At 49.2% G+C, this 57,671-nt stretch carries 55 protein-coding genes, 1 rRNA gene, 1 pseudogene and 1 riboswitch (1 of these 58 running past the window's edge); of the genes and pseudogenes, 53 read left to right on the forward strand and 4 right to left on the reverse strand.

What is annotated here, in order from left to right; genetic code table 11:
• The 21 genes from rrf to AC58PQ_RS24750 form a co-directional block, all read left to right on the forward strand.
• A 5S ribosomal RNA gene (rrf, locus tag AC58PQ_RS24650) occupies positions 1 to 93 on the forward strand; the annotation flags it as partial.
• Positions 94 to 377: 284 nt separating this feature from the next.
• Positions 378 to 968, forward strand: coding sequence for a chromate efflux transporter ChrB (chrB, locus tag AC58PQ_RS24655; RefSeq protein ID WP_497246323.1), 591 nt, complete (start codon positions 378 to 380; stop codon positions 966 to 968).
• On the forward strand, positions 965 to 1,501 hold the full coding sequence (gene chrA / locus AC58PQ_RS24660) for a chromate efflux transporter ChrA (RefSeq protein ID WP_497246325.1): 537 nt from the start codon (positions 965 to 967) through the stop codon (positions 1,499 to 1,501). Before chrB ends, chrA begins: the two co-directional genes overlap by 4 nt.
• A 232-nt stretch (positions 1,502 to 1,733) precedes the next feature.
• Positions 1,734 to 3,269, forward strand: coding sequence for an ABC transporter ATP-binding protein (locus tag AC58PQ_RS24665; protein WP_497246327.1), 1,536 nt, complete (start codon positions 1,734 to 1,736; stop codon positions 3,267 to 3,269).
• A complete protein-coding gene (locus tag AC58PQ_RS24670; RefSeq protein WP_497246329.1) occupies positions 3,266 to 4,381 on the forward strand; it encodes an ABC transporter permease in 1,116 nt (371 codons plus the stop codon). Before AC58PQ_RS24665 ends, AC58PQ_RS24670 begins: the two co-directional genes overlap by 4 nt.
• A gap of 17 nt (positions 4,382 to 4,398) precedes the next feature.
• The gene (locus tag AC58PQ_RS24675) at positions 4,399 to 5,328 is read left to right on the forward strand and encodes an ABC transporter permease (RefSeq protein WP_497246331.1); all 930 of its coding nucleotides are present in this window, start codon (positions 4,399 to 4,401) and stop codon (positions 5,326 to 5,328) included.
• A gap of 40 nt (positions 5,329 to 5,368) precedes the next feature.
• Entirely contained in the window at positions 5,369 to 5,854 is a 486-nt protein-coding gene (locus AC58PQ_RS24680) for a nucleoside deaminase (protein ID WP_497246333.1), read from the forward strand.
• A gap of 95 nt (positions 5,855 to 5,949) precedes the next feature.
• A complete protein-coding gene (locus AC58PQ_RS24685; protein WP_497246335.1) occupies positions 5,950 to 6,102 on the forward strand; it encodes a hypothetical protein in 153 nt (50 codons plus the stop codon).
• A 300-nt stretch (positions 6,103 to 6,402) separates the two neighbouring features.
• A complete protein-coding gene (gene pucL / locus AC58PQ_RS24690) occupies positions 6,403 to 7,872 on the forward strand; it encodes a factor-independent urate hydroxylase (RefSeq protein WP_497246337.1) in 1,470 nt (489 codons plus the stop codon).
• Entirely contained in the window at positions 7,869 to 8,225 is a 357-nt protein-coding gene (gene uraH / locus AC58PQ_RS24695; protein ID WP_497246339.1) for a hydroxyisourate hydrolase, read from the forward strand. Before pucL ends, uraH begins: the two co-directional genes overlap by 4 nt.
• Before the next feature lie 56 nt (positions 8,226 to 8,281).
• On the forward strand, positions 8,282 to 9,673 hold the full coding sequence (locus AC58PQ_RS24700) for an allantoinase (protein ID WP_497246341.1): 1,392 nt from the start codon (positions 8,282 to 8,284) through the stop codon (positions 9,671 to 9,673).
• Positions 9,666 to 10,958, forward strand: coding sequence for a Zn-dependent hydrolase (locus AC58PQ_RS24705; protein ID WP_497246343.1), 1,293 nt, complete (start codon positions 9,666 to 9,668; stop codon positions 10,956 to 10,958). The genes AC58PQ_RS24700 and AC58PQ_RS24705 overlap by 8 nt, the downstream gene beginning before the upstream one ends.
• A complete protein-coding gene (locus tag AC58PQ_RS24710; RefSeq protein WP_497246345.1) occupies positions 10,945 to 12,189 on the forward strand; it encodes a pyridoxal-phosphate-dependent aminotransferase family protein in 1,245 nt (414 codons plus the stop codon). The genes AC58PQ_RS24705 and AC58PQ_RS24710 overlap by 14 nt, the downstream gene beginning before the upstream one ends.
• Positions 12,183 to 13,778 carry a gamma-glutamyltransferase gene (gene ggt, locus AC58PQ_RS24715; RefSeq protein ID WP_497246347.1) on the forward strand — a complete coding sequence of 532 codons (1,596 nt, stop codon included), beginning with the start codon at positions 12,183 to 12,185 and terminating at the stop codon, positions 13,776 to 13,778. Before AC58PQ_RS24710 ends, ggt begins: the two co-directional genes overlap by 7 nt.
• Before the next feature lie 55 nt (positions 13,779 to 13,833).
• Positions 13,834 to 14,850 (forward strand): XdhC family protein, encoded by a 1,017-nt coding sequence (locus AC58PQ_RS24720; protein ID WP_497246349.1) that lies wholly within the window; start codon positions 13,834 to 13,836, stop codon positions 14,848 to 14,850.
• Positions 14,851 to 14,855: 5 nt separating this feature from the next.
• A complete protein-coding gene (locus AC58PQ_RS24725; protein WP_497246351.1) occupies positions 14,856 to 15,491 on the forward strand; it encodes a nucleotidyltransferase family protein in 636 nt (211 codons plus the stop codon).
• Positions 15,492 to 15,803: 312 nt separating this feature from the next.
• Complete coding sequence (locus AC58PQ_RS24730) at positions 15,804 to 16,769, forward strand: FAD binding domain-containing protein (protein ID WP_497246353.1); 966 nt, start codon at positions 15,804 to 15,806, stop codon at positions 16,767 to 16,769.
• On the forward strand, positions 16,753 to 19,047 hold the full coding sequence (gene pucD / locus AC58PQ_RS24735; RefSeq protein ID WP_497246355.1) for a xanthine dehydrogenase subunit D: 2,295 nt from the start codon (positions 16,753 to 16,755) through the stop codon (positions 19,045 to 19,047). The genes AC58PQ_RS24730 and pucD overlap by 17 nt, the downstream gene beginning before the upstream one ends.
• The gene (locus tag AC58PQ_RS24740; protein WP_497246357.1) at positions 19,040 to 19,525 is read left to right on the forward strand and encodes a (2Fe-2S)-binding protein; all 486 of its coding nucleotides are present in this window, start codon (positions 19,040 to 19,042) and stop codon (positions 19,523 to 19,525) included. Before pucD ends, AC58PQ_RS24740 begins: the two co-directional genes overlap by 8 nt.
• A gap of 5 nt (positions 19,526 to 19,530) precedes the next feature.
• A complete protein-coding gene (locus tag AC58PQ_RS24745; protein ID WP_497246359.1) occupies positions 19,531 to 20,661 on the forward strand; it encodes a BMP family ABC transporter substrate-binding protein in 1,131 nt (376 codons plus the stop codon).
• A gap of 22 nt (positions 20,662 to 20,683) precedes the next feature.
• Positions 20,684 to 21,661, forward strand: a complete 978-nt coding sequence (locus AC58PQ_RS24750; protein ID WP_497246361.1) for an aromatic ring-hydroxylating dioxygenase subunit alpha — start codon at positions 20,684 to 20,686, stop codon at positions 21,659 to 21,661.
• 126 nt (positions 21,662 to 21,787) lie between these two features.
• On the opposite strand, the gene AC58PQ_RS24755 is transcribed toward AC58PQ_RS24750, so the two are convergent.
• On the reverse strand, positions 21,788 to 21,988 hold the full coding sequence (locus tag AC58PQ_RS24755) for a hypothetical protein (protein WP_497246363.1): 201 nt from the start codon (positions 21,986 to 21,988) through the stop codon (positions 21,788 to 21,790).
• Positions 21,989 to 22,073: 85 nt separating this feature from the next.
• Between AC58PQ_RS24755 and AC58PQ_RS24760 the strand changes: the two genes are divergently transcribed.
• The 17 genes and pseudogenes from AC58PQ_RS24760 to purD all read left to right on the forward strand — a co-directional run bounded on the left by AC58PQ_RS24760 (position 22,074) and on the right by purD (position 41,296).
• Positions 22,074 to 24,371 carry an ATP-binding protein gene (locus AC58PQ_RS24760; RefSeq protein ID WP_497246365.1) on the forward strand — a complete coding sequence of 766 codons (2,298 nt, stop codon included), beginning with the start codon at positions 22,074 to 22,076 and terminating at the stop codon, positions 24,369 to 24,371.
• On the forward strand, positions 24,368 to 25,000 hold the full coding sequence (locus AC58PQ_RS24765) for a response regulator (RefSeq protein WP_497246367.1): 633 nt from the start codon (positions 24,368 to 24,370) through the stop codon (positions 24,998 to 25,000). Before AC58PQ_RS24760 ends, AC58PQ_RS24765 begins: the two co-directional genes overlap by 4 nt.
• Before the next feature lie 15 nt (positions 25,001 to 25,015).
• Positions 25,016 to 25,963, forward strand: coding sequence for a polyprenyl synthetase family protein (locus AC58PQ_RS24770; protein WP_497246369.1), 948 nt, complete (start codon positions 25,016 to 25,018; stop codon positions 25,961 to 25,963).
• Positions 25,964 to 26,160: 197 nt separating this feature from the next.
• Positions 26,161 to 26,760, forward strand: a pseudogene (locus tag AC58PQ_RS24775) (Rpn family recombination-promoting nuclease/putative transposase); the annotation flags it as partial.
• Positions 26,761 to 26,958: 198 nt separating this feature from the next.
• Positions 26,959 to 27,234 carry a hypothetical protein gene (locus tag AC58PQ_RS24780; RefSeq protein WP_497246371.1) on the forward strand — a complete coding sequence of 92 codons (276 nt, stop codon included), beginning with the start codon at positions 26,959 to 26,961 and terminating at the stop codon, positions 27,232 to 27,234.
• 312 nt (positions 27,235 to 27,546) lie between these two features.
• A riboswitch (purine riboswitch) is annotated at positions 27,547 to 27,648 on the forward strand.
• Positions 27,649 to 27,779: 131 nt separating this feature from the next.
• The gene (gene purE, locus AC58PQ_RS24785) at positions 27,780 to 28,265 is read left to right on the forward strand and encodes a 5-(carboxyamino)imidazole ribonucleotide mutase (protein ID WP_497246373.1); all 486 of its coding nucleotides are present in this window, start codon (positions 27,780 to 27,782) and stop codon (positions 28,263 to 28,265) included.
• The gene (purK, locus tag AC58PQ_RS24790; RefSeq protein WP_497246375.1) at positions 28,262 to 29,434 is read left to right on the forward strand and encodes a 5-(carboxyamino)imidazole ribonucleotide synthase; all 1,173 of its coding nucleotides are present in this window, start codon (positions 28,262 to 28,264) and stop codon (positions 29,432 to 29,434) included. The genes purE and purK overlap by 4 nt, the downstream gene beginning before the upstream one ends.
• Positions 29,435 to 29,462: 28 nt before the next feature.
• The gene (gene purB / locus AC58PQ_RS24795) at positions 29,463 to 30,758 is read left to right on the forward strand and encodes an adenylosuccinate lyase (RefSeq protein WP_497246377.1); all 1,296 of its coding nucleotides are present in this window, start codon (positions 29,463 to 29,465) and stop codon (positions 30,756 to 30,758) included.
• Positions 30,759 to 30,828: 70 nt separating this feature from the next.
• Positions 30,829 to 31,686 carry a phosphoribosylaminoimidazolesuccinocarboxamide synthase gene (locus tag AC58PQ_RS24800; RefSeq protein ID WP_497246443.1) on the forward strand — a complete coding sequence of 286 codons (858 nt, stop codon included), beginning with the start codon at positions 30,829 to 30,831 and terminating at the stop codon, positions 31,684 to 31,686.
• 25 nt (positions 31,687 to 31,711) lie between these two features.
• Positions 31,712 to 31,951 carry a phosphoribosylformylglycinamidine synthase subunit PurS gene (gene purS, locus AC58PQ_RS24805; RefSeq protein WP_028556672.1) on the forward strand — a complete coding sequence of 80 codons (240 nt, stop codon included), beginning with the start codon at positions 31,712 to 31,714 and terminating at the stop codon, positions 31,949 to 31,951.
• 86 nt (positions 31,952 to 32,037) lie between these two features.
• Positions 32,038 to 32,733, forward strand: coding sequence for a phosphoribosylformylglycinamidine synthase subunit PurQ (gene purQ, locus AC58PQ_RS24810; protein WP_056612769.1), 696 nt, complete (start codon positions 32,038 to 32,040; stop codon positions 32,731 to 32,733).
• Positions 32,711 to 34,954: a phosphoribosylformylglycinamidine synthase subunit PurL gene (gene purL / locus AC58PQ_RS24815; protein ID WP_497246379.1), complete on the forward strand. Its 2,244-nt coding sequence runs from the start codon at positions 32,711 to 32,713 to the stop codon at positions 34,952 to 34,954. Before purQ ends, purL begins: the two co-directional genes overlap by 23 nt.
• Entirely contained in the window at positions 34,939 to 36,471 is a 1,533-nt protein-coding gene (gene purF, locus AC58PQ_RS24820; RefSeq protein WP_497246381.1) for an amidophosphoribosyltransferase, read from the forward strand. Before purL ends, purF begins: the two co-directional genes overlap by 16 nt.
• Before the next feature lie 76 nt (positions 36,472 to 36,547).
• Entirely contained in the window at positions 36,548 to 37,588 is a 1,041-nt protein-coding gene (purM, locus tag AC58PQ_RS24825; protein WP_056612773.1) for a phosphoribosylformylglycinamidine cyclo-ligase, read from the forward strand.
• A complete protein-coding gene (purN, locus tag AC58PQ_RS24830; RefSeq protein ID WP_497246383.1) occupies positions 37,588 to 38,199 on the forward strand; it encodes a phosphoribosylglycinamide formyltransferase in 612 nt (203 codons plus the stop codon). Before purM ends, purN begins: the two co-directional genes overlap by 1 nt.
• A gap of 219 nt (positions 38,200 to 38,418) precedes the next feature.
• The gene (gene purH, locus AC58PQ_RS24835; RefSeq protein WP_497246385.1) at positions 38,419 to 39,966 is read left to right on the forward strand and encodes a bifunctional phosphoribosylaminoimidazolecarboxamide formyltransferase/IMP cyclohydrolase; all 1,548 of its coding nucleotides are present in this window, start codon (positions 38,419 to 38,421) and stop codon (positions 39,964 to 39,966) included.
• A 67-nt stretch (positions 39,967 to 40,033) separates the two neighbouring features.
• The gene (gene purD, locus AC58PQ_RS24840; protein ID WP_497246387.1) at positions 40,034 to 41,296 is read left to right on the forward strand and encodes a phosphoribosylamine--glycine ligase; all 1,263 of its coding nucleotides are present in this window, start codon (positions 40,034 to 40,036) and stop codon (positions 41,294 to 41,296) included.
• Between the two features lie 106 nt (positions 41,297 to 41,402).
• Here purD and AC58PQ_RS24845 read toward each other — a convergent pair whose 3' ends face one another.
• A complete protein-coding gene (locus AC58PQ_RS24845; protein ID WP_497246389.1) occupies positions 41,403 to 41,528 on the reverse strand; it encodes a hypothetical protein in 126 nt (41 codons plus the stop codon).
• A 94-nt stretch (positions 41,529 to 41,622) separates the two neighbouring features.
• Here AC58PQ_RS24845 and AC58PQ_RS24850 point away from each other — a divergent pair, with 94 nt between their 5' ends.
• Positions 41,623 to 42,564, forward strand: coding sequence for an N-acetylmuramoyl-L-alanine amidase family protein (locus tag AC58PQ_RS24850; protein WP_497246391.1), 942 nt, complete (start codon positions 41,623 to 41,625; stop codon positions 42,562 to 42,564).
• A 98-nt stretch (positions 42,565 to 42,662) separates the two neighbouring features.
• On the forward strand, positions 42,663 to 43,460 hold the full coding sequence (locus AC58PQ_RS24855; RefSeq protein ID WP_497246393.1) for a DODA-type extradiol aromatic ring-opening family dioxygenase: 798 nt from the start codon (positions 42,663 to 42,665) through the stop codon (positions 43,458 to 43,460).
• Positions 43,461 to 43,476: 16 nt separating this feature from the next.
• Here AC58PQ_RS24855 and AC58PQ_RS24860 read toward each other — a convergent pair whose 3' ends face one another.
• Entirely contained in the window at positions 43,477 to 43,890 is a 414-nt protein-coding gene (locus tag AC58PQ_RS24860) for a thiol-disulfide oxidoreductase DCC family protein (protein ID WP_497246395.1), read from the reverse strand.
• A 138-nt stretch (positions 43,891 to 44,028) separates the two neighbouring features.
• On the opposite strand from AC58PQ_RS24860, the gene AC58PQ_RS24865 reads away from it, so the two are divergent.
• Both AC58PQ_RS24865 and AC58PQ_RS24870 read left to right on the forward strand, forming a co-directional pair.
• Positions 44,029 to 44,418, forward strand: coding sequence for a rhodanese-like domain-containing protein (locus AC58PQ_RS24865; RefSeq protein ID WP_497246397.1), 390 nt, complete (start codon positions 44,029 to 44,031; stop codon positions 44,416 to 44,418).
• A gap of 273 nt (positions 44,419 to 44,691) precedes the next feature.
• Positions 44,692 to 45,930, forward strand: coding sequence for a DUF3048 domain-containing protein (locus AC58PQ_RS24870; RefSeq protein ID WP_497246399.1), 1,239 nt, complete (start codon positions 44,692 to 44,694; stop codon positions 45,928 to 45,930).
• An 80-nt stretch (positions 45,931 to 46,010) separates the two neighbouring features.
• On the opposite strand, the gene AC58PQ_RS24875 is transcribed toward AC58PQ_RS24870, so the two are convergent.
• Complete coding sequence (locus AC58PQ_RS24875) at positions 46,011 to 46,691, reverse strand: aminotransferase (protein ID WP_497246401.1); 681 nt, start codon at positions 46,689 to 46,691, stop codon at positions 46,011 to 46,013.
• Between the two features lie 238 nt (positions 46,692 to 46,929).
• Between AC58PQ_RS24875 and AC58PQ_RS24880 the strand changes: the two genes are divergently transcribed.
• From AC58PQ_RS24880 to AC58PQ_RS24930, 11 genes are all read left to right on the forward strand, one after another.
• Complete coding sequence (locus tag AC58PQ_RS24880) at positions 46,930 to 47,220, forward strand: YerC/YecD family TrpR-related protein (protein WP_029198698.1); 291 nt, start codon at positions 46,930 to 46,932, stop codon at positions 47,218 to 47,220.
• Positions 47,221 to 47,359: 139 nt separating this feature from the next.
• Positions 47,360 to 48,121, forward strand: coding sequence for a sirohydrochlorin chelatase (locus AC58PQ_RS24885; protein WP_497246403.1), 762 nt, complete (start codon positions 47,360 to 47,362; stop codon positions 48,119 to 48,121).
• Between the two features lie 12 nt (positions 48,122 to 48,133).
• On the forward strand, positions 48,134 to 49,123 hold the full coding sequence (locus tag AC58PQ_RS24890) for a diacylglycerol kinase (protein WP_497246405.1): 990 nt from the start codon (positions 48,134 to 48,136) through the stop codon (positions 49,121 to 49,123).
• Between the two features lie 221 nt (positions 49,124 to 49,344).
• Positions 49,345 to 50,745 carry a 23S rRNA (uracil(1939)-C(5))-methyltransferase RlmD gene (rlmD, locus tag AC58PQ_RS24895; RefSeq protein ID WP_497246407.1) on the forward strand — a complete coding sequence of 467 codons (1,401 nt, stop codon included), beginning with the start codon at positions 49,345 to 49,347 and terminating at the stop codon, positions 50,743 to 50,745.
• A gap of 184 nt (positions 50,746 to 50,929) precedes the next feature.
• Complete coding sequence (locus AC58PQ_RS24900; RefSeq protein ID WP_497246409.1) at positions 50,930 to 51,106, forward strand: hypothetical protein; 177 nt, start codon at positions 50,930 to 50,932, stop codon at positions 51,104 to 51,106.
• Positions 51,099 to 51,686: an ATPase gene (locus AC58PQ_RS24905; protein WP_497246411.1), complete on the forward strand. Its 588-nt coding sequence runs from the start codon at positions 51,099 to 51,101 to the stop codon at positions 51,684 to 51,686. The genes AC58PQ_RS24900 and AC58PQ_RS24905 overlap by 8 nt, the downstream gene beginning before the upstream one ends.
• A gap of 386 nt (positions 51,687 to 52,072) precedes the next feature.
• Positions 52,073 to 52,996, forward strand: coding sequence for a sulfate adenylyltransferase subunit CysD (gene cysD / locus AC58PQ_RS24910; protein WP_497246413.1), 924 nt, complete (start codon positions 52,073 to 52,075; stop codon positions 52,994 to 52,996).
• Position 52,997: 1 nt separating this feature from the next.
• Positions 52,998 to 54,737 carry a GTP-binding protein gene (locus tag AC58PQ_RS24915; RefSeq protein WP_497246415.1) on the forward strand — a complete coding sequence of 580 codons (1,740 nt, stop codon included), beginning with the start codon at positions 52,998 to 53,000 and terminating at the stop codon, positions 54,735 to 54,737.
• Between the two features lie 398 nt (positions 54,738 to 55,135).
• Positions 55,136 to 55,363, forward strand: coding sequence for a hypothetical protein (locus tag AC58PQ_RS24920; protein WP_497246417.1), 228 nt, complete (start codon positions 55,136 to 55,138; stop codon positions 55,361 to 55,363).
• Between the two features lie 25 nt (positions 55,364 to 55,388).
• Positions 55,389 to 55,598, forward strand: a complete 210-nt coding sequence (locus AC58PQ_RS24925; protein ID WP_497246419.1) for a hypothetical protein — start codon at positions 55,389 to 55,391, stop codon at positions 55,596 to 55,598.
• Positions 55,599 to 55,820: 222 nt separating this feature from the next.
• On the forward strand, positions 55,821 to 57,671 hold the 5' portion of the coding sequence (locus tag AC58PQ_RS24930; RefSeq protein ID WP_497246421.1) for an MrcB family domain-containing protein. The gene runs 900 nt beyond the window's last position; only the first 1,851 of its 2,751 coding nucleotides appear in the window; it begins with the start codon at positions 55,821 to 55,823; its stop codon lies off the right edge, out of view.

The raw sequence follows: 57,671 nt of genomic DNA on the forward strand, positions 1-57,671 counted from the left end.
CCACACGTTCCCATCTCGAACACGACCGTTAAGCCCTCCAGCGTCGATGGTACTTGAACCGCAGGGTTCTGGGAGAGTAGAACGTTGCCAAGCAACATAGGGATCTTTTGGCGGAGCCAAAAGTCTCTTAGCTATGAAAGAGTCTTACTTGGAGTAATCCAGGTAAGACTCTTTTTTGTTGTAGTTAATTGACTTGATAGGTATAGGAGTAGTCAATGGGGCTGAGTGAGACTTCAAGCCAAGTCCCAAGATTTCTAAAAAAATTTGTCATTTTCACAAAAATATATGAAGAATTCTAATAACGGCTTCATTTTATAATACAATAAAGCTTAGTTGCTTCTTAGGGTGAGACAACAATGGAATGGGAGTGATACATAGTGGAGAACGCCTATGTTCAGATAGGAACGGCAATGTTTCGAACGGGGATTTTGGGGTATGGCGGTGGGCCGTCGATTGTGCCATTAATTCGGTATGAAGCGGTAACGCGTTTTAAGTGGATGAAGGATGAGGAGTTCATGGAGGTGCTCGCGATTGCGAATACGCTGCCGGGACCGATTGCGACGAAGCTAGCGGGTTATTTGGGGTATCGGCTCAAAGGGAGTTGGGGGGCGTTGATTGGGCTTTTGGCTCATATTTTGCCCACTTGTGTGGCGATGGTAGGGTTGTATTCGTTTATTTCGTTTTTTAGTTCGTCGCATGTGATCAAGGGGATGATTGCAGCGGTTGTGCCGATTGTCGCGGTCATGTTAGGCGTGATGGCGTATGAGTTCGGCGAAAAGGCGATCAAAGGACTAGGCTGGCCGGCGGGGGTAACCTTTTTCATCATAGCGTTCATGTTACTACAACCTTTGTCGGTGCATCCAGCTATCGTGATATTCATGTTTCTATTATACGGAGCTTTCCATCACAAGCTAAAGGACAAGTGGACGAAGAGCAAGAAGACGCTTGGTAAAGGTGAAGGCGTATGATGGATTGGTGGCATTTATTCGTTAGTTTCTTTCTTGCCAATGTGTTTGGTTATGGCGGTGGGCCCTCGTCCATTCCGCTGATGTTTCAAGAGATCGTCACGAATCACAGCTGGATGAACAGCAGTGAGTTCTCGAATATGTTGGCGCTGGGGAACGCATTGCCCGGACCGATTGCGACCAAGATCGCCGCTTATGTCGGCTACCAAATCGGCGGATGGGTCGGTGTCCTTATTGCCGTGGCGGCAACGGTCATCCCGTCCATTGTTGCGCTGATCATTTTGCTGAACATATTGCAGAAATATAAGCAATCTCCTGTGATTAAAGGCATGACGCTACTGGTGCAGCCGGTTATAGCGATCATGATGGTGCTGGTTACGTGGAGCAGCTTGGTGGAGTCGACGAAAGCGATCGGGTATTTGCAGTTTTTTGGGATCGCGGCGGTGGCTTTTTATTTGATTCAAATGCGTAAGATTCACCCTGCTTTTGTTATTGTTGCAGGGTTTGTATATGGTGGGATTTTTCTGTCAACCTAATCTAATCTCACATTTATTTGGCGCTAAGCACAAAGCTTGCGCCTCTTTTCGTTACGTCACCAAAGTTCATGTCATGTTTATTGACGTCTAAGATAGGCGGACAGTATAGTGATGGGAAGAGGGATAGACGTGAACCGAACGACGATATCAGAATCCTGAAACAGCAAATCCATAGGGAGATGCTGTTTTAACTGTATTTGGGTGTATAACGGAACAAGGAGGCCTAGGACCTATGGATATCCAAGAGAAAGATGCCGTCGAGATGGTCCAGATCGTCAAGCAGTTTGGATCGGTGCTGGCGAATGATGAGGTGGATTTCAAGGCGAGGTCTGGGGAAATACATGCGCTGCTAGGCGAGAATGGTGCGGGCAAAAGCACGATGATGTGCATGCTGTCCGGCGTTTACCGCCCTACGAGCGGAGAGATTTACATTCATGGCGAGAAGGTGCGCATTCGCTCGCCGAAGGACGCGATGAAGCTGGGCATCGGCATGGTGTTTCAGAACTTCCGCCTCGTGCAAACCCTGACGGCGGCGGAGAATATTGTGCTTGGGGAAGCTGGATCTTTCTGGCGCGGCCCCGGCTGGTTGTCGAAGAAATCGGAGGAAATCGAGGCGATTTCGAAGCATTTTGGGCTGCTGTTTCCAGTGGATCGGCCCATCTGGCAGCTATCCGTTGGCGAGCAGCAGCGAGTGGAGATTGTAAAGACGCTCTATCGGGGAGCGGATTTTATTATTTTAGATGAGCCAACGTCGGTGTTGACGCCGGGAGAGGTTGATCAGCTTTTTGAGACGCTGGACCGGATGAAGCAGGAAGGCAAAACGGTCATTATGACGACGCATAAGCTGAAAGAGGTCATGTTCGCGGCGGATCATATCTCGGTCATGCGCAAGGGCAAGATGATTGCGACGATGGCGAAATCGGAAACGAACGAGCGTGAGCTGGCGCAGTTGATGGTGGGCAAGGAGAGTCTGGATAGCCGCGGGCCGCAGAGAACGAGAGCAACGGAGAAACCGATGCTCACTGTCCAGGGGCTTGATGTCTATGCGGACCATGGACGCAAGGTGCTGGATGGGCTTCATTTTCAGGTAAATGAAGGCGAGATTGTTGGTGTTGCGGGCATCTCCGGGAACGGGCAGAAGGAGCTAGCGGAAGTGCTGACGGGACTGCGTATGTGGAAGCAGGGGGATGTTCATTTTGATGGGAAGGCAATGAGGAATGGTTCCGTTCGGGCGGCAATTGAGCTTGGGATCGGCCATGTGCCTGAGAATCGGATGCGGAGTGGTCTGGCGGGCAGCTTGGACTCGGTGGATAATCTGTTGTTCAAAACGTATCGTTCCTCGGAACGATCGCGATTTGGTTTACTGCGGACAGGGAGTAATCGGAGTTGGTCTCAGAAGCTGATTGAGATGTTCGATGTGAAAGCCGCAGGGATTGATGCACCGATTCAGTTTATGTCGGGTGGGAATCAGCAGAAGCTGCTTTTTGCTAGGGAGATTGATCAGGGTCCGAAGCTCATGATTGCGGTGCATCCGACACAGGGACTGGACGTTGGTGCCTCGGAAGGTGTGTACCGGTTGTTGGAGGATTTGCGAAGCAAGGGGCGCTCTGTTTTGCTGATTTCGGAGGATTTGGATGAGGTGCTGCAGCTAGCTGACCGTATTCTGGTGATGTACGATGGGCGGATTGTGGGGAATATTCCGAGGGAAGCGGCGAGCCGCGAGCACATCGGTATGCTGATGGCGGGATCTGAGGAGGATGCAGGATGAGTGAACAACGAACAGCAGGCAGCATTCCGATCAAAAAGAAAGTGCCTAAGCGAGAGTTCCTCTTGCCGTATCGGTTAGAGATCGATCCTGCGGGAGCGAACAGTCCTTGGTGGGTAACGATCATCGCCATCGCGCTGGCGTTAGTGGCTTGTGGGATTTTTGTCGCGCTGAATGGGATGAATCCCTTCATGGTTTACGGCAAAATGGTGAAGGGCGCCTTCGGCTCCACCTTTGGATTGACGGAAACGCTAGTGAAGGCGATTCCTCTGCTGCTATGCGGGCTTGGCGTCTCGATTGCATACCGCATTTCCGTGTGGAACATTGGAGCGGAAGGGCAATTCGTGGCGGGGGCCATGGCGGCGACAGCGATTACGGTGTATTTTCCAACGATGCCTATGTATCTCTCGCTGCCATTAATGATGGTCGCTGGTATCGTGGCCGGCGGGTTCTGGGGATTACTGACGGCGATTCCGCGGAACTATTTTCAGGTTAACGAATTAATTACCTCGTTGATGCTGAACTATGTGGCGCTGCTTGCGCTGAACTATGTGGTGTTCGGACCTTGGAAAGACCCGAAGGGCTTTAACTTCCCAGGGTCTCCGATGTTCAAAGTGGCGCAGTCGTTACCGACCTTTGGTTCGACGCGGCTGCACTACGGTCTTATTTTCGCAATCATCGCAGTGTTGATCTATGCTTTCGTGGTTCGATATACGCGGTGGGGTTATGAGTTGCGACTGATTGGTGCCAATAGTGAAGCGGCGAAGAATGCAGGCATTCGTATTTCTAGGCATGTGCTTGTGGTGATGGTGATTAGCGGCGGATTGGCGGGGCTTGCTGGTATGGGGGAAGTATCTGGGGTGGCGCACCGACTGATGTATGGGATATCTCCCGGGTATGGGTATACGGCCATTATTGTGGCTTGGTTGGCGAAGCTGAATCCGATCGGGCTCGTGATCTCATCTGTGCTTTTCGGCGGGCTGATTGTCGGTGGATATAGTGTACAAACGATAGGACTCCCGCCTTCCATGTCCTCCATGATTCAAGGGGCGATCCTGTTTTTCCTCATTGCTGGGGGGATGGCAGGAAAATTCCGTATTCGTCGCAATAGCTGAAAAGGAGGTGTAGAGAGATGGATGCGATCACACAAATCATTGTCTCGGCGATCTCTTCGGGTACACCGTTACTTTTGGTCGTATTGGGCGGCATCTTGATCGAAAGATCCGGCATCATGCAGCTAGGTGCTGAAGGCTTGATGTTAATGGGGGCGGTAACTTCGTGCCTCGTTTTCATACATACAGGAAGTTTAGTGCTGGCGATACTGTGCGTGCTCGCAGTGGGCGGGGTTCTCGGGTTGCTCCATGGGTTTCTATGCGTGACGCTGCATGCCAATCAGGTCGTTTGCGGGTTGGCGATGACGATATTCGGCTCAGGGGTTAGTGCTTATTTGGGAAAACCGGTAAGCGGTCTGCCGCTCGTAGGTGCGGTGCCGAAGCTCGATATGCCTTGGCTGGAGCCTGTGCCGGTGATTGGCAAAATTTTCGCCCATATGGATTTGTTTACGTGGTTAAGCTTCGTGTTGGTACTGGCCATGCATCTGTTCATCCATCGTACCTCATGGGGGCTGCATCTCCGTGCGGTGGGGGATAATCCGGCGACAGCAGATGTGATGGGGATTCCTGTGATCGCGATTCGATACGGCTGTATTATCGTTGGCTCGATGTTAATCGGTATTGGCGGGGCAGATTTATTGCTTGTGTATACACCGACTTGGAATGAGGGGATGACCTCTGGTCGCGGGTGGATTGCGGTGGCGCTCATTATTTTCGCAAGATGGAATCCAATTCGTGCCCTCGTGTGCGCGTATTTCTTCGGTGTTTTGGATAGTCTCGGGTTCCGCGTGCAGCTGATCGGCAGTCATATTCCTTCTTATTTTCTGAAAATGATTCCGTACATCGTCACCATTCTGGTGCTGATGTTCCTCGGTTGGCGGAATAAAAATAAGCCATCAGGTGCGCCTGAGGCGCTTGGGGTGCCTTATATACGTGAGCAAAGATTTTAGCTAATAGGAGAAATAAGGTGCGAAAAAAGGAGGGCATGGCATGAGTGAATTTGAGGTTCATATTCCTTATTTGAAAAGATGCGTAGAGCTGTCCCTGCTAGCGAGAGAAGCTGGCAATACACCGTTCGGTTCGTTGCTCGTGGGGCCGACAGGAGAGATTCTGCTGGAGCATGGCAATGTAGAGATTACCGAATCGAACTGTACAGGGCATGCGGAAACGATGCTGATGGAAGTGGCTTCCAAGCGGTATAGCAAGGAAGAACTGTGGGAGTGTACGTTGTACACGTCCACGGAGCCATGCGCCATGTGCGCGGGAGCGATCTATTGGGGCAACGTGGGACGCGTCATCTTTGGCATGTCGGAAGCGATGCTTGCAGAGCTGACAGGAGATGATGAGCAGAATCCGACGTTAAGGCTGCCTTGTCGTGAGGTTTTTGCACGAGGGAACAAGCCGATTGAAGTGATCGGTCCAGTTCCTGAGGTAGTGAAAGCGGCCATTGCTGCGCATAGCGGGTTTTGGGATTAGAGGGAAGCCACGGGGATGTTTGTTGTCCTGGTGGCTTTTGTGATTTGTGGGAGGAGGTAATAGGGCCTGCCATCCGTCGAGGAGAGATGAAGAAGGTGCTGTCCCACTGGGGATATGACAAGTTTGCACCTGTAGTGATGAAAATCATCACTACAGGTAGTGAAATCTGGGAATCAGCCGCTGTAGTGATGAAAAACACGCTTACAGAAGTAGGTAAAGCCAGAAAACGCTGCATTCTGCACGTGTAGTGATGAAAATCATTACTACAGACAGTGAAATCACAGAATCAGCCGCTGTAGTGATGAAAAACACGCTTACAGAAGTAGTAACTGCTAGAAGCCCCATGTGTACAAGAGGGGGGAGTGCGGAGCGGAATTGAGCCTCAACGCCTGCCTCTTTTAGCAAAAATACAAAAAAAGTTAACGATGTTATGAAAGATTACAAACTTCTTTCATATAAATTGACCCATAGGGATGTCGCATTTACAATGGAACAAATCTTGGTAAAGCATGTGTGGAATTTCAGCCTTTAAGCGAGGTGACGAAGCTATGAAGCATTCACGGAAGCAAGTCAATGAAATGAATCTAGAAGCGTTCATTCTGGCTTTTGGTCCGCTTTTTGAACACTCGCCTTGGGTGGCTGAGCGGGCTGCAGGATCTCGGCCGTTCGTCGAAATCGTGGATATGATTAGAGCCCTTGAGCAAGAGGTGGAACGAGCTAGTCGAGAGGAGCAGCTAGCATTACTTCGAGCACATCCCGATCTGGGTACACGCGTGCGAATGACCGACCATTCTGTTCAGGAACAGTCGGGCGTCGGTCTGAACCAGTTAACACCTGAAGAATACGAACAGTTTCTTTCTTTAAATATACAGTACACCGATCGATTCCAATTCCCTTTTATCATGGCGGTGAAGGGACAGACCAAAGACACGATACGTGAGGCGCTACGCCTTCGGATCGAGGGAGAACCGGAAGTGGAGCTACGTACGGCACTACAAGAGGTTTGTAAGATTGGGCGTTTTCGCCTGGCGGATATCGTGATGAATGAGACGGAGGAGAAAGCGATGGAACAAGCAAAGGGTGCAGAGAGAATCATGTACTACGGAAAAGGTGATGTCTGGGTCTATCGTTCCTACGCCAAGCCGTTGACGAATATCACGCTGATTCCGGAATCGGGTTTCACAGGTCGAGATAATGTGTTGTTCGGCATGAACATCAAAGTAGCAGTGAGCGGCGAGAAGCTGTTGACATCCTTTAGCGAAGGAGATAATACGCGCGTCGTTGCAACAGATTCGATGAAGAACTTCATTCTGCGCAAAGCAGGCGAGTATGAAGGGTCTACGGCAGAAGGGTTTTTGGCTTTCGCGAGCCGGCTCTTCCTAGAGAAGTATCCATGGATGACGGGGATCAAAATGAGTGCAGATCAAGTGGCATTCGAAACGCTGCCTGTACCAGGTCCAACAGGCTTTCAAGCAGGGGATCTCGTGTATCGCTATTCGCAAAATGAACAACCAACTGCTGCTGTAGAGCTCGTTCGCGCGGGGGATCAAATCGTCGTCGCAGACCACTCCGCTGGCATAGCAAATCTTAAACTGATCAAAGTCAAAGGAAGCTCCTTCGCTGGCTTCGTCCGTGATGAATACACGACGCTTCCTGAATCGTCGGATCGGCCACTCTTTATTTTTCTAGATATTGCATGGACATATGAATCAGGTGAGGATGCCTTCGATGCGGATCTAGGACGCTATGTAGCCGCTGAGCAAATCCGTGACATTGCGCATACCGTCTTCCATGAGCAGCATTCACCGTCGATCCAAAATCTCATCTATCGCATTGGGCAACGCTCCTTGCTGCGCTTCCCGCAGCTGAAAGAAATTCGCTTCGAGTCCAACAATCGGACGTGGGAAACGATTCTTGAGGAAGTTTCCGTCGGTGAAGGCAAAGTGTTTACAGAGCCTAGGCCACCGTATGGTTTCCAAGGATTTTCGATGACAAAGCGAGATCTGGAGGGCCTATGAGCGTAGGGATCACATCGCACGTTCTGGATGTTAGCAGCGGCCGACCTGCCGTCGGTGTGAGAATTGACTTGTTTCGGCTGGAAGGTGGCGTATCAGAGCTGCTTCGCTCTGACGTTACGAATACAGATGGCAGACTGCCAGGGCCGATGCTGAGTGGGGAAAATTTTAAAGTTGGGACGTATGAATTGCTCTTTCATGTGGGGGATTATTTCCGAGGGCAGGGTGTGGAGCTTCCAGAGCCAGCATTTCTAGATCAGGTACCGATTCGTTTCGGTGTCGCAAATAACACTTCCCATTTTCACGTTCCCTTATTAATTGCCCCATGGGGGTATAACACCTATCGCGGAAGTTAGTCCGAGGGTTAGTGTCAACTTAATAAACAGAGAGCTTCGGGGGAGGGTTTCGTAGGATGAATCGATGGGATCTTATCGTTCGCAAGGGGACTGTGGTCCTACAAGATGAGTGTCGACAGCTAGACATCGGGATACGGGACGGCAAAATTGCAGCATTAGGCGAAAACCTCGTGTTCTCGGAGCAGACTCCTGTTTATGAGGCAGAAGGCTTAACGATTCTACCTGGCATGATCGATGCACATGTTCATTTCAATGAACCAGCGCTAGGCCATTGGGAAGGCTTCGCTACAGGTTCAGCTTCTCTAGCCGCTGGCGGATGCACAACCTATATTGATATGCCGCTCAATGGGGTCCCGCCTACAGTTCGGATCAGTGCGTTAGCGATGAAGGTGGGAGCAGCGGAAGGAAACTCCTACGTAGATTATGCGCTGTGGGGCGGACTTGTCCCCGGCAATATCGGCGAGCTGGAGGGGCTTGCGGGGGCTGGTGTGATTGGCTTCAAAGCCTTCATGTCCTGCCCAGGTGGAGAGGGAGAAGACATATTCACGGAAGTGGATGACGAGACGTTGTTTAACGGCATGAAAGAAATTGCCCGCTTGGGTCTGGTGCTAGCTCTTCATGCGGAGAGCGAGGAGATCGTCTCCAAGCTGGCTGCCGAGGCTGTGCAAGCAGGTAAACGCAGTGCCTTGGATTTCATAGCAACACGGCCGATTGCTGCCGAAGTGGAAGCTGTGAACCGCGCATTGGGCTATGCGAAACAGACAGGCTGTAAGGTGCACTTCGTACATATCTCCTCCGCTGAAGCGGTGCAGGTCATTACTCAGGCGAAGACCGACGGACTCGACGTTACCGTCGAAACGTGCCCGCATTATTTGGCGCTAACGGATGTGGAGGTTGAACGACTCGGACCTGTTGCCAAATGTGCGCCTCCTATACGCACAGCGGAAGACCAAGCTCGTTTGTGGGAAGAGCTGAAGGCAGGGCGGTTCGACATCATCGCTTCGGATCACTCCCCTTCACCCACACACATGAAGCAGGGGGATTTCTTCGAAGCATGGGGCGGCATTTCGGGGGCGCAAAGCTCGCTCGAGCTTATGCTGCACGAAGGTCATCTGCGTAGAGCGATTCCTCTAACGGAGCTCGCGCGTATGCTGGCACTAGAGCCGGCGAAGCGCTTCGGGTTATATCCCCGCAAAGGGGAGATCGCCATCGGTGCTGACGCGGATCTAGCTTTGGTAGATCTGAGAGCGAGCTACACGCTGCAAGAGAGTGACTTACTGTATCGCCATAAGCAAAGTCCCTATGTGGGTAAAACATTCAGCTGCAACGTGAAGGCAACCTTCCTGCGAGGAGTGAAGGTGTATGAAAGAGGCGTGGGTGTAGGAACAGATTTAGATGGAGCTTGGTTGCGTCACAGTGCAGCGATCGGAGGCGAGCTAGATGGCTAAAATGAAAGGGCACCCACAGGAAGAAATGCTAGCTCAATATGGAGAGCGTATGCTGCTAGCATTGGAGTGGCTGGCGACCTTCGGTGCCGATCCAGAAGGCGGCGTGACTCGGCTCTTATATGCGGAGCCCTGGCTCAAAGCGCAGTTAGCACTGATCGACAACATGCAGAGCATGGGACTAAAAGCAGATTTTGATGAAATCGGTAATGTGTACGGCAAATTACAAGGGGCGGATCCAACGCTTAAGCCAATACTTACAGGTTCGCATATGGATACCGTCAAAAACGGCGGGAAATACGATGGAGCCTATGGCGTCATCGCCTCCATGATGGCGCTTGGCTATTTGAAGGCCGTGTACGGGACACCGAAACGGACCTTGGAGATGGTCTCCTTTTGCGAGGAGGAAGGAAGTCGGTTTCCATTGGCGTATTGGGGTTCCGGTCATGTAACAGGTGTGTTGTCGATAGCTGATGGTGTCGGTCTTGCCGATCCGGAGGGGGTAACATTGCTTGAGGCGATGGAGCAGGCGGGCTTTGAAACTTCACAGGGTGGGCTCTACCCAGCGAAGCGTGATGATATAGGCGCCTATATTGAAATTCATATCGAGCAAGGCGCAGTCCTTGAGTTTAAAGAGAAGCAAATCGGTGTCGTGACGGCCATTGTCGGGCAAATTCGAATGACGGTCGATGTGACGGGAACGCCCAATCATGCAGGGACGACCCCGATGACGATGCGCAAAGATGCATTGGCTGGCGTAGCTGAGATGGTTGCGTTAACCGAGCAGATGGCACTTGCGGAGGGTGAGCCTTTGGTAGCTACCGTAGGACGCTTAGAAGTGAAGCGTGGAACATCGAACGTGGTACCTGGCGAAGTGGAATTTACATTAGACATTAGACATACTGACGAGCGGAAGATAGAGGCTTTTCGTGCGGAATTGCTGGATAAGTTCATGGAAATCGCGGTACGAAGAGATCTTCATATAGATACGGTTGAACATCTAAATGCCTTACCAGTGGCCATGGATAGCGGAATATCGGCAGAAATTGAGGCTGCCTGTGACTACTATGGCTACGAGCATATCCGGATGCCAAGTGGAGCTGGACATGACGCACAGCTGTTCGGGTCGATTTGTCCGGCTGCCATGATTTTCGTTCCAAGTCGGGCTGGCATCAGCCATAGTCCCAAAGAGTTCACGAAGCCGGAGGATCTCATTGTCGGCTTCCAGACACTCGTTCATGTGTTATATCAATACGGCTACGGGGGAAAAGTAGATGAAAACCTATAAAGATTTATCACCCTCACTTCGAACGATTATGACCCCGGGACCCGTTGAGGTTGACCCTAGGGTGTTGCGCGCGATGTCCTATCCCATTCTGGGACAGTTTGATCCGGAGTTCACCGAACTGATGAATGAAACGATGGAGATGCTTCGTGAGGTTTTTCAAACGAGTAATCAATGGGCATTTCCCATTGACGGGACTTCTCGTTCAGGTATAGAAGCTGTGCTGGTAAGCATCATCGAGCCCGGAGATAAAGTGCTCGTTCCGATTTACGGACGCTTTGGAAATTTATTGGTAGAGATTGCGGAGCGGTGCGGAGCCGAAGTGACGATTATTGAGAAGGAATGGGGATCTGTATTTGATCCTGAGGAGATTATTGCAGCAATTGAACGTGAAAAGCCTGCAATTGTAGCTATGGTTCACGGTGAAACGTCAACAGGTTGTATCCAGCCTTTAGATGGGATAGGAGCTGCTTGCCGCAAAGTGAATGCACTTCTGGTGGTGGATGCCGTAGCTACGATTGGCGGTGTTCCTGTAAAAACAGACGAATGGCTGTTGGATGCCGTGATTGGCGGCACGCAAAAGTGTTTATCCGTACCATCGGGCATGTCACCGATTACGTACAATGATCGTGTCGAAGCGAAGGTGCTTCGCCGCAAAACAATCGAGCGGGGACTGCGGGAGAAAGGCTCACCTGTTTCCACGGTTAAAGCCGTGGCAAGTAATTATTTCGATCTCGGACAGCTGCAGGACTATTGGAGTCCGAAGCGACTGAATCATCATACAGAGGCGACGACGATGCTGTATGCCCTGCGTGAAGGCTTGCGCATCGTGCTGCAGGAGGGGCTGGAGGAGCGCTTCCTGCGCCACAAACGTCACGAGGAGGCTTTGGTCGCTGGGCTGCAAGCGATGGGATTGACGCTGTATGGTGATCCCCTGTGTAAGCTGCCGGTAGTAACTTGTGTACGCATTCCCGGTTCAGTCGATGGGGAAGCTGTACGAACGATGCTGCTGAACAGCTTCGGTATTGAAATCGCTTCCTCCTTCGGTCCATTGAAGGGACAAATTTGGCGCATCGGCACGATGGGTTTTAGCTGTAACCAGAAGAATGTGCTTCATGTCCTTGGGGCGCTGGAAGCGACGCTTCATTGGCATGGTGTGGATATTTCAGTAGGGAAGGCGCTGCAAGCTGCGCTAGCGGTATACGCTCATAAACGGGAGGAATCATCATGTTAAACATCATGCCACGAGCAGAGCGAGCCATGGTTGCTACGCCGCATTATTTGGCTAGTTCCGTGGGGAGCGCGATCTTACAGCAGGGCGGTAACGCCTTCGATGCAGCAATTGCCATTAGTGCGACCCTCGGTGTCGTTTACCCGCATATGACGGGGCTCGGCGGAGATGCTTTTTTTCTCATGCATGATGCGGCCACAGGCGCTTATACCGGGTTTAATGGAAGCGGGAAGTCAGCTGCCAAGGCGACGCCTGATTTTTATACAGAGCAAGGGATGGATAAGATTCCGCAGCGCGGCATTTTAAGCGCGATCACGGTGCCGGGTATGGTGGATGCTTGGTGGCGGGTGTGGGAGAAACATGGCAAGCTTCCGTGGGCGAAGCTGTTGGATTCTGCGATCCACTATGCGGAAAAGGGCTTTCCGATCTCTCGCAATCTACTGTTCTGGATGCGCAAGGATGAGCCATTCATTCGTGCTTCCGCGCAGCTCAGCGCTTTGTATATGCAAGATGGTGAGCTCAGGAAGGAAGGCGATCGGCTTATTCAGCCCGACATGGCAAGAACGCTGCGACTGATTCAGCAAGAAGGCCGAGATGTTTTTTACACGGGCTCGTTGATGCAAACGATTATTAATAGCGTTAAGCAAGATGGCGGGCTACTGGAGGAGGACGATTTCCGCAGTTTCGCAGGCGAGTGGGTAGAACTGCTTTCAACAACGTATCGCGGATATGAAATTTATCAAATGCCACCGAACTCGCAAGGGTTCACAGCGCTCATGATGATGAATATGTTAGAACATATTGATATGGCGGCTGTGCCTAGAGCATCGGCTAATTTCTATCATCTGATGTCGGAAGTGATCAAAAAGGCGTTCAAAGATCGTGACCGTTATTTAACGGACCCGCATTTCAGGGACATACCGCTCGAAAGGCTGTTGTCCAAATCGTATGCGCAGGAGCTTTGGCATGAGATTCAGGCGAATCCATTGAAGGTTAGTGAGCATCTGTCTCCAGCGATCGGCCAGGATACAGCCTATGCAGCCGTTGTGGATGAAGAGGGGAATTCCGTTTCTTTTATCCAAAGTCTCTATTTCGATTTCGGTGCAGCTTACATACCTGGTGATACAGGCATTATTATGCAAAATCGTGGCTCGTTCTTCTCGCTTGATCCTGCATGCGCAAACGTACTGGAGCCACGCAAAAGATCGTTCCATACCTTGATGCCCGCCATGGTAAGTAAGGCAGGAAAGCCATATATGCTGTTCGGCACGCAAGGGGGAGAGGGTCAGCCCCAGACACAGCTTTCAATACTCACGGGGGTACTGGATTATGGTCTATCCATTCAGGAGGCCATTTCGCTTCCCCGTTGGGTATATGGACGTACATGGGGGGAAGATGGAGACGCGTTGAAGCTTGAGCATCGACTTGATCCTGAGGTATATACACGACTGAAGCAATGGGGACATCGTGTGGAGCCCGTGAAGTCGTGGGATGGCATTATGGGGCAGGCGCAGGGCATTGTCATTGATGAACAAGGGTTTATGAGTGGTGCGGCGGATCCGCGTGGCGATGGGTTGGCGATTGGCTGGTAGGCGGATGAGATAAGAATCAGGGTAAGGTAGTTGTAAAAAGAAGGAGCGATGAGCGATGGAGGCCTATGACATTTTGCAAGCTGTGGAAAGTAATACGGGAGCGCGTGTATTAGCGACAGTGATTCATGTGGAAGGCCACGCTTATCGCAAGCAAGGAGCTGTCATGCTGTTGATGGCAGATGGAAGAACTGTGGGGAGCATTTCTCCAGGCTGCTTGGAAGGGGATCTCGCTGCATATGTGCCAGGCGTGTGGGAATCGCAAAAGCCGCAAATGGTTGAATACGACATGAGGCCTGCCGATGACTTCGGTTGGGGTGAGACGATCGGGTGCGGCGGGTTGATTCGTATACTGCTTGAGCCGCTTGCTGGGGAGCTGCTGGTTAACCTGCTGGTGTTGAAAGGTAAACTAGATCGCGGTGAGGTTGTGGAACTTATTCGCACCTACACCGATGGATATTCGGGTATTACGTACGAGTTGCGGGGTTCAGGCGAAGGTGAGCAGGTGCTTCCCGCCTTGTCATCTGTGAGAGAGCCGTTTAGCTTCGTGACGAACACACGGTTTATGCCGAAACCAAGAGTCATCGTGTTCGGTGCGAATCCGGATGCGCTTCCGTTGGTTCAAATGGCTTCCAGCAGCGGCTTTCGAGTCGTTGTTACGGACTGGCGTGAATCGTTCTGTAACGCAGAGCGGTTTCCTGGGGTAGAAACGATGGTTGCTTTTCCAGAGACATTAGTTGAAAAGCTTGCGCTGAACGATCGAGACTATGTCGTTATCATGAGTCACCAGTTCGAGAAGGATACAGCCTTCTTCCGAGGTGTTATGGCCAATAATCTCCATTATCTAGGGATTATGGGCTCTAAGGAACGTACAGCAAAAATGCTGGATGGCTTCGAGCGACCTGACTGGCTGCATGCGCCAATAGGCGTAAACATCGGTTCAGAAGGCGCGTTCGAGAATGCGATCAGCATTGTAGCTGAGTTGATTGCGATCAAGCGTGGTAAACACGGTGCGGGTGCGTGGAAATCCCCCTTAGCTCATGGACGGGATGTCCAAAGTTTCTGCTCATGGTGAAACCGATGAAGAAAAAGATGGTTGGTGTTTACTTAGCTGCGGGGAGCAGTCGGCGTATGGGGACTGCGAAGCAGTCCCTCGAGCTGGCAGCTGGTATCAGCCTCGCTAGTGTTGCGCTGTTGCAGGCTCTCCGCTGCTCTGAGTTAGAGCAGATGGTTGTCGTTGTACGCGAAGGAGATACGCTGGCGTGGCTGCCGGGAGAGGCTCTCGGTCATATCGCGAGTGGAAGATGCCAAGTAGTGGTGTGCCCGGATGCTAGTCTTGGCATGGCACATTCGCTTCGCGCTGGTATTCAGGTGGCAGAGGAGCTGGAGGCGGGCAGTGCAATGGTCATACTGGCCGACCAGCCCTTCATTGATGTTTCAATGCTGGAGAGTCTTATTGCCGCCTTCAACCAAGAGGTTGGTTATGACTTCGTTGCAAGTGGTGATAAGGGAACACCGAAGCCGCCTGTCATTCTGGGCAGTGGAATGTGGTCAGCTATTGCGGAGTTGGAAGGAGATGCGGGAGCGCGAGCACTGTTTCATTTGCCTGCCTTTCGCGGACAGATCCTCGAGATGGCATCGTTGACATTTATGGATATTGACACAGTTGAACGCTATAAAGAGGCAGTGAACATCTATAATCACCAATATATGTGAGTTTAACTAACGTTAAATTAGCTGATGAGTGCATTGATACGAATGATGCGCTATTTTTTTATATAAAAAAACAAAAATAATGTTAAGTTAGTTGACGTTAATTTCAAATATTGTTTATAGTAGATCTAATTTATCAGAGTAATTGAAGAAAGTAGTACGTGCGTAGCGGGTAAGATGTCCGCGAAACGGAACGATGTATAACAAGTGGTGTGCGCAACTATACTTTCACTACGCAGCAGGCCGGCTTCTCGCGGTAAACTCAGAATGCATCATTCGCAGGTTTTTCCACAGAAACTCTGAGGAGGGTTGAATATGTCAGTTCCAATCCATCAGTTGCCCGAGCAGCAGCCTTTCGTATGGCAGCCAAACAGTGTGGAGGAAGCGATCCAATTGAAGCACAAATGGGGCGAAGCAGCCGTCATTGTCGCTGGAGGCACTTGGCTCCGCACACGCTGGGAAAATGGGCTCGCACCGATGCCGCAGCATTTAATTAGTCTTGGACGCATTCTTGTACTCTCGGGATTAACGGTTGATACCCAGGGGCAAGTTCATATTGGCCCTGCCCTTAGCATTGCGGATTTGATGAAAAACGAGCTGGTTGGGCAGAAGTGCGGGCTTCTGGTGCAGGCATGTGCGGAAATTGCAGCGCCGTCGATCCGTAATTTAGCTTCCATTGGAGGCAATGTCATGACGCGTACGGGTGATCTGATCCCCGCATTGCTTGTGATGAATGCACTGATACGTTGCACAGATGGACGGAATGAACGAACGATTGCGTTGAAGGATTGGCTGGCAGCTCCACAAGGGGCTCATGATGAGATCATGACTAGTATTATCGTGCAGACGGAGACTGGGGCTGAGGAAGCGGGGAACACCGAGAATACCGAGAACAACGGAAGCCATGAGAAAGAAGTAGGGATCAGCTATGAGTTCTACCTTAAGGTAGGTCGAAGAGAGGCGTTTACGCCATCGGTCGTCACGGTTGCGGGGCGACTTTCCTTACAAGTGGATGGAACGATTGCCGATATCGCATTGGCGGCGGGTGGAGGCACTGCGATTCCAACGAGGTTTCCAGAATTGGAAACGGAAATGGTCGGGAAGGTGTTCTCGAAGTCCGTTTTGCAAACTCTCCATAAGGGTGTAATGGCCGATTTCAACGCTGTGGCGGATGATTATGCCGGGGTAGCTTATCGTAAACAGACGGCAGCGAATCTGATGATTTCGGAGTGTTACAAAGCTTGGCGCAAAGGGGGCGGAGCCTATGCTCCTCAATCGTAATGCGAAGAAGTGGATCATAAGACCGGACGGGAAAGAGAAAGTGACTGGTGAGCTCCGTTATCTCACCGATCTAACTGCCCCTAGCATGCTGCACGGCAAAGTACTGCGGAGTCAATATCCGCATGCTTGGATTCTATCCATCGATACCAGTAAAGCTAAACAATTACCTGGCGTGCGCACAGTCCTAACAGCTGATGACGTACCAGGGTTGAACTTATTCGGGATTGCTTTTCCTCATCAACCGGTGTTTTGCCATGACCGCGTTCGTTATATCGGTGATGCCATAGCCTGTGTGGCTGCAGATACGGAGGAAATTGCTGAATATGCGCTAAGTCTTATCGAGGTCGTGTATGAGCCGTTGCCGCTTGTAGATGATCCAGAAACCGCGTTGGAAGCGGGTACGATTATGCTTCATCCGGAAGGTAATTTGCTGCATCAAACGACTTTGCAACACGGCGATTCGAAGAACATTGACGCAGCCTTTGAAGCTTGTGCATACGTCGTTGAAGAAACCTATCTGACACCTCGACAAATGCACACGTATATGGAAACGGAAGGCGGTCTCTTTATTCCAGAGACGAACGGAAGGCTTACCGTTTACTCGCCAACCCAGCACGGTTATAAGGATCGGTTCCAGCTCGCACGGATTCTCGGGGTAGCCGAGGAGCAAATCAGAGTCGTATCCAGTCCGATTGGCGGTTCGTTTGGCGGCAAAGATGAGCTTAATGTGCAGCCCTTTGGCGCACTGATGGCGTTGAGGACACTGCTGCCGATCAAAATACACAATTCCCGTCGTGAATCCGTCATCTCGGGGATCAAACGTCATCCGATGCGGATTACGATGAAGACGGGAAGCGATGCAGAAGGACGCCTGATCGCGCATCAGGTTCGCATTCTTGCAGATACAGGGGCGTACGCGACACTAGGCTGTGAGGTGTTGAATTTTGCAACCGAGCATGCGATTGGCCCATATACGATCCCGCATGTCGATGTAGAAGGCAAGAGCGTCTACACGAATAACGGTGTATCCGGTGAGTTTCGGGGCTTTGGCGGCAATCAGGTGATTTTCGCGGTAGAGAGCCAAATAGAGCGCCTAGCCGAGAAGCTCGGCATGGACGCGTGGGCGCTACGCAAGCTCAACCTGCGCCAGCCCGCAGATCCTGGCCCGATGGGCCAGCAGATCGTCGCCACCGAAGGCGCCGCCCAGGTGTGGGCGAAGGCGCAGGAGTCGCCGCTCTGGGCGAAGCGCTCTGGGCGAAGCGCGCGCGAGCAAGAGCAAGAGCCGTGGCTGCGCCGAGGCGTCGGCGCTGCGCTGGTGATGCACGGCGCCGGGCTCGGCCTCGGCATCCCCGATCATTCCGGCGGCCGCATCGAGCTCACGCCGGAGGGCAAGATCCAGGCCTCCTTCGGCTTCGAGGAGTTCGGCCAAGGGCTGTATGCAGCACTCACGTTGATGCTGCAGGACTGCTTCGGCTGCGCCGCCGATGACATCTGCATCGTCATCGGCGATACGGACCGCGTGCCCAGCAGCGGTTCGAGCACGGCCTCACGCGCCACCACGATGATGTGGCGCGCGCTCCAGCGGCTGAAGCCAGCCTTCGTGCTGGCGCTGCTGGAGCAGGCTTCGCAGCTCTGCGGCGTTCCGGCCGCAGAGCTTGCAACCGGCGCAGGCGGGATTCATCACAAGGGTGATGAATCTGGGAAGCCGGTTGTCACGTATGCGGAGGCCGCTGCGGCAGCAGCTACGCCGATCCTCGCGCATACGGAGTTCGACTACCCGACCACGCCCGAAGGGCGGGTCGGTGCGCACTATCTCTACTCTTATGCAGCTGCCATCGTAGAAGTGGAAGTCAACATGCTGACCGGACGGGTCAAAGTGCTGCAAACCGATCACGTCATCGCCGCAGGTCCTGTCATTAATCCGATGGGCTTCCTGGGACAAATCGAGGGCGGCAGCGTGATGGCCTTGGGCTATACGTTGACCGAGGATGCGGTGATGAAGGATAGTCGGTACCTGAGGCACAACTTGGATACGTACTTAGTTCCCACTTTCAGCGATAGTCCGCTCCGTATTCAAGTTGAAGCGATCGAAGAGCTTCCCGAAGGGGATACTTTTGGACCTCGCGGGGTTGGAGAAATCGGCTCTGTCGGCTTAGCCCCTGCGATTACGGCGGCGGTTCGGCAAGCGACAGGCATTTGGGTGAATCAGCTGCCCATATCACCAGAAAACATCGTGCAATCCATCGATTGGTTAGAAGGGGTGGAGGCCAGTGATTAATACATCTTTTGTGCTCGATTGCTCTATCAACGGGAAAAGGGTGTCACTTTCCATGCCTGCGTCCAAACGGATGTCAGCCATATTGCGGGATGACCTGCTCCTGACCGGTACCAAGGTTTCTTGCGAGATTGGACGCTGCGGCGCTTGCATGATTCTACTCGACGGTCAACCCGTCAATTCCTGTCTCTTGATGGCCTATCAAGCCTCTGGCAAGGAGATTACGACCATAGAGGGAATATCGGCAGGCGAAGAACTGCATCCGATCCAACAAGCGATGTTAGAGGAGGGGGGATTGCAGTGCGGCTATTGTACCGCTGGCATGGTTGTAACCTTAACCGCGTTGTGGGAAACGAATCCTGCTCCAACGAGGGCTGAGGCCGAGAAAGCACTGTGCGGGAACATTTGCCGGTGCACAGGGTATGAGGGGATTTTCAGAGCAGTAGAGAAATGCGGATTGTCCATAAAAAGAGAGGGGTAGAAGCCATGCGAAAATTATTGCTTTCTTTAACTGCCATTGTACTAGTCATTCTTAGCGCCTGCTCCACGACGAGTACTACGACAGAATCGAGCACGGCTCCAGCACCCTCGACAGCTGCTTCTACTACAGCGACAACAGAGAAAAAGCTGCCTAGAGTTGCCTTTGTCTATATCGGCGTTCCAGGGGATGGCGGTTGGACATTTGAGCATGATCAAGGCCGTTTGATGCTGGAGAAAGAACTGGGCATTAAAGCAACGACAGTTGAAAATATCCCAGAGGGCCCTGACGCAGAGCGGGTATTCGAAGAGTTGGCTCAGAAGAATGATATTATTTTCGGAACCTCTTTCGGTTACATGGACCCGATGGTTGCGGTAGCGGCGAAGCATCCAAATGTGAAATTCCTGCACGCCACTGGCTACAAAACCGCACCAAACCTAGGAACTTACATGGGGCGCGAATACCAAAGTGCCTACCTTGTAGGTATGGCTGCTGGGAAAATGACGAAAAACAATCACTTGGGTTATGTCGGTGCATTCCCGATCCCAGAGGTTATTTATACCATTAACGCTTTCACGCTTGGTGCGCAAAGTGTGAATCCGAATATCGACGTTTCCGTAGTGTGGAGTAATACGTGGTTCGATCCTGCAACAGAGAAGCAAGCTGCGATTTCCCTACTGGATAAAGGCGTTGATGTACTGGCGGCTTACCAAGATTCCCCGGCAAGTATTCAAGCGGCTGCTGAGCGTAAAGTATGGGGCATCGGTAATGATTCCGATATGGGCAGATTCGCACCGGATACGTACATATCGAACCCGAAATGGAACTGGGGCCCGTACTACGTGAAAACAGTGAAAAGTGTTATGGACGGTACGTGGAAATCCGAGGCTTACTTCGGCAGTATGAAAGAAGGTATTACGGACATAGCGCCGCTTGGCAAAAATGTGCCAGCTGATGTTAAAGCTTTAGTAGAGAAGAAGAAAGAAGAAATTCTGAATGGTACGTTTGAAGTGTTTCAAGGACCAATCGTGGATCAAGACGGCAAAACACGCTTCGAATCTGGTAAAAAGATGACAGATGAAGAAATCCTGGGCACGACTTGGTTTGTTAAGGGCATTAAAGGTATCATTCCTAAATAAAGCACGAAGGATGTGAGTGGCGATGACAATACAAGTTATCGCTTTAATTCACGAATGGCACCCGGTGTTGTTGTCGTCAGAACTCACAGATAAGCCGGAAGCCGTTATGTTACTAGGGGAAAAAGTAGCGGTGTTCCGCACCTCGCAAGGCGTCCACGCGTTTAAAGACTTATGTATTCATCGTGGTGTGCCCTTATCATTGGGGAAAGTAAGTGGCGATGAGCTTGTGTGCGCGTATCATGGTTGGTCTTATAACGGCTGTGGTACATGTACGCGAATTCCTTCCTTGCCGAAGGATCAAGCGATACCTTCGAAGGCCAAAGGATTCGTTTACGCCAGTGTGGAAGCGCATGGTCTGATCTGGGTGTGCTTAGGGACTCCTGCTGGGCCACGGCCTAAAGTGAGTGCTTATGTGCCCGAGGGTTATAAGGAAGTGTTCATGGGGCCCTACACCCTGCAAGCAGCGGGTCCACGCATTATCGAAAATTTCCTCGATGTATCTCACCTTATGTTCGTACATGAGGGTCTGCTGGGCGATAGTGAATTCGCTGAAATTAATGACTATCACGTAATAGAAGAGGATGGTGTTCTGCGTTCCGAAGAAATCATCGTGTATCAGCCTGATGCAGATGGGACGGGGCGCGGGGTGCATAGTCGATATGTATATGAGGTATTCGTTCCGTTATGTGTAGCTTTTACGAAGAGAGACGACGTGTCCGATCACATCTTTCGTCTATTTCTGATGGTGCTCCCCGTTACGGAGCAGACTAGTGTAGCTTATATGCTGAAGCAAAGAAACTATGCATTTGAGGAGCCTGACGAGGTGTTCATCCAATTCCAAGATCGGCTTATCGAGCAGGATCGGATCATGGTTGAAAACCAGAAGCCTGAGCTGCTGCCGCTAGATTTGCAAGCGGAGCTGCATTTGAAGTGTGATCGCTTGAGTATCGCGTATCGTAGGCGGCTGCGGGAGCTAGGCGTCACATTTGGGACGGCGTAGAGAGAATTGTCGGATTTGGGAAGAGCAGTGCGAATGACATGCATACGAAATAAAAAAAAGGAATGTATAATTAGCTAAAGCTAATATACATTCCTTTTTTACTTTTGATAAAATAAGACTATTAGATTACCACCAATAATAAGAACGAACGTTAGCATCTTTTTGTCTTACGTCCCCTGGAGTTGTAAAAGTTTTAATAAGTGCATCTGTTTCTTTAGGAGACAGATGCTGAGCTACCATGAAGGAATCAGATTGCATGCGCAGTTCTGCCCGCTTAGCAGCGTGTACAGATTGATGTAATGCTGGATTTAATTGAATAATCGTCATGGAATCAACTCCTCCAAATAATAATACTTTACAAAAATATATTATACACAGATAGTGGAAGTTAGGGGAGGGGGATTTGAAAATAATGAAGAAATCTAGTGTCACTTCTTGTGTTTTGCTGCTCATTATTCTGCAAATTTGGTGTACGTATATTACCTTTCACTTCCCGTATAGCGGCATTAGTTTGGAATCGCCCCACCCGGGGGAGTGGGTCGTTAGCAGGATTGAGACTAAATTCACGAATAATCACATTCAGTTGGGTGATCGCATCATTGCCATTGATGGCAGGCCGACCGAGGAATCGCCACCCGTAAAACGCTTTAAAGTTGTTGGGAAAGCAAACACGGTTGTCATTGAGCGATCGGGCATGGAGGAGACGGTTGATTTACGAACGAATGATTCTTCCGTCTTCGATATTATTTCCCTTATCGAAGAATTCGTGTGTCTATTCATGTGTGTCCTCTTGCTTGTGAAGGAGAGCAGATCGCCTTCGGCACGCTTACTAGCGTTCTCTTTCCTTAGTGCGGCTATGATTTTTATGAGTTTAGGTGCATCGACAAGTGGAGATTCGTTAGGCAAGCTGATTATAACAAGCTCGATGATGGTGTTGCCCATTGTTTTTCTGCATTTTCTTGTTGTGTTCTTTAAGGAAAAAGGCGACTTGGAAATGCCGAAGCGGCACTTCAAATACTTGTATGCCATTGCTGCCATTGCTTTTCTATCCAGAAGCTTGTATTTCTTCCCGTCGATGGCTTTCGTATATCGCTTTGACGGCATCTTTACCATAGGATTCTTTATTGTCGTTATTTCTTTAAATATCGTGCTCTTATCCACAATTTTTGTGAAAATAAGGAAGGTGCAATCACCGCTGACCAGTATTGTCAAAAGCGTGTTCTACTCCTTGCTTATCTCCTTTCTGCCGATCATATGTCTATCTTTTCTTCCGCAGTTAATCATCGGGGAGTGGATCTTGGATCCAATTTATACAAGCGGAATGCTGCTCATTTTTCCGATCTCGTTTTCATATTTAATCGCATCAGATCAGTTGTATGATATCGGACTTGTGGTACGCCGTATTGTCTTTTCTTGCATGTTGGCATTTCTGCCAGTTACTTTGTTCACGGGTGCATTTGTCGTTATTTTTCATGGGGAGACGAGCCCCAAACAAATCTTATTTATTTTCGCTGGTTCGCTCTTGCTACTCTCCGCCATGCTGTATGCGGCCGAATACTGGACGACGAGGCTAGAACCTTTCCTATTTCCAAGAAAGTACATATTAAAGTCCGCCCTGAAGAAAATTTCTAAAAATCTGGGCTCAATTTCAAGTTTCCGTGATTTAAAAGATATTATTCTCGTTGATATCGTAGGCACGCTGCAAGTGACAGGTGGGGCCATTGTTTTCCGGCATAAAAACGATATTGAAATCATCTGCGAAGGTGAAGTCGATACGGCTGAAATTCAGCGTTTGGTTAATTCATCCGCCATGCTAGAACATCCCAACTATACATTTATGGAAATGAACTGCCATGAGGAGTATACGAGCTATCTCATCGTGACACGGAAGAAGACGAATATACGGATCGCGAAGGAGGAGTTACAGTGGCTGCAACTGATTACCTCCTATTTGGAAGTAGGGATGGAGAATGTGTATCTGATCCGTAAGCTAACAGGCAGGCTCCAACAAATGGTTTCCCATCTCCCGCAAGAAGAACATCTCTGGTTACGGAAGGTGATGTTCGAGCTTCAGGAGGAGGAACGGATTCGAATTGCGACCGATCTTCATGATACAACGATGCAGGATTTATTTTTCCTTAAACGAAGATTAACGACCCTGGCAGAGAAACCGTCCATGCGTCAAGAGGATCGTGAACAACTGAACAGCATGAACAACTTTGTAGAAATGATCAATGCCAGCTTGCGCCAAAGCTGTTTTGAGTTGAATCCCCACCTGCTGAAAGAGGTAGGCTTGAAACAAACCTTGAAGTTGTATGTGGAGAAGGAATCGTATTCAATGCCATTCGAGGTTTCCTTCCGAGCAGAGCAGATTTCTGCGATTGAAGGTAAGGATTTATCGACCAAACGGCATATCTTCCGGATCGTGCAAGAATTACTTAACAACGCTAATAAACATTCTCAAGCTTCTCGTGTGAGCTTTCACATGTGGGAAGAAGAGCAATTCTTATACTTAAGCTATCGGGACGATGGCGTAGGCTTTCATGTGAAGGAAGAGGTTGCTGTTGAAATCGCCGCCTCGGGTATGGGGCTTGCCTATATGAGAAGCCGTGTGCTGCATGTGGGCGGGAGTTTTGAACTGGAGACAGCAGTGGGTGAAGGGACCCAAATCTTAATCACAATACCAACTGAGGAAGTGATGTCAGCATGAGTGAAATCGTCAAAACATTAGTGGTCGATGACCATCCCTTATTTGCGCGGGCGACGAAGACGTTGCTGGACGAAATAGATCGTATCGAGGTTATTGGCGTTGTTAGTAATGCGAAGGAATGCTTGGAGCACGTGAAGCTGCATCAGCCTGGGCTCATATTTCTGGATTATCAGCTTCCCGATCAGACGGGAACAGAGGTTGCCGCGCAGCTCAAGCAACTATATCCGCACATCCATATTGTCATCTTCACAGGTATCGAGCTAGCGGGCATTTATAATAAATTAATTGAAATGAAAGTAAGCGGCGTACTCTCGAAGGAGTCGAGTGAGCGGACGATTAAGAATATGGTCTATTGTATTTTAGATGGGTATACGATGATTCCGCTGTCCTTTTTCAACCAGATGCAATTAAATGAGACGGATGCAGGAGAAGAGTGTGAGCTGCAAGAGGAAGAAGTACTTATGATGAATATGCTGGTTAAAGGGGCCACGCACGAACAAATTGCGGAGCGGATCTTCATGAGCAAACGAACGGTTGATAATTATTTGCGGAAGATTTATGACAAGTGGGGCGCGAAATCAAGGACAGAGGCTTTGGAGAAGTTTATCAAAAGTAAATACTACACCTGAAAGTAGGCGCTTCGCATGCATGACATTCAGCAGCATATGGCACGGATGATGGATGATTATATGTTTGATGAGGATTTGAAAGAGCTGCTGAGATCATGTATGTCGGATAAGGAGACGTCTTTTCTATCATGGGCGAAAATTACATTGTGCGTACACGCCATGTTTGGCGGCAAATCACCCGATATAGGGCATCGTGCTGCAGTCACAGAGTTGGTTGTTCTCATCTTAGATATTGTTGATGATCTGCAGGATCAAGATAGTGAGAGCAAACCATGGATGAAGGTAGAGCTAGCAAGTGCATTGAATGCTGTGCTTGCGTTGATCGTCGGGATGATCGGAGAGCTTGGAAAGCTGAATGCAAGCGGGAGCATGCTCACCCAAATCAGTAAAATTATCGCGAGATCGATTAACGGCCAGCATAAGGATGTGACCAATGTCGTCACTACCGTGGATGAATATTTGTGGATGACCCAAGAAAAATCCGGCTCGTTGTTCCGGTTGGCGTGCTACATGGGATACGTGGGGACGGATTGTTCGGAGGAAACCATTGAACAACTTCACCAAATAGCTGATAGCGTAGGACTTCTTCATCAGATTCAAAATGATATGCGCGATCTCGTTCGGTACGATGAGAAAAGCGATTTGATGGCAAGGCGGAGGACATTGCCGATTATGTATTTGCTTTCAGTAGAAGATGAGGCCTTTTCTCCTGTGAAAGCGTACTATGAGGGACAGATTACCGCTGCGTTCCTGTTGGAGAATCAAGAGAAAGTAAAAGAGTTAATTCAGGACTCGGGCTGCTTGGAATATGCTCGTATCGTACAAACGGTGTGTGTGCAAAAGGTAGAAGAGATTTACGGTGAGCTGCAGGCGAAGTCGCCATGGAAGGAAGAGTTCAGAGTGCTCACGGTTGGCGATTTCATAAAGCTTGGTGTGGAAGTGGGCGGTTTGGTGATAGAATAAGTAAGTATTAGCTATTACATGAAAAGGTGAATGAACATTTTTGCGAAGAAGAGCAAGTCGTAGTCATGTTTACGAAATTACATTAGCAGGGTATAATTGCATTAGCGGAAGCACCGCCAAACGTAGGTTTTCTACGAGTTGGTTGGTGCTTTTTTTATTTTTCCAAATAAAGGAGTAGTGGAGGGCGCAGGTGGTTGATGGCGATTGATCATGATCGATTGTTTAAGGATTTGATTCAGACGTATTTCGAGGAGTTTATGCTGCTGTTTTTTCCGCAATTGCATGAGGTGATAGATTTCGGGGCGATAACCTTCTTGTCGGAGGAGGTGTATACGGATGTTGTAGTGGGGGAGAAGCGAAAGGTGGATCTCCTCATCGAAACGAGGTTGAAGGGAGAAACGGCACTAATTATTGTACATATCGAATCGCAAGCGCAGTGGCAGAGCTTCTTTCCAGAGCGAATGTTTGTTTATTTTAGTCGATTGTATGAGAAGCACCGATGTCGCATTATACCGATCGCAATTTTTAGCTACGATGAGGTAAAGGATGAACCGGATTCGTTCCGTTTGCAATTTCCATTTAAAGATGTGCTGAATTTTCAGTATTACACCGTTGAACTGCGTAAGAAAGATTGGCGTCAATATATGAAGCAGGACAATCCAATCGCTGCTGCGCTGTTAAGTAAAATGGAGTATACTACAGAAGAAAGAGTACAAGTAAAGCGAGAGTTTCTGCGGATGCTCGTTCGATTAGAGCTTGATCCGGCGCGGATGCATTTGATAACAGGATTTTTCGACCACATAAGAAAGTATAAGTTTTCGGTATCCGAAAATTGCTTTATTATTGGCGATAAAACCTACATCTAAACGCGGTCGCTCACCTTCGAATTGCCTCGATAGAGGTTTTCTCATACGTACTTGGTGTTGAATGACATAGAGAAGCAAGAGCTGCAGATAGAAATTCAAAGGTTGGAGCCGATGGAGGAGGAGAAGATTATGGAGTTAAAAACACAATGGGAAAAGGATGCGGAATTGAAGGGCAAGATTGAAGGTAAGATCGAAGGCGAAATTCAAGGTGAACGTAAAATTTTAGGTAAGTTCATCAAAGCCCAGTTCGGTGAAGCAAGTCGCGGAATGATCGAACAGTTAGCTTGTTTGACCGATCTAGATGTACTGGATCGTTTGACGGATCGGTTGTTCCAAGTCACTCTGTTAGAAGAAGCACTAAAATTAGTAGACGAGGCTTACAAGGAACAGCAAACGATTAACTGAATTTGTTGATTGATGAACTGGGATTCGTAAGAGACTGGCTTTTGGGCCTGTCTCTTTTTTTCTGTTCATCGTAGTTTTGTCGAAAAATATAAACTTCAACTGCGTAAGCGCTTTCGAAGTCATTAAACAAGGAATGATCACTTAACGCCATATTGAGAAACGCATCCTTGTTCTTAAACAGGTAAAAGATAGAAAAATGCACCTAAAAAGCGAACTATTTAAAAGAATAAAGTAATAATTGTTCGTTTTTTCAAATTGACATGGCACGTTAGTTGGTAGTAAACTAGGTAAGCGGGAAATGATGCCGCACTAATTAAAAATGTCGAATCAACTCGTATAAAATCAGGAATAAGGCCTGGAAGTATCTACCCAAAAACCATGAATTTTTGGACTACGAGGAAGCGAATGAGGGGAACCATAGGAAATGATGGTCTTTTTGCATTCGGTTCTTTTGCTGTCCAGCGTGTAGAATCGTGAATTCTAGCTCTGGGCGTTTTTGTTTAAAATGAAGATTTTAAAAGTCGGCTTTCAGAAAGAGGTTTGTGATGACGGTACGTGTTGGTGTTATTATGGGAAGCCAGTCGGATTGGGAAACGATGAAGCATGCTTGTGATATGTTGGACGAACTGGGTATAGCGTATGAGAAGAAGGTCGTCTCCGCGCATAGAACACCGGATCTGATGTTCGACTATGCAGCATCGGCCATCGAACGAGGCCTACAAGTCATTATTGCCGGAGCAGGCGGTGCGGCGCATTTACCAGGAATGGTAGCAGCCAAAACAGAGCTTCCGGTTATTGGTGTTCCAGTCAAAACGTCTACATTGAATGGCATGGACTCTTTGCTCTCTATTGTACAAATGCCAGGCGGCATTCCTGTTGCAACAGTTGCAATCGGTCATGCAGGTGCAACGAATGCGGGCTTGCTTGCTGCGCAAATTCTAGGCGCTTTTGATCCTGAGATCCAAGCGAGAGTGAAGGCTCGTCGTGCGCGCATTACGCAAACGGTCTTAGAAAGCAGTGACAATCTATGAGTGAAGCATCCAGCGGTAAAGTGATCCAGCCAGGCGGTACCATCGGTATTCTTGGCGGCGGGCAACTCGGTCGTATGCTTACACTAGCAGGACGCAACATGGGGTATCGCTTCGTGACGCTCGATCCGACGGAGGACGCGCCTTGCGGCCAAGTCGCAGATCAGATTCAAGCGAACTTCGATGACGTTGAGGCAGCCAGAAGGCTTGCCGCGCGATCGGATGTGATCACGTACGAATTCGAGAATGTCGATGCGCACGTTACGAACATTTTGATGGAAGAATCCTATGTTCCACAAGGCAGTCATCTTTTATACACAACACAGCACCGTCTTCGTGAGAAGAGAGCGATTGAAGCGGCAGGCGTACCTGTTGCGCCATACGCGGAAATCACAAGCGAGGCGGATCTCAGAGAAGCCGCTGAGCGCTTCGGTACGCCGTGCGTGCTCAAAACCGCGACTGGCGGTTATGACGGCAAAGGGCAATGGGTGCTACGTTCGCTTGACGAAGTGGCAGAAGCTTTTGAAACCCTAAGCCGCGCCAAAACCGAGCTGGTTCTCGAACAATTCATTCATTTTGATAAGGAATTATCCGTTATTGCAGCTAGAAGTCCACGCGGCGAGGTCAAAGCATTTCCTGCTGCTGAAAATATACATGTTCATAATATTCTGCACGAGTCCATCGTGCCGGCACGTATTCCTGTGCCCGTGCAGAAGGCAGCCGAAGAGCTGGCGATTCGCATCGCTGAGTCACTCGGTGTCATCGGGCTTATTGCCGTTGAGCTATTCCTTACCAAGGATGGTCAGCTATACGTCAATGAGCTTGCGCCACGCCCGCACAATTCCGGGCATTACACGATGGAAGCTTGCCGGACTTCACAGTTCGAGCAGCACGTTCGCGCAATTTGCAATTTGCCACTCGGCTCAACGGAATTGCTAACGCCGGTTGTGATGGTCAATTTGTTAGGTGAGCATATCGCTCCGCTGCATGACCGGTTAGCTGAACCAGGTTTTCTCGAAAACGAAGATCTGGGTGTCTCCGCGAAGCTTCATTTGTACGGCAAGAAAGAAGCGAAAGAGAAGCGCAAGATGGGTCACATTAATCTTTTGACAGACGATGTTGCGAAAGCTCTGACTTGGATAGAACAGACAGGCATTTGGGAAAGTAAGTAAATGAAACTTATTGGAGGCATGGTTAAACATGATAGAACGCTATACACGCCCCGAAATGGCACGCATTTGGACCGAAGAAAATAAATTTAACGCTTGGTTGGAAGTTGAAATTCTTTCCTGCGAGGCTTGGTCCGAGCTTGGTGTAATCCCGAAGGAAGATGTAAAGGTGTTGCGCGAGAAAGCAAGCTTTAACATCGACCGCATTTATGAAATCGAGCAAGAGACACGCCATGACGTGATCGCCTTCACAAGAGCGGTTTCCGAGACGCTAGGGCCTGAGCGCAAATGGGTTCACTACGGCTTAACGTCTACAGACGTTGTCGATACAGCACTTGGTTACTTGCTTCGCCAAGCGAACGAAATTTTGGACAAAGACATTCAAAACTTCATCGAAATCCTACGTAATAAAGCGATTGAACATAGAGATACAGCTATGATGGGCAGAACGCATGGTGTTCACGCAGAGCCAACGACGTTTGGTTTGAAAATGGCGCTATGGTACGAGGAAATGAAGCGTAACCTGGAGCGTTTCCGTTTTGCCGCTGATGGCGTACAATTCGGTAAAATCTCAGGAGCAGTTGGCACATACGCGAACATCGATCCGTTCGTAGAAGAATACGTGTGCGGCAAGCTTGGCACGAAAGCAGCGCCAATTTCCACACAAACCTTGCAACGTGACCGTCACGCCGAATACATGGCTACACTTGCATTGGTAGCGACATCCCTAGACAAATTTGCTACGGAAATTCGTGCCCTTCAGAAGAGTGAGTTCCGTGAGGTTGAAGAGCCGTTTGCAAAAGGTCAAAAAGGCTCCTCCGCCATGCCGCACAAACGTAACCCAATCGGTTGCGAGAGCATTTCCGGTCTGTCACGCGTCATTCGTGGGCACATGGTGTCCGCTTACGAGAACGTAACGCTTTGGCATGAGCGCGACATTTCGCACTCCTCCGTTGAGCGTATTATTTTACCAGATGCAACGCAGTTGCTGAATTACATGTTGAACCGTCTTGGTAACATCATCAAGAACCTTACGGTGTTCCCTGAGAACATGAAACGCAACATGCGCAGCACGTATGATGTTCCTTTCTCCGGCCGCGTCATGACGAAGCTGATCGACAAAGGCTTTGCGCGTGAGCAAGCGTACGATACGGTACAGCCGAGAGCGATGCAAGCATGGGAAGAGCAACGCTCGTTCCGTGACATCGTAGAGAACACATCAGTGATCACTGAGGTGTTAAGCCCAGAAGAAATCGCAGATTGCTTCGATCCAAGCTGGCATTTGAAGCATGTAAGTACGATATTTGACCGTTTAGGTTTGAAATAGAAAGTCCATTAGAGCAGGAAGGGGTGTGTGGTTCGTGGCACATGGTTATATCTTGGAAACAGCAGATGAAATGATTAATGCCCCTCTGGTGCATAAAGGCAAGGTTCGTGAACTCTACGATCTGGGCGATAGCTTTTTGATCGTGGTAACGGATCGCATTTCGGCTTTTGATTATATCTTGAAGCCTGGCGTTCCGGACAAAGGGTATGTGTTGAATGCCTTGAGTAAGTACTGGTTCGGGATTACTAGCGGTTACATGAATAATCACATCATCCATACGGACGTAGAGAAGCTTCAAGCGATTATTCCAAGCGCTGAAGATCGTGAAGTGTTGAAGGAACGTATTATTGTGGCGAAAAAGGCAGAGCGCATCTCCATTGAGTGCGTGGTTCGCGGCTACATCACAGGGAACGGCTGGAGACAGTATGAGAAAACTGGCGAAATTAACGGCCTTAAATTGCCTGAAGGTTTGCGCAAAAACGAGCGCTTGAGCGATCCGATTTTCACGCCTGCAGCGAAGAATGATGTCGGTCACGATGAGGACATCTCCATTGAGCAAATGATCGAGCTTGTTGGTGAAGAGCTGACTTACGCTTTGCAAGAGCGCAGCATCATGCTGTACACGCTGGCGCATAGCATCTGTGAGCAAAAAGGCATCATTTTAGCTGATACGAAGTTTGAATTCGGTTTCTATGCGGGTGAACTTATTATCATTGATGAGATTTTTACACCGGATTCTTCCCGTTACTGGTCACAAGATAAATATGCCTTGGATATCGAGATCGATTCCATGGACAAAGAGCCTGTTCGCACGTACTTAGCGGGATCAGGTTGGGATAAAAACAGTGAACCGGATGAGCTTCCAGCAGCAGTTGTGGAAGAGACTTCGAACCGATATAAAGGGATTTTGCACCGTTTGGTTGATTAAATATAACGCTGAGGAGAGATTTCATATGAAAGCAACGGTCTATGTAACGATTAAACAGAACGTATTGGACGTGCAAGGAACGGCAGTACAAGGAGCACTTCACTCCATGGGTTTCGAAGAAGTTGGCAAAGTGCGCATCGGTAAATATTTGGAGCTTGAGCTAGGTACAACAGACAGAGCAGAAGCAGAAGCACGCGTTAAAGCAATGTGCGAGAAGCTACTTGCAAACACAGTTATCGAAGACTACCGTTACGAATTGGTGTAATAAGAGGAAGTAAGTTCTGCTAAAGCATTAAGCCCAAGCTTACGAAGCTAGTTTTACTAAAGTAAAACTTTTAGGAGGAAGAAGTCATGAATTTTGCGGTTCTTGTGTTCCCGGGATCGAATTGCGATATCGATTTGTACAAAGCGATTGAAGACACGATTGGTCAACCTGTTGACTATGTATGGCATACGGACGGCGACTTGTCCAAATACGATTGTATCCTAGTACCAGGAGGATTCTCTTATGGGGATTACCTGCGTTGCGGAGCGATCGCTCAGTTTACGAACGTCATGAAGGCTGTTGTTAAAGCTGCGGAAGAAGGCAAATACATTCTAGGTATTTGTAACGGATTCCAAGTGTTGACGGAAGCTCGCTTGCTGCCAGGCGCATTGCTGCGCAATAACGGCATGAAATTCCGCTGTCACCAAGCGGTACTGAAGGTTGAGAACAACACAACGGCGTTCACACGTGATTATGCCGAAGGTGAATTGATCAACATTCCGATCGCACATGGTGAAGGCAACTACTACTGTGATGACGCAACACTGAAAGAATTGCAAGAAAACAACCAAATCGTGTTCCGTTATGAAGCGGGTAACAACCCGAACGGATCACTGGATGATATCGCAGGAATTAGCAATAAAGCAGGGAACGTCGTGGGTATGATGCCCCATCCAGAGCGCGCCATTCATGAGATTCTAGGCTCCGCAGACGGTAAGAAAATGTTCACATCAATTCTAAGTGCTTGGAGGGAAAAACATGACGCAGCAGCTATCCGCTAAGGAACCATCTCCGGAACAAATCGCGGAACAGAAGATTTACAAGCAAATGGGTGTAACCGACGAAGAGTTTGCTAAGATTTGTGGCTTCCTTGGACGTACGCCTAATTACGTAGAGATCGGCGTATTCAGCGTTATGTGGTCCGAGCATTGTTCTTACAAAAATTCCAAACCCGTACTCCGCAAATTCCCAGTGACAGGACCTCGCGTTCTAATGGGACCTGGTGAAGGTGCAGGGATTGTAGATATCGGAGACAACCAAGCGGTTGTTTTCAAAATTGAAAGTCATAACCACCCTTCCGCTATTGAGCCTTACCAAGGCGCGGCGACAGGTGTGGGCGGTATTATTCGTGATATTTTCTCCATGGGCGCACGCCCAGTGGCGTTGTTGAATTCCTTGCGTTTCGGTAAGCTGCAAAACGATCGCGTGAAGTACTTGTTCGAGCACGTTGTCTCCGGTATCGCTGGATACGGTAACTGTATCGGGATTCCGACAGTTGGCGGCGAAGTGATGTTCGACGAGAGCTACGAGGGGAACCCGCTCGTTAACGCGATGTGCGTGGGTCTCATCGACCACGACATGATCCAACGCGGTGTTGCCAAAGGTGTTGGCAACCCAGTCTTCTACGTAGGCCCAGCAACTGGCCGCGACGGTATCCACGGTGCGACATTCGCATCCGAGGAGCTGACAGCTGAATCCGAAGCGAAGCGTCCAGCGGTACAAGTTGGCGATCCGTTCATGGAAAAGCTAGTGCTAGAAGCTTGCTTAGAGTTAATCGATTCCGGTATCGTGCTCGGAATTCAAGATATGGGCGCAGCGGGACTCACTTGTTCCAGCGCTGAGATGGCAAGTAAAGCAGGTAACGGCATGGAGCTGTACCTGGATGAAGTTCCACAACGCGAAGAAGGCATGACAGCTTATGAAATGATGCTGTCCGAGTCCCAAGAGCGTATGCTTTTCGTTGTTGAGCCGAAGGATGAGGCGCAAGCTAAGGGCATTTTCGAGCGCTGGGGCTTGCACTGCGCGAAAGTCGGTAAGGTAACCGACGACGGTTTCCTCAAGCTGATTCACCACGGTGAAGTCGTGGCGAACATGCCTGTTGGCGCACTCGTTGACGAGTGCCCGGTTTACAATAAGCCAAGCAAGGTGCCGGCTTATTATGAAGAGAGCGCAGCGATCGATACAACACGTTACCCAGAGGTAACGAAGTTGACGGAAGCGCTGAAATCCGTACTCGCGTCCCCAACGGTAGCGAGCAAAGAGTGGGTTTACAACCAGTATGACTACATGGTTCGTACGGAAACTGCTGTGCGTCCAGGTTCGGACGCAGCAGTAGTAACAATCCGCGGTACGCGCAAAGGTCTTGCGATGACAACGGATTGTAACGGACGCTACGTGTACCTAGACCCGGAAGTGGGCGGACGTATCGCAGTTTCAGAAGCAGCTCGTAACGTAGTTTGTTCCGGTGCTGAGCCGCTTGCTGTAACGGATAACTTAAACTTTGGTTCCCCTGACAAGCCTGAGATCTTCTGGCAGTTGGAGAAATCCACTGACGGTATGGCAGAAGCTTGCCGCTTCTTGGATACGCCGGTTATCGGCGGTAACGTCTCGCTTTACAACGAGAATGCCAAAGGCGCAATCTACCCTACACCGGTTATCGGGATGGTTGGTCTTATCCATGATATCGATCACATCACGACACAAGGCTTCAAAAACGAAGGCGACATCATTATCCTGCTAGGCGAGACGAAAGCGGAGCTCGGCGGCAGTGAATTCCAATATGTGATTCACGGTGTTACCGAAGGACGTCCACCTGAGTTGGACTTGGCAACTGAGAAACGCCTGCAAAACGCAGTACTCAAAGCGATTCAAGAAGGCCTTGTTGCTTCTGCGCATGACTTGTCTGAAGGCGGCTTGGCTGTAGCACTTGCAGAAAGCTGTATCAGCGGAAACGTAGGCGCATCGGTGAATGTAGCGTCTGATCTTCGTCCTGATTTCGCTTTGTTCAGTGAAACGCAATCCCGTATCGTTTTGAGTGCTACGCCTGCGAAGGCTGATGCGCTTAAACATTGGATCGCTTCCCAAGGCGTACCTTATCAAGAAATCGGAACAGTAACAGGTTCAGACTTGACTGTCAAAATCAATAACGAACAGCGTCTCCAGTCTCCGGTAAGTGAGCTGGCGAAAGTCTGGAAGGATGCGATTCCATGTCTAATGGCGTGAAGCAATCCAAGGCCCTGAAACTTCCTGCGGCTCCGCAAGTTCAACTTGCGAATGGGCAGCACGAGCTTTGGACAGGCGAATATTACAACGAGGGTGTTGGCGGCCAAGGCGGATTGTTCGACAAGCTGAATGAGGAGTGCGGCGTGTTCGGGGTGTATGGTCATCCTGACGCGTCCTCGCTGTGCTATTACGGGCTGCATGCCCTTCAGCATCGTGGACAGGAAAGTGCCGGCATCTGTACAATCGATGAAGGCAAATTTAATTATTACCGTGGCATGGGACTTGCCAAAGAGGTTTTTACGAATGATATTCTAGCACCTCTGACAGGTTCAACCGCGATTGCCCATGTGCGTTATTCAACAGCAGGCGAAAGCAAGCTGGCAAATGCGCAGCCGCTCGTGTTCAAATACCGTGAGGGTGATCTTGCGATCGCCACGAACGGTAACCTTGATAATGCGAACATTATCAAGCGTGAGCTAGAGCGGAAGGGTTCCATTTTCCAAACATCAAGTGATACTGAGGTTATGGCGCATCTAATTGCTCGTTCTGAGCATGATGATATTGTGGATGCGGTCAAAGATGCGATGAATCAAGTCATCGGCGGCTTCGCCTTCCTCATTACGACCAAAGATAAACTGATTGCAGCGCTCGATCCGAATGGCTTACGTCCGTTCATGATCGGTCGTCTCGGGGATGCTTACTTGTTCGCGTCGGAGACATGTGCTTTCGATGCGGTGGGTGCAACGTATTTCCGCGATGTGCAGCCTGGTGAAATTATTGTTCTTGATCGTGATGGATTCCGTTCTGAAAAGTTCACAGAGAGCGGCAGGCGCGCGATTTGTGCGATGGAATACATCTACTTCGCACGTCCTGACAGCGACATCGACACCGTGAACATTCACTCCGCTCGTAAGCGGATGGGTAAACGATTGGCGATGGAAGCTTTCGTGGATGCGGATATTGTAACCGGCGTGCCGGATTCCAGTATTTCGGCGGCGATTGGCTTTGCAGAACAAACGGGGATTCCTTATGAGCTGGGTCTGATCAAGAACCGCTACACAGGCCGTACGTTCATCATTCCAAGCCAAGAGCTTCGGGAGCAAGGGGTTAAAATGAAGCTGAGTGCCGTTCGCAAGGTGGTCGAAGGCAAGCGTGTCGTGATGATCGATGACTCCATCGTTCGTGGGACAACATCCTTACGCATCGTCAACCTGCTTCGTGAAGCAGGAGCAACGGAAGTTCATGTGCGGATTTCTTCGCCGCCTTTTATGAACCCATGCTACTACGGGATTGATACACCGGACCGCAAAGAGCTTATCGCGGCGATGAATACGATTGAAGAAATTCGCAAGGCCATCAACGCGGATTCGCTTCATTTTCTGACGAAGGATGGGCTGTTAGATTCGATCGGTCAAGGTTCCGCTGGCAAAGAGAGCGGCTACTGTACGGCTTGCTTCGATAATAGCTATCCAACTGAAATTGTTGATGTGACGAAGGTTGGCTGTGCTTGTGATTAATAACTGATAGTAATTAAAGGGAAAGAGGGGGTCTAGCGACCTCCCCATACATAGACAAACTAAGGAGTGTTGGTCAGTGTCGGATGCTTACAAAAAGGCTGGCGTCGATATCGCGGCGGGGAACGAAGCAGTAGAACGGATGAAAAAGCACGTAAAACGGACTTTCCGTCCTGAAGTGTTAACGGACCTCGGAGGCTTCGGCGGGCTGTTCAGCTTGAACAAAGACAAGTATGAGGAGCCTGTTCTCGTATCCGGTACGGACGGCGTAGGCACGAAGCTGAAGATCGCTTTTGCCATGGATAAGCATGATACGATTGGGATCGACGCGGTTGCGATGTGCGTGAATGATATTATCGTTCAAGGCGCGGAGCCATTGTTCTTCCTCGACTACCTTGCTTGTGACAAAGTCATTCCAGAGAAAATTGAAGCGATTATTAAAGGGATCGCCGACGGTTGTGCGCAGTCTGGCTGCTCATTGATCGGTGGCGAAACGGCGGAAATGCCGGGCATGTATGCACAAGGGGAGTATGACATTGCTGGCTTTACGGTTGGAATCGTCGACAAGAAAAAGATCATCGACGGAACAACGATCCGTCCTGGAGATGTCGTGCTAGGACTAGCTTCAAGCGGTGTGCACAGTAACGGGTTCTCGCTTGTGCGTAAGCTTTTGCTAGAAGATAACGGATATACGCTTCAAGGGCATGTGGAAGAGCTTGGTGACAAGCTTGGGAATGTGCTTCTAGAGCCAACTAAATTGTATGTGAAGCCAGTTCTAGCTATGTTGGAAGATGTAGCGATCAAAGGGATGGCGCATATTACAGGCGGCGGTTTCATCGAAAATATTCCGCGGGTTCTGCCTGATGGCGTGAACGTCGATATTCAATATGGATCATGGCCGATCCTTCCGATTTTCTCCTTGATGCAGCGTGTGGGTAACATCACGAACAACGATATGTTCCGTACGTTCAACATGGGAATCGGGATGGTTGTGATCGTAGCAGCTGACGATGCAGAGAAAGCGATCGCTGCAGCAGAAGCGCAAGGCGAGAAAGCTTACCGTTTAGGCGTTGTAACTGAAGGCGAGCGTGTAGTTACGTTCCAAGGAGCTGACGTATAATGCAGCCTTATCGCATTGCGATTATGGCTTCGGGCAGCGGCTCTAATTTTCAGGCTATTGTGGATCAGGTACAGAAGGGGAAGCTTGATGTCAGCATCGAGCTTCTTGTCTGTGATCGCCCACAGGCATTCGTTGTTGAGCGTGCGAAGGAAGCGAAGGTGCCTGTGTTTGCCTTCAACCCGAAGGAATACGAAAGCCGTGAGGCGTACGAGGCGCTTGTGCTGAAAGAGCTGCAGGAGCGCCAGGTCGATCTGGTCGTGATGGCAGGCTACATGCGGATTATTACGAATGTGCTGGTTGAGCCGTTCTTCGGGCGGATGATTAACATTCACCCATCGCTGCTGCCTTCGTTCCCCGGCGTGCGCGCTGTGGAGCAGGCTGTTGAGTATGGCGTGAAGCAGACAGGCGTCACGGTGCATTTTGTCGATGGCGGGCTGGACTCCGGCCCGATCATTGCGCAGCGTGCTGTGGAGATCCACGAGCACGAGACAGCAGATTCGCTCACGGAGCGAATCCATGCGGCTGAGCACGTGCTGCTGCCGCAGGTTGTGCGGTGGCTGCGCGAGGGCCGCGTGAGCTTGGACGGCCGCAGGGTTAGCGTGCGGAAGTAGGCACTTATCTATTTTTATTCAGAGTTGGGGGCTTTACGCACTTTAGTGATGATTTTCATCACTACATGAAGCCCAGCGCGAGAATTATCTGCTGAAGTGATGTTTTATCACGTTACAGAGCTCATTTTGCCCCGAAAGTGGGGGGACGAGCTTCTGTAGTGATGTTTTACATCACTAAGTCTTTATTCATACATTCCCATTCCCTAAGGAGGAAGCATTGTGGCAATCAAAAGAGCACTGATCTCCGTTTTCGATAAAACGGGCATCGTTGAATTCGCGAGCGAGCTGTCGAAGCTGGGCGTTGAGATCATTTCCACAGGCGGTACGCTAAGTTTGTTGAAGGATAAAGGGGTACCGGTGATCGGTATTTCCGAGGTTACAGGATTCCCGGAGATCATGGATGGACGTGTGAAAACACTTCACCCGAATGTTCACGGTGGGCTTCTGGCGGTTCGTGACAATGAAGAGCACCAAGCAAGCATGAAAGAGCTTGGTTTAGAGTACATCGATCTTGTTGTCGTGAATCTGTATCCTTTTGCAGAAACGATTGCGAAACCTGATGTGACGTATGAAGATGCGATCGAGAACATCGATATCGGTGGTCCTACCATGCTTCGTTCCGCAGCGAAAAACCATGCGTTCGTTTCCGTTATCGTCGACACGACGGACTATGCGAAAGTGTTGGAAGAAGTACAAGAGACGGGCGACACTACGCTTGCAACGCGCAAACGTCTTGCAGCAAAAGTGTTCCGTCACACAGGTGCTTACGATGCTTTGATTGGTGACTATTTGACTGGCCTTCAGGGCGAGCCTTACCCAGAGCGTTACACGGTAACGTATGAGAAAATGCAAGAGCTTCGCTACGGCGAGAACCCGCACCAAAGCGCAGCGTTCTACCGTAAGCCGAATGCAGCTGCTGGCAACATCACAACGGCTGAGCAATTACACGGTAAAGAATTATCGTACAACAATATCAATGATGCGAACACGGCTCTTCAAATTGTAAAAGAGTTCAGCGAGCCTGCGGTTGTTGCGGTTAAGCACATGAACCCTTGCGGCGTAGGTATCGGTACGAACGTGCTTGAAGCTTACACGAAAGCGTACAATGCAGATCCAACGTCCATCTTCGGTGGCATCGTAGCTGCAAACCGTGCGATCGACGAAGCGACAGCGCAATTGCTGCATGAGATTTTCTTGGAAATCGTCATTGCACCAGATTTCACACCAGAAGCGCTTGAGATTCTGGCTAAAAAGAAGAACATCCGCCTACTCAAAGTAGCCGGTTTGGATACAATTGCTGGTCGCACTTCCGAGCCAGTGATCACAACGGTAGAAGGCGGCATGCTGGTACAAGCTAGCGACGCTTACCAACTGACAGAAGCTGATCTGAAAGTCGTTTCCGAGCGTCAACCGACAGCGGAAGAGATGAAGCAATTGCTTTTCGCATGGAAAGTCGTTAAGCACGTTAAGTCGAATGCCATCGTACTTGTGGCAGACGATATGACAGTGGGCGTAGGCGCGGGTCAAATGAACCGTGTTGGCGCAGCGAAAATCGCAATCGAGCAAGCTGGCGACAAGTCCAAAGGCTCCGTTCTTTCGTCTGACGCATTCTTCCCGATGGGCGACACGCTCGAAATGGCAGCAAAAGCAGGCATCACTGCGGTGATTCAGCCAGGCGGCTCCATCAAGGACGAAGAATCTATTCGCGTTGCGAACGAAAATGGCATTGCGATGGTTATGACAGGCGTTCGTCACTTTAAACACTAAAACAATTGAGAATGCTCACGATTCGAAAGTGGACCGTGGGCATTCCCCATGAGAGGGGTTTCCAGCAATGCGTGTATTAGTTATAGGACGTGGCGGACGTGAGCATGCGATTGTGTGGGCATTAAGCAAAAGCCCAAAAATCAGCAAACTGTTCTGCGCACCAGGGAACGGCGGTATTGCCGGCTTAGCGGAATGCGTGCCGATCACTGAGCTTCAGTTCGAAGAGATCAGCACGTTTGCTAAGGAGCAAGCGATTGACTTGGTTATGGTAGCGCCTGATGATCCGTTAGCGGCAGGTTTGGTCGATCATTTGGAGTCAAAAGGCATCGAAGCATTCGGTCCTCGCGCCAACGCTGCGATCATCGAGGGAAGCAAAGTATTTATGAAGCAGCTGCTCAAAAAATATAGCATCCCTACGGCGGCGTATGAGTCTTTTGACGCGTATGAGCCGGCACTTGCTTACTTGCGCTCACAAACAGCGCCAATCGTCATCAAAGCAGACGGCTTAGCCGCTGGTAAAGGTGTTACGGTTGCACAAACGATGGAAGAAGCGGAAGCTGCGCTGAAAGACATCATGGTAGGTCAGGTGTTTGGTAAATCCGCAGGCGCAAGCGTCGTGATCGAGGAGTTCCTGACAGGACAAGAGATGTCCTTGCTGGCTTTCGTTGATGGTTCGACCGTGCGTTTGATGGTGCCTTCGCAGGATCATAAGCCTGTCTACGATAACGATAAAGGACCAAATACAGGCGGAATGGGGACATACTCCCCACTTCCACATATTCCTGAGTCCATCGTGCAAGAAGCACTTGTGAACATCGTCCAACCAACGGCAGATGCCATGGTAGCAGAAGGCCGTCCGTTCAAAGGCGTGCTGTATGCGGGTCTGATTTTGACTCCAAACGGTGTGAAAACAATTGAGTTCAACGCGCGCTTCGGTGATCCGGAGACGCAGGTCATTTTGCCGCGATTGAAAACGGATTTACTGGATATATTCCTAGCGATCAACAACGGCACGTTGGCTGAGCAGCCGATCGAGTGGAGCGAGCAAGCCGCAGTATGCGTGATCGTTGCTTCGCCGGGCTACCCAGGTCCATATCCGAAAGGTTTGCCGATTACGGGCCTTGATCAAGTGCAGGATTCCCTCGTGTTCCACGCAGGTACTGCAGTAGAGAACGGGCAAATCGTCACCAACGGTGGACGCGTGCTCGGTATCACTGGTCTCGGCAAGGACATCATCGAAGCTCGTCAGAAGGCTTATGCGGATGCGGATCGGATTCATTTTGAAGGTAAGCATTACCGGGCCGACATTGCGATGAAAGCATTGAAATAGATAGTAGGAACAACAAAAAACACAGTCCTCTGAGAAGCGATTACCCGATTGGGGGCTTGCGCAAGGGGGGCTGTGTTTTTGGTATGTGGGAGTGTAGGTTATCCAGCTATTTTTTATCCCAGCCACGAATATATTTGCTTCTGCCTTTGTAGACGAAAAAACACGCCAGTATGGCAAGAACAACTAATGAAATAGACAGCCTGTGATCCGTGATATAATGCCAAAGTGCCATAGTGGAACCTCCCAAATGTGGAGAAGCATGGTAGCGTTAGTTTCCTGAATGTTGGCTGTTTTTATACAGAACATAGAGAAAAGGGGGATTGCGGATGTTATATCAAAGATTGCTGCACCTCGCTGCGGTCATAATGCTTATAGGTGTGTTGGCTGCTTGTGGGGAAAAGCAGCCGCAATCAGCGGCTTCGCCTACGACAGAGGCGGTGCAGAGTGCGCTGCCTGCTAAGCAGGCAGCGGCAGCCACGGCTGCTGCGGTGGCTACCACTCCTACGTCTGTTGTACAGGCCGCACCTGCAAATACCCCGTCGCCAACGGTAGCTCCAACACCAATAGCAACACTAGCAACGAAGCCAACACCATCGATGGCGGCTGCTCCAACCACGGTGCCGATCATCTCCAAGAGCAATAAGCTTGTGATGATCGATCCCGGGCATCAGCGTGTTGGCAACAATGAGCCTGAACAAGTCGGGCCAGATACACGAGAAACGAAGGCCAAGGTCAGCTCAGGAACTGTCGGTGTACGCACGAAGAAACCAGAGTATGTGCTCAATCTGGAGGTATCCCTGCTGCTTAAAGCGGAGCTAGTTCGTCGGGGGATCAACGTTACGATGACGCGTGAGACGCATGACGTGGATATCAGCAACAAGCAGCGTGCGGATATGGCAAATGAGGCGGGCGCGGCGCTTGTTGTTCGTATTCATGCCGATGGCGATAGCGCAGCCAGTACGAGAGGTTTTTCGGTTTTGTACCCATCAGCTGCACAAACAGCTGTTAAGCCCATCGCCGCGGAAAGTAAGCTAGCCGCCGGCTATCTCCTAGCTGGCTTGCAGCAAGCCACAGGTCAAAAGGGCCGTGGTCTTTCGGCACGCGATGACCTTAGCGGCTTCAATTGGTCGAAGGTACCCGTCGCACTCGTAGAGATCGGGTTCATGACGAATCCCGAGGAGGACGAGCTGATGTCGGAGGCAGCATATCAACAGAAACTGGCTAGCGGCATTGCGGATGGGATTGCGCAGTTTGTGAACAGTAAGTGATTTCCCAGGCGAGCACGGCATTGGTTTTATTTTCATAAATTCGAGAATAATGTAGATAATTGGCACGGATTTATACGTGTGTGGGAGGGGGAGTTGCGATGTTACCAGCTTTTTTTATTGCGCATGGCTCACCGAGCTTGGCAATTGAGCAGCATGCATACACGGAGTTTTTGCAAAGACTTGCGATTTCGATCCCAACGCCTAAAGCCATCGTGCTATTCAGTGCGCATTGGGAAAGCGCAGTACAGAAGATTAGCTCGGCCGTCGAGCCAGAGATGTTGTATGATTTCTCAGGTTTCTCGGAAGAACTTTATGACATTAACTATCCGGCCAAAGGGGATCTTCCCCTAAGCCTGCATATCCAGCAGCTGTTTCAGCAAGAGGGCATACGCTGTGAGCTCAATGACAGACGAGGCTTGGATCACGGAGCCTGGGCGCCGCTCTCCATTATGTATCCCGATGCGCAGATTCCAGTGGTAACGCTGTCCGTCAATCCAAAGCTAACCCCAGAGGAGCATTATCGGATTGGTGCTGCGTTAGGTTCCTTACGGGATGAGCAGGTGCTCATTATTGGCAGCGGCGGGACGGTGCACAATTTGCGCAAACTGGATCATAACAATCCGGTGCCGCAGCTATGGGCTGTGGAGTTTGACGAATGGTTAGCGGAGCAGCTAGAAACGTGGAATCTGGAGGCGCTGATCCGCTACGACGAGAGAGCGCCGCATGCGAGGGAGGCGGTGCCGACGCCGGAGCATTTTGCTCCGTTGCTGATCGCGCTTGGAGCGGGTGATGCTTCACGGAGCGCGAAGCTGCTGCACCATAGCTTCCAGATGGGCAGCCTGAGCTTATGCTGTTGGATGTTCGGAAGTTTAGGTGCGCGTAAGAAGAATACTTAAGGTGGATGCCTGCCGCTTAATCCAGAAACCGACCCTTATGCTCCGGCTTTGGCAGCATGCACTGCTCGGTCTTGCCGAACCAGCGATAGCGGTTGCGGGCGATGAAGTTGTATCCGAGGTTTCGGATCGGAGCCGGAATCACGATGGCCGCGTAGGCTAGTGGCCAAGCGCCTCGCAAGTGACGCGCAATACGCAGGGCAGCTGAACTGCGCGTATAAGCGTGCTCATCTTGGATCAGCACAATTGTGCTGAGTTGGTCTTGGGGCAGTTTGTGTTTGGCGAGCAGTTTTTGCCCTGTCTCAGACTGGAGAGTAGCGAAGTGAAACACGCCCTTCGGGTCGTTTCGAAGGATGAACTGCACGCTACTACTGCAGAGCAGGCAAACACCATCGAATAAGATAACTGCGTGATGCTCAGTTGTTGTAGGCATAGCATTCTCCTCCATGCTGCGTGGATTTGACTCTATTTTAGTATACATCAATGGAGCTGTTCCTAGTTCGGGTGTTGATGCTACAATATGAGCATGATGTGAAAGTTTAATCGATACCGTTTAGGAAAGAGGCAGCTAATGGATAGTAATATGATTTTCAATATCGTAGCACTTGGTTTTATCGTTTGGTTTTTCTATTCTCGGTTTGCAGGTGTCAAAGGTCTGCGTAATCTTTCTTCCGATCAATTCCAAGCGGGAATGGCAGCGGACAAGGACAAGCATGTTCTCATTGATGTGCGTGAGCCTGGTGAAGTGAAGCAAGGCTACATCCCGGGGGCGGTGAATATTCCTTTATCCTCGATGGGTCGAAGATTGAGCGAGATCCCTAGGGATCGTCAGATATACCTGTACTGCAGGAGTGGCATGAGGAGCAAGCAAGCTGCGAGACTTCTTCGGAGAAATGGCTTTAACGAGCTCACTCATCTGAAGGGCGGCATCATGTCCTGGACAGGGAAGCAAACGGAATAAGTTGTTGTGAAAAAGGAGGGTGTCCCAAAAGTCATGTTATATGACGGGGGCGCTCTTTTTTCCACATAAGAAAGGCAACTGTGATGCATGCAAACATTGCAAAAGTGCAACCTTTTTTATCAAATTGTCCTCTCCATCTGAAATGCTTGCGAAAACGTAACTATTTTTCCAGTACTCCTCATGTAGGCACCTTTCTGTCCAAAAGGATGCTCTTTTGCACTAATTTAGCTATATGTAGCCGATTTCGCTGAAAAAGGATGCTCTTTCGCATCTTTGCCCCGTGGGACAGCCTTAATTGGCTTGTCAGTGGAGACGCACGCTACCACTACCCTGCTGCTGTCGAATACGTCGCTGGCTTCTATTTGCCATACCTCTAGCATATATATGTCACAGATCGATAGTCCACGAGAAGAAGAGGTGCAGCTCCCGTTGAAAATATTGCCGTTAATCCGTAAAAGAACCCGTAGCACATGGCTCATACTTGGATGCTCTGTCCTAACCCTTGCTGGTTGCAGTGAACCAACGTCCGTTACATCAACGACAACTCCGCAAACCGTCGCTGTGACGACTTCGGCCACCCCGACGCCTGCGACGCAGCCTGCCACGACAACGGTGGATGCGCAGCTCCCTTTCAAATTCCCATTAACCGGTTTGCCAACCGATCATGAGGTGAAGACCCGTCCCTATATGGTCATGGTCGAAAATGCCCCACAAGCCCGGCCCCAATCCGGCCTCGATCAAACAGACATCGTCTATGAGATCCTTGCCGAGGGTGAGATTACTAGATTCGTCTCGGTGTTCCAGAGCCAAGCTGCTGGAGCGATAGGTCCCGTGCGCAGCATTCGCCCTTATTTTGTGGAGATCGGCGATGCGTTGGATGCGATTATCGTACATGCAGGCTGGAGTCAGGATGCGATGGATATGATGGCGGGCCGCAAGCTAGCCCATCTCGATGAAGTCTATGGCGATGGCGCCTACTATTGGCGCTCCACCGATCGTAAGGCACCGCACAACCTGTATACCTCCGTGGATAAAATGAAAAAAGGTGCCGAGGCGCGCAAGTTCCGCACCGAATGGAACGGGCCTTTACTCACGTTTGCCAAGGTAGGACAAAGTAAACTCACGGGCGCAGCCGTTCATTATATTCAAATTCCTTATCTCATGGGGTATTTCGCTTCTTATGACTACGATGCTGCTGGCGGTGTGTACAAGCGCTCTATGGAAGGCAAGCCGCATCTCGACAAGGAAACTGGGAAGCAGCTGCAGACGAAGAATTTGCTTGTTCTAGAGAGCAAGCATCAGATCATCGATAAAGAGGGACGCCGGATTGTCGATGTGTTCGGTCCGAACAAGGGCATGATCTTCCAAGAGGGCATGTCCCAAGCGATCACGTGGGAACGCAAAAACGGCATGCTCCGCGCCTACGCCAGCGATGGCAAGGAAGTGCCGCTGCTGCCGGGCAACACATGGGTGCAGATCGTGCCGGAGGGGACGAAGTTGAAGGTGGAGTAGGGTGGCTGACGAAATTAGCGGGAGGTTTTCCCGCTAATTTGTTTGCCTATCGCCATGGAGCTAGGGCCTCGCACCAAGCACTATCTGCGCTTCCGCTTAGCCGTACCGGATCGGGCGCCGCCTTTGCGTCTTTTGGCTGTGCCGGATTTCTTGCGGCGTTTGCGTTTCGGACGGAAGACCTCCTCAACATCTCCGGCGGCGACCTTACCTTTGCCGACAGAGCCAAGGAGTGTTTTCACCATCGGTGCCATTTGTTGAAAGGTAGACATGAACTTCTGAACCTTGCCCATCGTTCCGATGATGCCGTCAATACCACCCATCCGCTCCACGAAACCGGAGATTTGCTTGATATTTAAGCCGCTAAGCGGGTTCGAAGAACCTCCAGCACCACCACCGCCGCCAAGGAGATTGCTTAGGAAATTACCACCACCGCCACCGCCGGCATTGCCGCCACCACCGCCGCCAAGGAGATTACCTAGGAAGTTACCGCCGCCGCCACCACCGGCATTGCCACCGCCACCGCCGAATAAACCACCGCCTGTATTGCCGCCACCGCCGCCAAATAATCCGCCACCGGTATTTCCACCAGCAGATGAGCCGCCGAAGAAGCCGCCACCGCCACCTCCACCACCGAAGGGATTACCACCGCCTAAGCCTGGGTATTGACCAAAGCCTTCACCTGGAAGGGTTAAGCTCCTTGTTTCCACTACTTCAGGACGATTTCCGCCATTACCAATAATTTGTTGTCTTGGGTTGGTCACTAGGATTCACGATCCTTTTTATCAGATTTGTCTCCTACAGGATATGTCACTTGCCTACCTTTGGTATGGACGAATGTCACGGGTGCCCGCGATTTGTTGCAATTTAGCCAATTAACGCATAGAAATTTTAAAGTTCTGCTATCCTAAAGGAAGGAATTGCTGGGGACGTGTCGAATGATACACAGGAGCTTAGAGAACCTATGAGCTAACATGCTTTTTGACCGGGAGTTGACAGCAGATGCAATTAAAAAAATTAAATGATAAAGCCATAGACCAGCTTTTTGAAGCTGTACTAACATTGAAGGATATTGAAGAGTGTTACGTCTTTTTTGATGACTTGTGTACCGTGAATGAGATTCAGTCGCTTTCGCAACGCCTTGAGGTAGCTCGTATGCTGCGCAAGGGATGTACGTATAACCAGATCGAAGCGGAAACAGGGGCTTCTACAGCAACCATTTCGCGAGTCAAAAGGTGCCTGAATTACGGGAACGATGGTTATGTGCTGACATTGGATCGTTTAGGTCGTTAAATAATTGGGTCGCCGAATCCTGTATTACCTCGTGTAATGCGGGGTTTTTCCTGTTTAAGGAAGCTTCAAATTGACATAGAGGAACACATTCGTTAGCATAGGAAGATAGGTTTAGTTCGTACGGGTGGGGGAAGTTTGAATGAGTAAGTATGGTGTGCTTGTCATAAGCCATGGATCCCGTGATGAAGGCTGGGTTCAGCTGGTGGAGGATGCCGTGAATGCGGTTCGGATGCCTGATTCCATGCTCATTTATGCCTCATATCTGGAGCTCGTCGAGGGTAAATTGATACAAGATGGTATTTACAGTTTGGAAGCGCAGGGCGTGACCGACATCATCGTCGTTCCGCTGTTCGTGTCCTCTGGGAGTACACATATTGATGAGATCAGCTACGCATTAGGCGTTATCGCCGAGCCAGTGCTTGAAACCGACATGGAGCTCATGCAGATCCAGGCGCGGATTCATTTTACATCACCGATCGATGATCATCCGGATATTGCAGCGATTATTTATAGCAAAATACAAGAGCTTTCCGAGTCGCCTAAGGAGGAGATTCTCCTTCTGGTGGGGCATGGGAGTAAAGAAGAAGGCTTCCACCAGAGGTGGCGCCAAGGGTTAGAGCAGCTCGCGGAGCGGGTGAAAGAGCTCGGCGGCTTTGCCGAGGCGGATATTGCCATGCTTTTGCCGGATCAACTGGCAGAGAAGATGGCTTGGTGGGCGCGTGAAAAGCCTGCTTTCACCGTGATTGTTGCACCGCTTTTTCTTAGTGTTGGGTATTTTACGAGTAGAGTGATTCCTTCCCGTTTGGAAGGGTTCAATTATCAATATCATGGACAGGCATTGTTGCCTAGTCCGCTAATTTCCAAATGGATTGAGGGGCAGATTGCCTCCGTATTCCCATAAGGTGAACAGGGGATGAACACAGTGGTCAAACGTGCACGACTGATCTATAATCCGACTTCAGGCCGGGAAGAAATGAAAAAAAGATTGCCCGAAATCCTCCAGCGCTTGGAGCGCGGCGGGTTTGAAACATCCACTCACGCGACCATCGGTGAAGGAGATGCTACACTTGCAGCTTCCGAGGCGGTAAGACGTGGGTTTGATTTAATTATCGCGGCGGGCGGCGATGGTACGATCTGCGAAGTCGTTAACGGCATGGCCGAAAAAGAAGGCAGACCGCCGCTCGGCATTTTGCCGCTCGGGACGACGAATGATTTTGCGCGTGCGCTCGGTATCCCCAAGAACTTGGAGTATGCTTGCGACCTTATCATTCAGCAGTATTCAACCGCCATCGATGTAGGCAAAATCAACAACCGCTACTTCATCAATATCGCCGGGGGCGGCTCGATGACCGAGCTGACGTATGAAGTCCCGAGCAAGCTCAAAACGATGATCGGCCAGTTGGCCTATTATATGAAGGGACTCGAGAAGCTGCCTAGGCTGAAGCCAATCGAGCTCTATATTAAAGCAGGCGATCGCGAGATGCATGAAGAAGTCATGCTCTTCCTCGTGGGCAACACCAACTCCGTAGCCGGATTTGAGAAGCTAGCTCCAGAAGCCAGCATGAATGATGGCATGTTCGATGTGATCATTTTGCGGAAATGTAACCTCGCAGAATTCATCCGCATCGTCACACTCGCGCTGCGCGGCGAGCATTTGAGTGACCCGAATCTGATCTATTTTCAGACGAATCATATCGAAATTAACTCCCCTGACTACGTTCAACTGAATCTTGACGGTGAGTTTGGCGGGACATTGCCTTGCGTGATGACGAATTTGCAGGGACATTTGCAGGTGATTGTCGATGAGTCCGGGCAGTCGATTTATAAAAAGAAGTTTTTTGATACATTGACCACGCCGTTTCAGTTGAGAGGGCATGGGAATGGGCATGATGATCATGAGTAGGGTTTGAAAAAGCTGCGTGACAAGAGCTTAAACATGATTAATTTTAGCTAGAATTAAGTGAGGTTATTATGAAAGCAAAAGGGACATCTGGCTCTGCGCCAGGTAAACATAGAGGTAGTGGCAAATCGGGCTCTGCAGCGACGGGGCAAAGAAGAACGGAAAGTTCGGGGAATAACAGAGGCTCAGGAAACAACAGAGGGAAAAAAGAAGTGCCAGCTTGGATGGCAGGCTTGCCTGTGCAAATCGGGCAGCAATATGAGGCTGAGATCATCGGGATCAGCCATGATGGCGAAGGGGTGGGCCGTGTGAACGGCTTTACCCTTTTTGTTGCGGGGGCGTTGCCGGGTGAGCGTGCGCTAGTTCGGGTGAACCATTTGAAAAAGCAGTACGGCTACGCAGGGTTGGTGGAGCTACTGGCGGTGAGTCCGGATCGCGTTGCTCCTGACTGTAGCATTTATGATGAGTGCGGCGGCTGTCAGCTGCAGCATTTGAGCTATGAGGCGCAGCTTCGGGTGAAGCGGCAGCTGGTCGTGGATAATTTAGTACGGATTGGGAAGTTGCAGGTGGCGGGTGAATCAGGTGAGGATGAAGGTCAAGGGATCGTTGTTCATCCTACGTTGGGGATGACCGATCCGTGGCGGTATCGGAACAAGGCTCAGGTTCCTTTTGGGGAAGAGCGGGGCGGCCTCATCGGCGGATTCTATGCGCAGGGCAGCCATCGCATCATCGATATGGAGGCTTGTCTGATCCAGCACGAGGCGAACGATGAAGTCGTTGCACGGGTGAAAGAGATTGGCTCTCGGCTAGGAATCCGCGCGTATAGTGAAGAGACAGGGACCGGCCTTCTGCGCCATGTCGTCGTCAAAGTCGGCTTCCGCACGGGCGAGGTCATGGTCGTTCTTGTTACTAATGGTGTTGTGATTCCTCGTGTCGAGGAATGGGTAGCTGGGATTCGCGAGGCTCTGCCTGCGGTGAAGAGCATTTGCCATAACATTAATGTGAGGCAGACCAATGTTATTTTTGGGGATGAGACGCGCGTCCTGTGGGGCAGCGAGGTCATCTATGACTATATCGGCGAAGTGAAATTTGCCATTTCCGCGCGATCCTTCTTTCAAGTGAACCCCGTGCAGACGGAAGTCTTGTACGGGAAGGCACTTGAGTACGCCGCGTTGACCGGCGGCGAAACTGTCGTCGATGCCTACTGCGGCATCGGTACGATCTCCCTGTTCCTAGCGCAGCGCGCGGGACAGGTGTACGGCGTCGAGATCGTCGAAGAGGCGATCTCGGATGCACGTAAGAATGCCGAGTTAAACGGCATGACGAACGTGCACTTCGAGGCAGGACCCGCCGAGGTCGTCCTGCCGGAGTGGACACGTCAGGGCGTTCGGCCCGACGTGATTGTGGTTGACCCGCCGCGCAAGGGCTGCGACTCGGCGCTGCTGGCGACCATCCTCGAGCTGCGGCCGCAGCGCGTGGTGTACGTGTCGTGCAGCGCATCGACACTGGCGCGCGACCTGCGCGTGCTGGTCGATGGCGGGTACGGCGTCGCGGAGGTGACGCCCGTGGATATGTTCCCGCATACGACACACGTTGAAAATGTCGCACTGCTCATTCGGACCTGATACAAGGTCCAATTTCTTGTTTTATTCGGTAGACATTGTAAAAAGCAATACGCCACAAGCTGATTCCTGTACTCATCAGGAGTCAGCTTATTATTTCCGTTGTGGCTTGGTCCTCATAATAAAATCTTTTTATGTTATAATGAATAAAATGTTTGTTGATTTTTAGGTATAGGACGGTGGATATATGAATCAAATCAAAGATCTCCAAAAACTTATCAAACTCACTGGTGATCGAGCAAAGTTGGATGCTAAGGCGAATGAAACATATATTGTTTATAAAACCGTAGAAGGCCAGATTGTAAAGGAATACAATAATGGTCATGTTATTCCTGTAACCGAGCAGGATACCTCACATGCATGAAATGTCACCGATCATGTACATTTTTGCTGGGAACAATGGAAGCGGGAAAAGTACAATTCGAAATCTCATTGTTGATAGGCTCGGAATAAGTGTGAATATTGATCCTGATGCTTTAGCACGAGCAATTGATTCGACTCATCCTGAAAGCCGTAAAATATCAGCAGGGAAAGAAGCCATTAAATTGGCCAAAGACTGTATTCGAAACAGGCGCGATTTTTCTGTGGAAACTACACTGGCTGGTGGTAATGCCATCCGGCTTATGCGTGATGCCAAGGCCAATGGGTTTGAAGTTACAATGTTTTATGTCGGTCTAGGCGATTATCATCTGAATCTTGAGAGAGTGGCAGTGCGAGTGAAAAACGGTGGACATTATATCCCTTCTGAAGATATCATAAGGCGGCATCAAACATCGATAAAAAATTTACTCGCTCATCTTGATTTAATGGATCATTTAATTGTGATCGACAACAGTCTGTCGGAGGGAAGAATTATTTTGGGTTCGGACGATGGCTCAATAACTTATCGGTCAGACTCCGTTCCATCTTGGATTGAATGCATTGTGCAAAAGCTTGAACCATAACAAGAACAGTCATGTAATTAGTGCTGTTCTTTTCTTCTTTTAAGAGTGAATTCATAGTTGCTCTAAACCCATTCGAAATCCAAAACGGAATGATAAGATCGAACTTATTGGCAGAGTCTTTAGACGCCTTTAATAAACATGCCCATAAATGTTCATCGTAGGTGGGGGATTGAGTAACAACTTTAATTCATTATGAGTAGAATATGTAATGTTCTCATGGGTAAATGTACTAAGGTTCGACTCCCTACGCTTTTCTGAATCCTTCCGTGCAGGCGTAACAAAAAGTGTGGGAATTTACTTTCTCCCACTTTGCATGAAAGCCACAATCTGTTAGTATATAAAGAAAGACGATAGATTTAGTAAGGATTAAAAGGAGGCACCTTTCCATGGAAAAACTGATGCTTGATTCTATAGATGAAATGACGCATCTGGATCAACTCGAGGCTGAAGCGATTTATATTATTCGAGAAGTAGCGGCGGAATGTGAAAATCCCGTAATGCTGTATTCGATCGGTAAGGATAGTTCCGTGATGCTGCATTTGGCGCTGAAAGCTTTTTATCCAGAGAAGCCGCCATTTTCTTTCATGCATATTGATACGACGTGGAAGTTCAAAGAAATGATTGAATTCCGCGATCGTAAAGCCAAAGAATTCGGAATCAACATGATTGTTCACTCCAATCAGGATGGGATTAATCAAGGGATCAACCCGTTCGATCATGGTTCCGCATATACGGATATTATGAAAACCCAAGCCTTGAAAGAAGGATTGGACAAATACGGATTTACGGCTGCATTCGGCGGCGGAAGACGTGACGAGGAGAAGTCGCGTGCGAAGGAGCGGATCTTCTCTTTCCGTAATAAGAATCATGCCTGGGATCCGAAAAACCAACGGCCAGAAATGTGGAAGCTTTTTAATACAAGAATCAATAAAGGTGAAAGCATCCGCGTATTCCCGATATCCAACTGGACGGAAAAAGACATCTGGCAATACATTCGCAGAGAAAACATCGATATTGTGCCTCTCTATTTTGCAAAAGAAAGACCTGTCATCAATCGCGATGGACATATGGTCATGGTGGATGATGATCGCTTGAAACTTGAGCCTCATGAGAAAATTGAAATGAAGAAGATGCGGTTCCGCACATTAGGCTGCTATCCACTTACTGGTGGAGCCGAGTCGGATGCGGACACGATTGATGCCATTATTGAAGAAACGCTTGGTGCGGTTTCATCCGAACGGACAACTCGGGTAATTGATCAAGAAGCGGCGGGAAGTATGGAAAGACGTAAACGGGAGGGTTATTTCTAAAATGAAAAGTCTTCTTAAATTTATTACTTGCGGAAGTGTAGACGACGGAAAATCCACCCTAATTGGACATATGCTGTATGAGGCCAAGCTATTATTTGCCGACCAGGAAAGAGCGTTAGAGCTGGATAGCAGATTGGGCAGCCGCGGCGGCAAAATTGACTACTCCTTGCTTCTAGATGGGTTACTGGCGGAGCGCGAACAAGGGATTACGATTGATGTGGCTTATCGATATTTTACGACGGACGACCGTTCTTTTATCGTAGCGGATACGCCTGGGCACGAAGAATATACCCGTAACATGGCTGTTGGCGCATCATTTGCGGATCTGGCTATCATTCTTGTGGACGCAAAGAAAGGGGTTATCACCCAAACCAAGCGTCACACTCGGATTTGCGCACTTATGGGCATTAAACATCTTGTTTTAGCTGTGAATAAAATGGATTTAGTGGGTTTTGATCCTAAGATATTTGATGCGATTAAAAATGAATTCTTGCAATTGACCGCTGAGTTTCACTTCCAAAGCATTCAGGTGATCCCTGTTTCCGCTACAGAAGGGGATAACATTACGAAAAAATCGCCAAATACCCCTTGGTACGAAGGGCTTGCTTTGCTGCCGTATTTGGGAAATGTGGACGTTCATCAGATCGACAATACGAAGCAATTTATGATGCCGATTCAACGTGTATGCCGTCCGGATCATACTTTCCGCGGTTTCCAAGGCCAAATTGAGGCTGGGCGTATCGGGGTTGGCGATGAGCTGATAACTTTGCCAAGTCATGAGAAGGCGAAAGTCAAACGGATCCTCGTAGGAGACCAAGATCGCGATTATGCCTATGCTGGTCAGCCCGTAACCATTCAATTGGATCGGGAAGTCGACGTTTCGCGAGGCTGTGTGTTCACAAAGGACAGTCAGCTGCAAGAGGCGGACAGTTTTAGTGCTACGATTCTTTGGATGGATGATTCCGTACTGACGCCAGGCAAAAACTATCTGGTCAAAGTAGGAACGAAAGTCCTGCCAGGTACCGTTACGGCCATTAAGCATAAAATTGAAGTGAATACGGGAAAAACGGTTCCAACCGATCATATCGTCAAAAATGAATTGGCAACATGTGAGTTTTCTTTATCTGACAATATCGTTATTGATTCTTTTGAACAAAATAAAAGTATTGGCGGATTCATTCTGATTGATCGTGTCACCAATATGACATCTGCTTGCGGAGTGATTGAGCAAATCCATCAAGGCTCCGATAAATCTGTACAACTAGATACGGAAATCACCAGAGATGTTCGTGCCCAGCAAAAAGGTCAGAATCCGTTGACCCTTTGGTTCACGGGTTCGGTCTCAGATCAATCGGCCCTTGCGAAGGAAGTCGAAAAACGATTGGTATCGACAGGCCATCATACGATGTTACTGGGGAATGGCCAAGGAGAATCGTTGCAGCGAGTAGCTGAGGTTGCCAAATTGATGAACGATGCTGGACTTATTGCATTGGTATCGAATGTTTTCTCGAACATTAACGACCGAGAAACCGCGCGAGACATCATTGGCAAAGAATATATTGAAGTTTATGTAAACGGACCGCTTGCAGGTAGCTCGAGCACAAATGATACACCTGGGAATCCGAAAATCGAAGTCGATTTAAGCAAGTTCTCAATCGAAGAAGCTGCAAATTATGTCGTGAAACGAATTATCAATTATTTAATTAATGATAGTAGTCGTGGACAATTCCTTAATTTCTAGATAGTATCCCTACATCAACGTGATGTAGGGACTTTTTTTGCCCGCGGCAGGGGGCACTGTTAAGACTATATTGGTGTAAAATTGGAGTTAATGGTTATCATGTCGTTCATGTATCAAGGGCAGTCCAACAATTTGATTTCGTTTAATGCCGAAGAGAGGCTTGGCGTTGAATGGAGGAAAGTAGGTTAGCTTGCTAACAGGTTGGTATCGGTTTAGTTGCGTAGAATCGCTTGAGAAATGCTGGGAAAAATGATTTCCGTTTAAACTTGCTGTTTCGAAGTTGTTGCGGATGTTTAATCATGGATTGGTTAAAGATAGTGGTTTGCATTTTAGAATCAAATATTGGCTACAAAATAATATGATATAATCCCAATATACTCAATTGGGAGGGAACTGTAATGGCACTTATTAGAAATATAAGTAAAATATCAAGAAATTCAAGATTGCAAACAGAGGCAGAATCTACTTACAATGTCTTGATTCAAAATGGAAGGAAGTATATCCAGATTAATACTTATGGATCAAAGGATCGGGTACATACAAACGTAGTCAGTCAAAGTATTCAATTAGAAGAGCATTCGGCTAAACAACTTATAGATATTATCAAATCCGAGTTTTCTTTGTAAATCCCATTGGGGAGGGAATATTCTAATGGCTACATATAAGGAGATTCAAGATTATATAAAACAAAAACATGGCTATATTCCTAAATCATGTTGGATCGCGCATATGAAAGAAGTAAATGGTCTTCATCCCAAAATGTCACCTAGAAGATATTCCCCCAACGCTAGAGTGCATCCATGTCCTATAGAAAAACAAGATGATATTAAAGATTCATTCCAATATTTTAAAATGATCTAAAATATAATGTGTACTCTAAGCCTATGCCTAATTGGTAAAGGTTTTTTTGTGCCTATCTATCAGCAAAGATAATTTTGGCTTAAATTAAGAGAGAATCAAACTGGTGTAGTCCCTCTATAATTTAGAAAAGGAGGGGATGCTCTCTTTTTGTCGAATGGATAGGACAAATATCTACATTTGTCCAAATTCTCTAGACACTCTTTCAAGAAACAGGTGATAAATTTGTCTCTACCAATAGAACTCCAAAATATATTCTCCAACAAACAAAAATCCTATAAAATGGTGCTCATCCTTGCACTCTTAACAGAGATGCAAGCAAGCGGATCGAGACTTGTATCCCTACTAAACTTAAAACAGCGCTTCCTATCACTACTCCAAGAAAGAGAGGCAAACGGTCAACTTGTCGACCAGCCTCCTGAGAAGGCCGGAACTACCTGGAACGGTATGAATGTAAACAATGTTCAGTCTGTCATATCTACCCCAATTACAGCACTTTCCGCTATTCTTGACCAAAGTGAGGATTCAATCGGCTTCAAGGAAGAGCTCTACGAATCGTGGTCTAACGAAGTGCAAAGTGAACTTTATGATTACGCCAAGTCGGAATTAGCGAACTACTATAATCAGCAAAGTAACGATAGTTTCTCTCTAAAGGAAGCCCTAACCGATATTTTATCCACCTACCTAACCGCAAAGAGGGAGCCCTTTACAGGACACAGACTAGGCAACTTTGTACGCCAAGTAATCCCCGCAGCTCTAAGGAAACTCCCATTTATTCATTCTGAATTAAAGATTCAAGGATCTGTTGGACAGGGCAACTGGGCAACGATTCCGTGGATCTCGGTCATGGATAAGCGTATTACAGAGACTACCCGAGAAGGCGAGTATCTGGTTTACCTATTCGCGGAAGATATGAAGTCAGTCTACCTTACTTTTATTCAAGGAGTTACAATCCCAGTTGCTGAGAAAGGCAAGGTTGCCGCTTATCAATATTTCAAACAAAAAGTAAATGATATTAGACACATGCTCCCCTTGGAAGGCATGATCAAAGACGATGCCATTTATCTAACGTCAGGCGGTCTAGGCCAAGACTATCAAGTTTCTACGATAGCTTACTATCGCTACGATATAGACCAAATGCCAGATGACGATCAGTTACTCTCCGACCTTAACAATGCTGTCACCAACTACAACGCATATGTTTTTAAGAAGGTCAATCCTGCTGAGGAACCCGAAACCTCACTTAGTTTTAACTATACGATAAGCCATTTGTATGCTGGTCAAGGCATTATAAAATACCTTCCCGATAAGGGACAACTGTCTATTTCATTAGATGAATTAGTAGCCAATCAAGCCACTGTTCTTCTCTCCGGAGATGATGTGAAGCACCCCAAAGAGAGAATCAAGCATCTGGGACGAGCTTTGCGAGATCTAGGTTTAATCACAATAAATGAGAACGAATTCTCATTAACTGAACTAGGTCAGGAATATGCAAACCATTTTAACGAAAATAAATGGACCCTTAGTGAAACACAAGTCAGACTGATTCGAGAGTACTTAACCAATGCTGAAGCTCAATCTCCTCTTGTTAAAAGCATCAACAGAGCTATCCAAATCTGCAAAGAACTAGAGTCCTTCACCTTAGACCAATTCGCTCCGAAATTTAACGAAGCACTAGGAACATTGGAAACCTGGGGAGAAGTTACCCAGAAACAACGATCTATTTTCATGCTTAACTGGTTAGAGATATTAAAGTTTGTTTCTAAATCAAGTCAGCAGTACACGTACACGGAGTGGGAGGAGACGCCTCTGGTGGATTCACTAATGGTAATCGAGCGAGTAGCCACAATCAAGAATTTCATTGCAAACAAAGGCTTCATGTACCCTGACCATTGGATCGAGAACTTCTTCCTATCGCTAAAAGCAAAGCCATTCGTCATCCTTGCAGGGGTATCAGGCACTGGGAAAACGAAGCTAGTGAAGCTGTTCGCTGAGGCTGTTGGCGCGACGGCGAGTAATGGTCAGTTCTCATTAGTTCCTGTCAGACCAGATTGGAGTGATCCTTCGGATCTATTG

The organism is Paenibacillus sp. J22P143, from assembly GCF_059692035.1.

Coding starts and splice junctions, on each gene's coding strand:
- chrA (WP_497246325.1), top strand. CDS start 965: ATGATGGATTGGTGGCATTTATTCGTTAGTTTCTTTCTTGCCAATGTG.
- AC58PQ_RS24665 (WP_497246327.1), top strand. CDS start 1,734: ATGGATATCCAAGAGAAAGATGCCGTCGAGATGGTCCAGATCGTCAAG.
- AC58PQ_RS24670 (WP_497246329.1), top strand. CDS start 3,266: ATGAGTGAACAACGAACAGCAGGCAGCATTCCGATCAAAAAGAAAGTG.
- AC58PQ_RS24675 (WP_497246331.1), top strand. CDS start 4,399: ATGGATGCGATCACACAAATCATTGTCTCGGCGATCTCTTCGGGTACA.
- AC58PQ_RS24680 (WP_497246333.1), top strand. CDS start 5,369: ATGAGTGAATTTGAGGTTCATATTCCTTATTTGAAAAGATGCGTAGAG.
- pucL (WP_497246337.1), top strand. CDS start 6,403: ATGAAGCATTCACGGAAGCAAGTCAATGAAATGAATCTAGAAGCGTTC.
- uraH (WP_497246339.1), top strand. CDS start 7,869: ATGAGCGTAGGGATCACATCGCACGTTCTGGATGTTAGCAGCGGCCGA.
- AC58PQ_RS24700 (WP_497246341.1), top strand. CDS start 8,282: ATGAATCGATGGGATCTTATCGTTCGCAAGGGGACTGTGGTCCTACAA.
- AC58PQ_RS24705 (WP_497246343.1), top strand. CDS start 9,666: ATGGCTAAAATGAAAGGGCACCCACAGGAAGAAATGCTAGCTCAATAT.
- AC58PQ_RS24710 (WP_497246345.1), top strand. CDS start 10,945: ATGAAAACCTATAAAGATTTATCACCCTCACTTCGAACGATTATGACC.
- ggt (WP_497246347.1), top strand. CDS start 12,183: ATGTTAAACATCATGCCACGAGCAGAGCGAGCCATGGTTGCTACGCCG.
- AC58PQ_RS24720 (WP_497246349.1), top strand. CDS start 13,834: ATGGAGGCCTATGACATTTTGCAAGCTGTGGAAAGTAATACGGGAGCG.
- AC58PQ_RS24725 (WP_497246351.1), top strand. CDS start 14,856: ATGAAGAAAAAGATGGTTGGTGTTTACTTAGCTGCGGGGAGCAGTCGG.
- AC58PQ_RS24730 (WP_497246353.1), top strand. CDS start 15,804: ATGTCAGTTCCAATCCATCAGTTGCCCGAGCAGCAGCCTTTCGTATGG.
- pucD (WP_497246355.1), top strand. CDS start 16,753: ATGCTCCTCAATCGTAATGCGAAGAAGTGGATCATAAGACCGGACGGG.
- AC58PQ_RS24745 (WP_497246359.1), top strand. CDS start 19,531: ATGCGAAAATTATTGCTTTCTTTAACTGCCATTGTACTAGTCATTCTT.
- AC58PQ_RS24750 (WP_497246361.1), top strand. CDS start 20,684: ATGACAATACAAGTTATCGCTTTAATTCACGAATGGCACCCGGTGTTG.
- AC58PQ_RS24755 (WP_497246363.1), bottom strand. CDS start 21,988: ATGACGATTATTCAATTAAATCCAGCATTACATCAATCTGTACACGCT.
- AC58PQ_RS24760 (WP_497246365.1), top strand. CDS start 22,074: ATGAAGAAATCTAGTGTCACTTCTTGTGTTTTGCTGCTCATTATTCTG.
- AC58PQ_RS24765 (WP_497246367.1), top strand. CDS start 24,368: ATGAGTGAAATCGTCAAAACATTAGTGGTCGATGACCATCCCTTATTT.
- AC58PQ_RS24770 (WP_497246369.1), top strand. CDS start 25,016: ATGCATGACATTCAGCAGCATATGGCACGGATGATGGATGATTATATG.
- AC58PQ_RS24780 (WP_497246371.1), top strand. CDS start 26,959: ATGGAGTTAAAAACACAATGGGAAAAGGATGCGGAATTGAAGGGCAAG.
- purE (WP_497246373.1), top strand. CDS start 27,780: ATGACGGTACGTGTTGGTGTTATTATGGGAAGCCAGTCGGATTGGGAA.
- purK (WP_497246375.1), top strand. CDS start 28,262: ATGAGTGAAGCATCCAGCGGTAAAGTGATCCAGCCAGGCGGTACCATC.
- purB (WP_497246377.1), top strand. CDS start 29,463: ATGATAGAACGCTATACACGCCCCGAAATGGCACGCATTTGGACCGAA.
- AC58PQ_RS24800 (WP_497246443.1), top strand. CDS start 30,829: ATGATTAATGCCCCTCTGGTGCATAAAGGCAAGGTTCGTGAACTCTAC.
- purS (WP_028556672.1), top strand. CDS start 31,712: ATGAAAGCAACGGTCTATGTAACGATTAAACAGAACGTATTGGACGTG.
- purQ (WP_056612769.1), top strand. CDS start 32,038: ATGAATTTTGCGGTTCTTGTGTTCCCGGGATCGAATTGCGATATCGAT.
- purL (WP_497246379.1), top strand. CDS start 32,711: ATGACGCAGCAGCTATCCGCTAAGGAACCATCTCCGGAACAAATCGCG.
- purF (WP_497246381.1), top strand. CDS start 34,939: ATGTCTAATGGCGTGAAGCAATCCAAGGCCCTGAAACTTCCTGCGGCT.
- purN (WP_497246383.1), top strand. CDS start 37,588: ATGCAGCCTTATCGCATTGCGATTATGGCTTCGGGCAGCGGCTCTAAT.
- purD (WP_497246387.1), top strand. CDS start 40,034: ATGCGTGTATTAGTTATAGGACGTGGCGGACGTGAGCATGCGATTGTG.
- AC58PQ_RS24845 (WP_497246389.1), bottom strand. CDS start 41,528: ATGGCACTTTGGCATTATATCACGGATCACAGGCTGTCTATTTCATTA.
- AC58PQ_RS24850 (WP_497246391.1), top strand. CDS start 41,623: ATGTTATATCAAAGATTGCTGCACCTCGCTGCGGTCATAATGCTTATA.
- AC58PQ_RS24855 (WP_497246393.1), top strand. CDS start 42,663: ATGTTACCAGCTTTTTTTATTGCGCATGGCTCACCGAGCTTGGCAATT.
- AC58PQ_RS24860 (WP_497246395.1), bottom strand. CDS start 43,890: ATGCCTACAACAACTGAGCATCACGCAGTTATCTTATTCGATGGTGTT.
- AC58PQ_RS24865 (WP_497246397.1), top strand. CDS start 44,029: ATGGATAGTAATATGATTTTCAATATCGTAGCACTTGGTTTTATCGTT.
- AC58PQ_RS24880 (WP_029198698.1), top strand. CDS start 46,930: ATGCAATTAAAAAAATTAAATGATAAAGCCATAGACCAGCTTTTTGAA.
- AC58PQ_RS24885 (WP_497246403.1), top strand. CDS start 47,360: ATGAGTAAGTATGGTGTGCTTGTCATAAGCCATGGATCCCGTGATGAA.
- AC58PQ_RS24890 (WP_497246405.1), top strand. CDS start 48,134: ATGAACACAGTGGTCAAACGTGCACGACTGATCTATAATCCGACTTCA.
- rlmD (WP_497246407.1), top strand. CDS start 49,345: ATGGCAGGCTTGCCTGTGCAAATCGGGCAGCAATATGAGGCTGAGATC.
- AC58PQ_RS24900 (WP_497246409.1), top strand. CDS start 50,930: ATGAATCAAATCAAAGATCTCCAAAAACTTATCAAACTCACTGGTGAT.
- AC58PQ_RS24905 (WP_497246411.1), top strand. CDS start 51,099: ATGCATGAAATGTCACCGATCATGTACATTTTTGCTGGGAACAATGGA.
- cysD (WP_497246413.1), top strand. CDS start 52,073: ATGGAAAAACTGATGCTTGATTCTATAGATGAAATGACGCATCTGGAT.
- AC58PQ_RS24915 (WP_497246415.1), top strand. CDS start 52,998: ATGAAAAGTCTTCTTAAATTTATTACTTGCGGAAGTGTAGACGACGGA.
- AC58PQ_RS24920 (WP_497246417.1), top strand. CDS start 55,136: ATGGCACTTATTAGAAATATAAGTAAAATATCAAGAAATTCAAGATTG.
- AC58PQ_RS24925 (WP_497246419.1), top strand. CDS start 55,389: ATGGCTACATATAAGGAGATTCAAGATTATATAAAACAAAAACATGGC.